At 45.1% G+C, this 57,671-nt stretch carries 48 protein-coding genes, 7 tRNA genes, 3 rRNA genes and 1 pseudogene (2 of these 59 cut by a window edge); 17 read left to right on the top strand and 42 right to left on the bottom strand.

Going from position 1 to position 57,671, the window contains the following annotated elements:
* The 17 genes and pseudogenes from rpoB to ICN12_RS02710 all read right to left on the bottom strand — a co-directional run.
* On the bottom strand, positions 1 to 2,776 hold the 5' portion of the coding sequence (gene rpoB, locus ICN12_RS02790; RefSeq protein WP_216270549.1) for a DNA-directed RNA polymerase subunit beta. The gene continues 1,325 nt to the left of window position 1, outside the view; 2,776 of the gene's 4,101 nt are visible here — the first part of the coding sequence; the start codon lies at positions 2,774 to 2,776; its stop codon lies off the left edge, out of view.
* A gap of 227 nt (positions 2,777 to 3,003) precedes the next feature.
* A complete protein-coding gene (gene rplL / locus ICN12_RS02785) occupies positions 3,004 to 3,378 on the bottom strand; it encodes a 50S ribosomal protein L7/L12 (protein ID WP_088526668.1) in 375 nt (124 codons plus the stop codon).
* A gap of 179 nt (positions 3,379 to 3,557) precedes the next feature.
* Positions 3,558 to 4,076: pseudogene (gene rplJ, locus ICN12_RS02780) on the bottom strand (50S ribosomal protein L10); the annotation flags it as partial.
* Between the two features lie 244 nt (positions 4,077 to 4,320).
* Positions 4,321 to 5,022, bottom strand: a complete 702-nt coding sequence (rplA, locus tag ICN12_RS02775; RefSeq protein ID WP_215305628.1) for a 50S ribosomal protein L1 — start codon at positions 5,020 to 5,022, stop codon at positions 4,321 to 4,323.
* 2 nt (positions 5,023 to 5,024) lie between these two features.
* Positions 5,025 to 5,456: a 50S ribosomal protein L11 gene (gene rplK, locus ICN12_RS02770; protein ID WP_011901890.1), complete on the bottom strand. Its 432-nt coding sequence runs from the start codon at positions 5,454 to 5,456 to the stop codon at positions 5,025 to 5,027.
* A gap of 155 nt (positions 5,457 to 5,611) precedes the next feature.
* Entirely contained in the window at positions 5,612 to 6,184 is a 573-nt protein-coding gene (gene nusG / locus ICN12_RS02765) for a transcription termination/antitermination protein NusG (RefSeq protein ID WP_216178753.1), read from the bottom strand.
* 9 nt (positions 6,185 to 6,193) lie between these two features.
* Positions 6,194 to 6,571 carry a preprotein translocase subunit SecE gene (secE, locus tag ICN12_RS02760; RefSeq protein WP_216270547.1) on the bottom strand — a complete coding sequence of 126 codons (378 nt, stop codon included), beginning with the start codon at positions 6,569 to 6,571 and terminating at the stop codon, positions 6,194 to 6,196.
* 20 nt (positions 6,572 to 6,591) lie between these two features.
* Positions 6,592 to 6,667, bottom strand: a tRNA-Trp gene (locus ICN12_RS02755).
* A gap of 14 nt (positions 6,668 to 6,681) precedes the next feature.
* On the bottom strand, positions 6,682 to 7,872 hold the full coding sequence (tuf, locus tag ICN12_RS02750) for an elongation factor Tu (protein ID WP_216270546.1): 1,191 nt from the start codon (positions 7,870 to 7,872) through the stop codon (positions 6,682 to 6,684).
* Positions 7,873 to 7,939: 67 nt separating this feature from the next.
* Positions 7,940 to 8,014 (bottom strand) — tRNA-Thr (locus ICN12_RS02745).
* A 21-nt stretch (positions 8,015 to 8,035) separates the two neighbouring features.
* Positions 8,036 to 8,109: transfer RNA gene (locus ICN12_RS02740), tRNA-Gly, on the bottom strand.
* Positions 8,110 to 8,114: 5 nt separating this feature from the next.
* A tRNA-Tyr gene (locus tag ICN12_RS02735) sits at positions 8,115 to 8,199 on the bottom strand.
* Between the two features lie 113 nt (positions 8,200 to 8,312).
* A 5S ribosomal RNA gene (gene rrf, locus ICN12_RS02730) occupies positions 8,313 to 8,426 on the bottom strand.
* A gap of 105 nt (positions 8,427 to 8,531) precedes the next feature.
* A 23S ribosomal RNA gene (locus ICN12_RS02725) occupies positions 8,532 to 11,405 on the bottom strand.
* A gap of 267 nt (positions 11,406 to 11,672) precedes the next feature.
* Positions 11,673 to 11,748 (bottom strand) — tRNA-Ala (locus ICN12_RS02720).
* A gap of 30 nt (positions 11,749 to 11,778) precedes the next feature.
* Positions 11,779 to 11,855 (bottom strand) — tRNA-Ile (locus ICN12_RS02715).
* A gap of 58 nt (positions 11,856 to 11,913) precedes the next feature.
* A 16S ribosomal RNA gene (locus ICN12_RS02710) occupies positions 11,914 to 13,446 on the bottom strand.
* Together the 16S, 23S and 5S rRNA genes with 5 tRNA genes alongside form the textbook arrangement of a ribosomal RNA operon.
* 493 nt (positions 13,447 to 13,939) lie before the next feature.
* Here ICN12_RS02710 and ICN12_RS02705 point away from each other — a divergent pair.
* A complete protein-coding gene (locus ICN12_RS02705; protein WP_216270545.1) occupies positions 13,940 to 14,599 on the top strand; it encodes a GNAT family N-acetyltransferase in 660 nt (219 codons plus the stop codon).
* Here the strand turns inward: ICN12_RS02705 and ICN12_RS02700 are convergent.
* The 3 genes from ICN12_RS02700 to ICN12_RS02690 form a co-directional block, all read right to left on the bottom strand.
* Entirely contained in the window at positions 14,596 to 14,886 is a 291-nt protein-coding gene (locus ICN12_RS02700; RefSeq protein ID WP_255537661.1) for a c-type cytochrome, read from the bottom strand. The genes ICN12_RS02705 and ICN12_RS02700 overlap by 4 nt on opposite strands.
* Before the next feature lie 86 nt (positions 14,887 to 14,972).
* The gene (locus ICN12_RS02695) at positions 14,973 to 15,620 is read right to left on the bottom strand and encodes a BON domain-containing protein (RefSeq protein WP_216270543.1); all 648 of its coding nucleotides are present in this window, start codon (positions 15,618 to 15,620) and stop codon (positions 14,973 to 14,975) included.
* Positions 15,621 to 15,647: 27 nt separating this feature from the next.
* Entirely contained in the window at positions 15,648 to 16,250 is a 603-nt protein-coding gene (locus tag ICN12_RS02690; RefSeq protein WP_216270542.1) for a phosphoheptose isomerase, read from the bottom strand.
* Positions 16,251 to 16,357: 107 nt separating this feature from the next.
* Between ICN12_RS02690 and rsmI the strand changes: the two genes are divergently transcribed.
* The gene (rsmI, locus tag ICN12_RS02685; protein WP_216270541.1) at positions 16,358 to 17,260 is read left to right on the top strand and encodes a 16S rRNA (cytidine(1402)-2'-O)-methyltransferase; all 903 of its coding nucleotides are present in this window, start codon (positions 16,358 to 16,360) and stop codon (positions 17,258 to 17,260) included.
* 44 nt (positions 17,261 to 17,304) lie between these two features.
* On the opposite strand, the gene ICN12_RS02680 is transcribed toward rsmI, so the two are convergent.
* A complete protein-coding gene (locus ICN12_RS02680) occupies positions 17,305 to 17,529 on the bottom strand; it encodes a hypothetical protein (protein ID WP_255537660.1) in 225 nt (74 codons plus the stop codon).
* 106 nt (positions 17,530 to 17,635) lie between these two features.
* Here ICN12_RS02680 and ICN12_RS02675 point away from each other — a divergent pair.
* Positions 17,636 to 17,711 (top strand) — tRNA-Arg (locus tag ICN12_RS02675).
* A 139-nt stretch (positions 17,712 to 17,850) separates the two neighbouring features.
* On the opposite strand, the gene ICN12_RS02670 is transcribed toward ICN12_RS02675, so the two are convergent.
* Positions 17,851 to 18,084 (bottom strand): helix-turn-helix domain-containing protein, encoded by a 234-nt coding sequence (locus ICN12_RS02670; RefSeq protein WP_255537659.1) that lies wholly within the window; start codon positions 18,082 to 18,084, stop codon positions 17,851 to 17,853.
* Between the two features lie 156 nt (positions 18,085 to 18,240).
* Here ICN12_RS02670 and ICN12_RS02665 point away from each other — a divergent pair, with 156 nt between their 5' ends.
* The 3 genes from ICN12_RS02665 to ICN12_RS02655 are packed head-to-tail and all read left to right on the top strand — an operon-like array spanning position 18,241 to position 21,081.
* Positions 18,241 to 18,474 carry a hypothetical protein gene (locus tag ICN12_RS02665; RefSeq protein ID WP_071538486.1) on the top strand — a complete coding sequence of 78 codons (234 nt, stop codon included), beginning with the start codon at positions 18,241 to 18,243 and terminating at the stop codon, positions 18,472 to 18,474.
* Positions 18,467 to 20,026 carry an Arm DNA-binding domain-containing protein gene (locus tag ICN12_RS02660; protein ID WP_216270540.1) on the top strand — a complete coding sequence of 520 codons (1,560 nt, stop codon included), beginning with the start codon at positions 18,467 to 18,469 and terminating at the stop codon, positions 20,024 to 20,026. Before ICN12_RS02665 ends, ICN12_RS02660 begins: the two co-directional genes overlap by 8 nt.
* On the top strand, positions 20,023 to 21,081 hold the full coding sequence (locus ICN12_RS02655; protein ID WP_216270539.1) for an HD domain-containing protein: 1,059 nt from the start codon (positions 20,023 to 20,025) through the stop codon (positions 21,079 to 21,081). Before ICN12_RS02660 ends, ICN12_RS02655 begins: the two co-directional genes overlap by 4 nt.
* A 40-nt stretch (positions 21,082 to 21,121) precedes the next feature.
* Here the strand turns inward: ICN12_RS02655 and ICN12_RS02650 are convergent, their stop codons facing one another.
* The 5 genes from ICN12_RS02650 to ICN12_RS02630 all read right to left on the bottom strand — a co-directional run bounded on the left by ICN12_RS02650 (position 21,122) and on the right by ICN12_RS02630 (position 30,028).
* A complete protein-coding gene (locus ICN12_RS02650; protein WP_216270538.1) occupies positions 21,122 to 24,349 on the bottom strand; it encodes a type I restriction enzyme subunit R domain-containing protein in 3,228 nt (1,075 codons plus the stop codon).
* A 3-nt stretch (positions 24,350 to 24,352) separates the two neighbouring features.
* Positions 24,353 to 25,699 carry a restriction endonuclease subunit S gene (locus ICN12_RS02645; RefSeq protein WP_216270537.1) on the bottom strand — a complete coding sequence of 449 codons (1,347 nt, stop codon included), beginning with the start codon at positions 25,697 to 25,699 and terminating at the stop codon, positions 24,353 to 24,355.
* Complete coding sequence (locus ICN12_RS02640; RefSeq protein ID WP_216270536.1) at positions 25,696 to 27,627, bottom strand: HsdM family class I SAM-dependent methyltransferase; 1,932 nt, start codon at positions 27,625 to 27,627, stop codon at positions 25,696 to 25,698. The genes ICN12_RS02645 and ICN12_RS02640 overlap by 4 nt, the downstream gene beginning before the upstream one ends.
* 166 nt (positions 27,628 to 27,793) lie before the next feature.
* On the bottom strand, positions 27,794 to 29,692 hold the full coding sequence (locus ICN12_RS02635; protein WP_216270535.1) for an N-6 DNA methylase: 1,899 nt from the start codon (positions 29,690 to 29,692) through the stop codon (positions 27,794 to 27,796).
* A 33-nt stretch (positions 29,693 to 29,725) separates the two neighbouring features.
* Positions 29,726 to 30,028 (bottom strand): hypothetical protein, encoded by a 303-nt coding sequence (locus ICN12_RS02630; protein WP_216270534.1) that lies wholly within the window; start codon positions 30,026 to 30,028, stop codon positions 29,726 to 29,728.
* Between the two features lie 224 nt (positions 30,029 to 30,252).
* Between ICN12_RS02630 and ICN12_RS02625 the strand changes: the two genes are divergently transcribed.
* From ICN12_RS02625 to ICN12_RS02615, 3 genes are all read left to right on the top strand, one after another.
* A complete protein-coding gene (locus ICN12_RS02625; RefSeq protein WP_216270533.1) occupies positions 30,253 to 30,567 on the top strand; it encodes a hypothetical protein in 315 nt (104 codons plus the stop codon).
* Between the two features lie 3 nt (positions 30,568 to 30,570).
* Positions 30,571 to 30,819: a hypothetical protein gene (locus tag ICN12_RS02620; RefSeq protein WP_216270532.1), complete on the top strand. Its 249-nt coding sequence runs from the start codon at positions 30,571 to 30,573 to the stop codon at positions 30,817 to 30,819.
* A gap of 225 nt (positions 30,820 to 31,044) precedes the next feature.
* Positions 31,045 to 32,013, top strand: coding sequence for a helix-turn-helix transcriptional regulator (locus tag ICN12_RS02615; RefSeq protein WP_216270531.1), 969 nt, complete (start codon positions 31,045 to 31,047; stop codon positions 32,011 to 32,013).
* A 62-nt stretch (positions 32,014 to 32,075) separates the two neighbouring features.
* On the opposite strand, the gene ICN12_RS02610 is transcribed toward ICN12_RS02615, so the two are convergent.
* Both ICN12_RS02610 and ICN12_RS02605 read right to left on the bottom strand, forming a co-directional pair.
* Positions 32,076 to 33,605 (bottom strand): ATP-dependent nuclease, encoded by a 1,530-nt coding sequence (locus tag ICN12_RS02610; RefSeq protein ID WP_216270530.1) that lies wholly within the window; start codon positions 33,603 to 33,605, stop codon positions 32,076 to 32,078.
* A 225-nt stretch (positions 33,606 to 33,830) separates the two neighbouring features.
* Positions 33,831 to 34,811 carry a hypothetical protein gene (locus ICN12_RS02605; protein ID WP_216270529.1) on the bottom strand — a complete coding sequence of 327 codons (981 nt, stop codon included), beginning with the start codon at positions 34,809 to 34,811 and terminating at the stop codon, positions 33,831 to 33,833.
* 463 nt (positions 34,812 to 35,274) lie between these two features.
* On the opposite strand from ICN12_RS02605, the gene ICN12_RS02600 reads away from it, so the two are divergent.
* The 5 genes from ICN12_RS02600 to ICN12_RS02580 all read left to right on the top strand — a co-directional run bounded on the left by ICN12_RS02600 (position 35,275) and on the right by ICN12_RS02580 (position 37,866).
* Positions 35,275 to 35,691, top strand: coding sequence for a MarR family winged helix-turn-helix transcriptional regulator (locus ICN12_RS02600; protein ID WP_216270528.1), 417 nt, complete (start codon positions 35,275 to 35,277; stop codon positions 35,689 to 35,691).
* 81 nt (positions 35,692 to 35,772) lie between these two features.
* Positions 35,773 to 36,078: a DUF2917 domain-containing protein gene (locus tag ICN12_RS02595; protein ID WP_216270527.1), complete on the top strand. Its 306-nt coding sequence runs from the start codon at positions 35,773 to 35,775 to the stop codon at positions 36,076 to 36,078.
* A gap of 46 nt (positions 36,079 to 36,124) precedes the next feature.
* The gene (locus tag ICN12_RS02590; protein WP_216270526.1) at positions 36,125 to 36,514 is read left to right on the top strand and encodes a tautomerase family protein; all 390 of its coding nucleotides are present in this window, start codon (positions 36,125 to 36,127) and stop codon (positions 36,512 to 36,514) included.
* A 93-nt stretch (positions 36,515 to 36,607) separates the two neighbouring features.
* A complete protein-coding gene (locus ICN12_RS02585) occupies positions 36,608 to 37,309 on the top strand; it encodes a helix-turn-helix transcriptional regulator (RefSeq protein ID WP_216270525.1) in 702 nt (233 codons plus the stop codon).
* Complete coding sequence (locus ICN12_RS02580) at positions 37,306 to 37,866, top strand: DUF6036 family nucleotidyltransferase (RefSeq protein WP_216270524.1); 561 nt, start codon at positions 37,306 to 37,308, stop codon at positions 37,864 to 37,866. Before ICN12_RS02585 ends, ICN12_RS02580 begins: the two co-directional genes overlap by 4 nt.
* A gap of 58 nt (positions 37,867 to 37,924) precedes the next feature.
* On the opposite strand, the gene ICN12_RS02575 is transcribed toward ICN12_RS02580, so the two are convergent.
* From ICN12_RS02575 to ICN12_RS02550, 6 genes are all read right to left on the bottom strand, one after another.
* A complete protein-coding gene (locus tag ICN12_RS02575; RefSeq protein WP_216270523.1) occupies positions 37,925 to 38,836 on the bottom strand; it encodes a hypothetical protein in 912 nt (303 codons plus the stop codon).
* Positions 38,833 to 39,579, bottom strand: a complete 747-nt coding sequence (locus tag ICN12_RS02570; protein ID WP_370624927.1) for a HipA family kinase — start codon at positions 39,577 to 39,579, stop codon at positions 38,833 to 38,835. The genes ICN12_RS02575 and ICN12_RS02570 overlap by 4 nt, the downstream gene beginning before the upstream one ends.
* Before the next feature lie 120 nt (positions 39,580 to 39,699).
* Positions 39,700 to 40,578 (bottom strand): TIR domain-containing protein, encoded by an 879-nt coding sequence (locus tag ICN12_RS02565; RefSeq protein WP_255537658.1) that lies wholly within the window; start codon positions 40,576 to 40,578, stop codon positions 39,700 to 39,702.
* A gap of 248 nt (positions 40,579 to 40,826) precedes the next feature.
* Positions 40,827 to 44,561: a site-specific integrase gene (locus tag ICN12_RS02560; RefSeq protein ID WP_216270521.1), complete on the bottom strand. Its 3,735-nt coding sequence runs from the start codon at positions 44,559 to 44,561 to the stop codon at positions 40,827 to 40,829.
* Between the two features lie 35 nt (positions 44,562 to 44,596).
* On the bottom strand, positions 44,597 to 47,557 hold the full coding sequence (locus ICN12_RS02555; protein WP_216270520.1) for a hypothetical protein: 2,961 nt from the start codon (positions 47,555 to 47,557) through the stop codon (positions 44,597 to 44,599).
* On the bottom strand, positions 47,550 to 48,107 hold the full coding sequence (locus ICN12_RS02550) for a hypothetical protein (RefSeq protein WP_216270519.1): 558 nt from the start codon (positions 48,105 to 48,107) through the stop codon (positions 47,550 to 47,552). The genes ICN12_RS02555 and ICN12_RS02550 overlap by 8 nt, the downstream gene beginning before the upstream one ends.
* Positions 48,108 to 48,430: 323 nt before the next feature.
* On the opposite strand from ICN12_RS02550, the gene ICN12_RS02545 reads away from it, so the two are divergent.
* Both ICN12_RS02545 and ICN12_RS02540 read left to right on the top strand, forming a co-directional pair.
* Complete coding sequence (locus tag ICN12_RS02545) at positions 48,431 to 49,573, top strand: fatty acid desaturase (protein WP_255537657.1); 1,143 nt, start codon at positions 48,431 to 48,433, stop codon at positions 49,571 to 49,573.
* Positions 49,574 to 49,614: 41 nt separating this feature from the next.
* A complete protein-coding gene (locus ICN12_RS02540) occupies positions 49,615 to 49,800 on the top strand; it encodes a hypothetical protein (RefSeq protein WP_112202563.1) in 186 nt (61 codons plus the stop codon).
* Between the two features lie 33 nt (positions 49,801 to 49,833).
* Here ICN12_RS02540 and ICN12_RS02535 read toward each other — a convergent pair whose 3' ends face one another.
* The gene (locus tag ICN12_RS02535) at positions 49,834 to 50,466 is read right to left on the bottom strand and encodes an MBL fold metallo-hydrolase (RefSeq protein ID WP_216270617.1); all 633 of its coding nucleotides are present in this window, start codon (positions 50,464 to 50,466) and stop codon (positions 49,834 to 49,836) included.
* A 79-nt stretch (positions 50,467 to 50,545) separates the two neighbouring features.
* Between ICN12_RS02535 and gcvH the strand changes: the two genes are divergently transcribed.
* Complete coding sequence (gcvH, locus tag ICN12_RS02530) at positions 50,546 to 50,938, top strand: glycine cleavage system protein GcvH (RefSeq protein ID WP_216270518.1); 393 nt, start codon at positions 50,546 to 50,548, stop codon at positions 50,936 to 50,938.
* Here gcvH and priA read toward each other — a convergent pair.
* From priA to atpA, 6 genes are all read right to left on the bottom strand, one after another.
* Positions 50,935 to 53,067 carry a replication restart helicase PriA gene (gene priA, locus ICN12_RS02525; protein ID WP_216270517.1) on the bottom strand — a complete coding sequence of 711 codons (2,133 nt, stop codon included), beginning with the start codon at positions 53,065 to 53,067 and terminating at the stop codon, positions 50,935 to 50,937. The genes gcvH and priA overlap by 4 nt on opposite strands.
* Before the next feature lie 261 nt (positions 53,068 to 53,328).
* On the bottom strand, positions 53,329 to 54,447 hold the full coding sequence (gene hemE / locus ICN12_RS02520) for a uroporphyrinogen decarboxylase (protein WP_370624926.1): 1,119 nt from the start codon (positions 54,445 to 54,447) through the stop codon (positions 53,329 to 53,331).
* 9 nt (positions 54,448 to 54,456) lie between these two features.
* Positions 54,457 to 54,873, bottom strand: coding sequence for a F0F1 ATP synthase subunit epsilon (locus ICN12_RS02515; protein WP_216270515.1), 417 nt, complete (start codon positions 54,871 to 54,873; stop codon positions 54,457 to 54,459).
* Positions 54,874 to 54,894: 21 nt separating this feature from the next.
* Positions 54,895 to 56,295 (bottom strand): F0F1 ATP synthase subunit beta, encoded by a 1,401-nt coding sequence (gene atpD, locus ICN12_RS02510; protein WP_216270514.1) that lies wholly within the window; start codon positions 56,293 to 56,295, stop codon positions 54,895 to 54,897.
* A 55-nt stretch (positions 56,296 to 56,350) separates the two neighbouring features.
* Positions 56,351 to 57,220 carry a F0F1 ATP synthase subunit gamma gene (gene atpG, locus ICN12_RS02505; protein WP_216270513.1) on the bottom strand — a complete coding sequence of 290 codons (870 nt, stop codon included), beginning with the start codon at positions 57,218 to 57,220 and terminating at the stop codon, positions 56,351 to 56,353.
* Positions 57,221 to 57,237: 17 nt separating this feature from the next.
* Positions 57,238 to 57,671 carry the 3' end of a F0F1 ATP synthase subunit alpha gene (gene atpA, locus ICN12_RS02500; RefSeq protein WP_216270512.1) on the bottom strand. It continues 1,108 nt past the right edge of the window, so the window shows 434 of its 1,542 coding nt (coding positions 1,109-1,542); the start codon falls outside the window, past its right edge — the gene reads right to left on this strand; its stop codon occupies positions 57,238 to 57,240.

The raw sequence follows: 57,671 nt of genomic DNA, 5'->3' as shown, positions 1-57,671 counted from the left end.
ATGGAACGCGCAAAGAAGTATCTTTAACGTCAGATGCTTTTTCACCGAAGATCGCACGCAGTAACTTCTCTTCTGGAGTGAGAGTAGTCTCACCCTTTGGAGTTACCTTACCAACCAATACGTCGCCAGCTTCAACTTCAGCGCCGATGTAAACAATACCGCTCTCGTCTAAACGGGAGAGTTGTGACTCAGCCAAGTTGGAGATATCGCGTGTAATTTCTTCTGAACCAAGCTTAGTGTCACGCGCAACAACCGACAACTCTTCAATATGAATAGAGGTGTAACGATCGTCAGCAACAACTTTCTCAGAGATCAAGATTGAATCTTCGAAGTTGTAACCGTTCCATGGCATAAATGCCACAGTCATGTTTTGACCCAAAGCCAATTCACCCAAATCGGTAGAAGCACCGTCAGCAACGACGTCGCCACGGACTACGCGATCACCAGCCTGAACGATTGGACGTTGATTAATATTGGTATTTTGGTTTGAACGGGTGTACTTGATGAGGTTATAAATATCCACGCCCACTTCACCAGCCGCTGTCTCATCATCGTTTACACGAATCACGACACGGTTTGCATCGACATAATCAACGATACCGCCACGAGAAGCCAAGATAACAGTACCTGAGTCAACCGCAACAATACGCTCTAAACCTGTACCGACCAATGGCTTATCTGGACGCAAGCAAGGAACCGCTTGACGTTGCATATTCGCACCCATCAACGCACGGTTCGCATCATCATGCTCCAAGAATGGAACCAATGAAGCTGCAGCAGAAACGATTTGGCTTGGAGCAACGTCGATGAAATCTACGCGCTCTGGGCTAACCATCATGGTTTCACCAGCTTGACGCGCTGAAACCAATTCATCGGCTAACTTACCAGTTTTATCGATTGTCGCGTTAGCCTGAGCAATGATGTATTTCGCCTCTTCGATAGCGGAGAGATACATTACTTCATCACTTACCTTGCTATTAGCAACTTTACGGTATGGCGTTTCCAAGAAGCCATGCTCATTCAAACGCGCAAACAATGCGAGTGAGTTGATCAGACCAATGTTTGGTCCTTCTGGAGTTTCAATTGGGCAAACACGTCCGTAGTGGGTTGGATGCACGTCGCGCACTTCAAAGCCTGCGCGCTCGCGTGTCAAACCACCAGGTCCCAATGCAGAAATACGACGCTTGTGCGTGATCTCTGAGAGTGGGTTTGTTTGGTCCATAAACTGGGATAACTGTGAAGAACCGAAGAACTCACGAATCGCAGAAGAGATTGGCTTGCTGTTAATCAAGTCATGCGGCATGAGGTTTTCTGTTTCGGCTTGGCCGAGACGTTCTTTAACCGCACGCTCAACACGTGACAAACCAGCGCGGAATTGATTCTCCGCCAACTCACCAACGCAACGTACGCGACGATTGCCTAAGTGATCGATGTCATCTACTTCGCCTTTGCCGTTACGCAAGTCAACAAGGGACTTAATGGTGTCGAGGATGTCTTCATCCGACAAAACCATTTTGCCTTCCATCTCTGCACGACCGAGACGGCTGTTTACTTTCATACGACCAACGCGAGATAAATCGTAGCTATCTTCGTTGTAGAACAAGCGCTGGAACAAGGCTTCGACAGCATCTTCTGTTGGAGGCTCACCAGGACGCATCATGCGATAGATTGCAATACGAGCAGCCATCTGATCAGCAGTTTCATCAGTACGTAATGTCTGAGAAATGTATGCACCAGAATCTAAATCATTGGTGTAAATGGTTTCCAATTGCTTGATGCCTGCATCGCGCAATGTAGCCAACAACTCTTCAGTGATTTCATCATTAGCGTAAGCCAAGATTTCACCAGAGTCTGGATCAATGATGTTGCGAGCAACAACGCGGCCAACCAAGTAGTCATCTGGAACAACGATGTTCTTAGTTTTAGCGGCTTCGAGCTCGCGAATATGTTTTGCATTGATGCGTTTGTCTTTTTGAATGACTACTACGCCATTCTTGTCGAGCACATCAAAGTTGGCCATCTGACCACGCAAACGCTCTGGGACAAATTCCATTGATGCGCCGTTTGCGCTTAATGAGAAATGATCAAAGTTAAAGAAGTTTGCAAGAATCTGCTCGTTGTTTAAACCAATTGCTTTAAGCAAAATGGTGACAGGCATCTTGCGACGACGGTCAACACGGAAATACAGAATATCTTTTGGATCAAACTCGAAATCGAGCCATGAACCACGGTAAGGAATGATGCGTGCTGAGAACAGCAACTTACCCGAGCTATGTGTCTTGCCCTTATCGTGTTCGAAGAACACGCCTGGGGAACGATGTAACTGAGACACGATGACGCGCTCAGTCCCGTTAATAACAAAAGAACCGTTATCTGTCATGAGTGGAATTTCACCCATGTAGACTTCACTCTCTTTTACTTCTTTAACCTTAGTAGGCGCTTCGCGATCATAAATAATCAAGCGAACTTTTGCGCGTAAGGCTGAATGGTATGTGTAACCACGTTGTTGACATTCTTTTACGTCAAACGGTGGTTGTGACAACTGGTACGACACATATTCCATGCGTGCATAGCCGTTGTTCGACACAATAGGGAATGCTGATGTAAAGGCAGCTTGAAGTCCCTCTGTAAGGCGAGACATTGCTGGCTTTTCAGCCTGTAAAAATTTAGCGTAGGATTCCAGCTGCGTTGCGATCAGGTATGGAACCTGATGATTATTTACTCGCTTAGCAAAGCTTTTACGGACTCGCTTGCGTTCGGTGAAGCTGTAGTTCATTTCATCTCCGAATTCAGCGACTGTACAAAGATTTGGCGATTGGCCACTACCAATCACTGGCGGACAACACTCAATCGTATAGATTCAGTGTCCGACCAAACTTGCATTCTGCAGTCGTATCAGAAGGCAAACCCGATTTCAATCAGAAATGAAATCGGGTTTGACCACTAATGGTCAAACCCAACAGGGCTAGCACTCCTTTTTGAGGAGCGCTAACGGAGTTTGTATTACTTGATTTCTGACTTAGCGCCTGCGTCATCAAGCTTTTTCTTAGCTTCTTCAGCAGTCTTTTTATCAACAGCTTCTTTGATTGGCTTTGGTGCGCCATCAACTAAGTCTTTAGCTTCTTTGAGGCCAAGACCAGTAATTTCGCGAACAGCCTTAATTACTGAAACTTTGTTTGCACCAGCTTCGAGCAAGTTAACAGTAAATTCTGTTTGCTCTTCAGCAGCAGCGCCGCCAGCAGCACCAGCAGGACCAGCAACAGCCATAGCTGCAGCTGAAACGCCAAACTTCTCTTCGAACGCTTTAACCAAGTCGTTCAAATCCATTACGGACATGCTACCTACTGCATCAATGATTTCTTCTTTGGTAATCGCCATTTTTAGCTCCTAATACTTAATAGTTAATCTGTCGCTTATTCAGCGGCAGGGGTTTCGTTTGTTTCTGTTCCAGCTTCTGGGCTTGCGGCTACAGGCTCTGCACTTGCTTCTGGAGCGGCTGTTTCGGCAACTACCTCAGCAACAACTTCTGCTGGGGCTGCTGCAACTTCAGCGACTTCTGCTACAGGTGCTGCAACTGGAGCAGGTGCTCCTTCTGCTTTTTGAGCTGCTACTGCGCCCAATACGCGAGCCATTGCAGATACTGGGGCCAACATGACGCCCAACAACTGTGATAACAACTCGTCGCGGCTTGGAATAGACGCAAGGGATTTAACGCCCGCTACGTCCAACAACTTGCCGTTATATAAGCCAGCAGTAATGACTAGCTTGTCTTGAGTCTTAGCAAAGTTCTGTAATACTTTTGCCGAAGCAATCGGATCAGCAGAGATGCCGTAGATCAAGGGGCCAACCATCGAATCAGCAAGAGGCTCAAACTGTGTGCCTTGTGCAGCACGGCGTGCCAATGTGTTCTTCAAAACGCGAAGATATACACCTTGGTCACGTGCGCTAGCACGTAGCTTTGTCAACTGCTCAACTGGAATACCACGGTATTCAGCGAGCACGACTGTTTGAGCTCCAGCCAATTGAGCGCCGACATCAGCAACAATCGCTTTTTTGTCTTGTACATTCAAAGGCACGGTTTAACTCCTAAAAAACCAACTGTTTCCAGTTGGGGTTACACACCAGCGTCTGATCATTTGTCACAAGAGAATCTTGTGAAATCTTTTCAGGGTCGCCATCTGCGCTGGCTATTACTTTCGTAACGATTAAGAATTATTTCTGAGTAAGCAAATAATTCACCAACGGTCTTTGATGTTCGACTCTCACTCAAAGAGTGGGAGTCGACCCAAAGTTCTTTTTGCTACAAGCGCGTTGTATTTTTTACTGCGCTGCTTGTATCGATGCCTGGTCTACACGTACGCCTGCACCCATGGTGCTGCTTACGGCAACCTTCTTTAAATAAATACCCTTAGATGCAGGTGGCTTTGCTTTATTCAAAGCCTCAAGCAATGCGAGCAAGTTGGATTTCAATGCAGCTGGCTCGAATGAACGACGGCCAATGCTTGCGTGCACGATACCGGCTTTGTCCACACGGAATTGCACTTGACCAGCTTTTGCATTCTTAACTGCAGTAGCTACGTCAGGAGTAACAGTTCCTACTTTTGGATTCGGCATCAAACCACGTGGGCCCAATACTTGACCTAAAGTACCAACAATCTTCATTGTGTCCGGGGATGCGATCAAAATATCGAAATCGATTTTGCCGCCTTTGATTTGCTCAGCAAGCTCTTCCATGCCAACGATCTCAGCACCAGCAGCTTTAGCTTGTTCAGCCTTTTCGCCCTGTGCAAAAACTGCTACACGAACATGCTTACCTGTACCAGCTGGGAGCACAACTGCGCCACGCACAACTTGGTCAGATTTCTTAGCATCAATGCCCAACTGAACTGCAACGTCGATAGACTCATCGAACTTGGCAGTTGCACACTCTTTAACGAGGTTCAATGCATCTTCTAATGCATAAAACTTATTGCGATCTACTTTAGATTCGATCGCTTTTAAACGCTTAGATAACTTAGTCATGATTAGAGACCTTCCACTGTGATGCCCATGGAGCGGGCGCTACCAGCGATTGTTCTTACAGCTGCATCCATATCGGCTGCTGTCAAATCTGGCATTTTTGCTTTAGCAATTTCTTCTGCTTGAGCACGTGTAATTTTTCCTACCTTATCGGTATGGGGACGTGGTGAACCTTTTTCAATCTTCGCAGCCTTCTTAATCATGATGGTCGCTGGAGGCGTCTTCATGATGAAAGTGAAGCTCTTATCAGCAAACGCTGTAATCACGACTGGAATTGGAAGGCCAGGTTCCATGCTCTGAGTTTGAGCATTAAACGCCTTACAGAATTCCATAATATTGAGACCGCGTTGACCCAATGCTGGTCCTACGGGAGGTGATGGATTTGCTTTACCTGCAGGAATCTGCAGCTTGATAAAGCCAATGATCTTCTTTGCCATTGATTGCTCCTAAAAGCGCGCCTTACCTCATTAGGAAAGACCGCTGTTGAGTAAACGCTTCACTAGTTTTTGGCTTTCTAGATCCGCTCCTCGGTTATTGCTAACCACTTAAAACCACTACTTTTTGCTACAAAACCCCTTTAAAAAGGGTATTTTTACATCTTTTCTACTTGGCCGAACTCCAGCTCAACTGGGGTACCGCGGCCAAAGATTGTAACAGAAACGCGCAATCTTGACTTCTCATAATTGACTTCTTCAATATTGCCGTTGAAGTCCACAAATGGGCCTTCCTTAACGCGCACAATCTCACCAACCTCAAATAGAGTCTTAGGCTTAGGCTTATCTACACCAGCCTGCATCTGATCCATGATTTTGGATACTTCTGCTGTTGAAATCGGGCTTGGGCGGTTTCTGACGCCACCAACAAATCCGGTCACTTTTGGCGTGTTTTTCACCAAATGCCAGCTTTCATCCGTCATTTCCATCTCAATCAGGACATAGCCTGGGAAGAAACGGCGCTCTGATACTGATTTAGTGCCAGATTTTATTTCTACCACCTCTTCGGAAGGAACCAAAATGCGGCCAAATTTTTCTGGCATGCCAGAGCGTGCAATACGCTCTTCTAAGCCTCGTTTAACGCTTTTTTCCATGCCTGAATAAGCATGAATCACGTACCAGCGCATATTGCCGGTAGCCTGTGGATTTGAGACCAATTCAGTATCAATCATTTTTCTTACTCACTTCCAGCCTAGAAAGACTGAAAAAACTAGCCATTCAATTAATTTGTCCGCCATCCACAAAAACAGGGACATGATCAGAACAAAGCCAAATACGACTAGAGTCATTTGGGTAGTCTCTTTACGAGTTGGCCAAACAACCTTTTTTACTTCATACCAAGAATCTTTTGCATAGGCGATGAAACGACGCCCATCCGGTGACATGGCCACAATTAAAACTGCAGCAGCAATACCGCCAAACAAAACAGCCAATCGGATCAATATAGATTGGTCCGCCAGCGTGTAGTAAAGAACTAACGCTGCAACGACGATTAAAGCAGCGAGTCCGGAGACCCAGCTGCTCTTTTCTTCAGAGTGACTTGCTGTATGTTGAGACATATTACTTTCAGTTCAAATCGTGGCAGGGGCGGAGGGCATCGAACCCCCAACCTTTGGTTTTGGAGACCAACGCTCTGCCAATTGAGCTACACCCCTTTATTAAAAAACTATTAAGCCAAAATCTTTGCAACCACGCCGGCGCCAACAGTACGGCCACCTTCACGGATCGCAAAACGTAAACCTTCTTCCATCGCGATTGGAGCGATGAGTTTGACGGTAATTGTGACGTTATCACCAGGCATAACCATTTCTTTGTCTTTTGGCAACTCGATTGAACCAGTTACGTCCGTAGTACGGAAGTAAAACTGTGGACGATAGTTGTTAAAGAATGGTGTATGACGACCACCTTCGTCTTTACCCAAGATATAAACCTCGGCTGTAAAGTGAGTATGTGGGGTGATTGAACCTGGCTTAGCCAATACTTGGCCGCGCTCAACTTCTTCACGTTTTGTGCCGCGTAACAAGATACCCACGTTATCGCCTGCTTGACCTTGGTCGAGCAATTTGCGGAACATTTCAACACCAGTACAAGTAGTCTTGATGGTTGGCTTGATACCGATTACTTCGATCTCTTCACCTACTTTAACAATACCGCGCTCGATACGGCCTGTAACAACAGTACCGCGACCAGAGATTGAGAACACATCTTCTACTGGCATCAAGAACGCACCATCAATAGCACGCTCTGGAGTTGGGATATAAGTATCTAAGGCATCAGCCAATTTCATGATGGCTTCTTTACCCAATGGGCCTTCGTCGCCTTCAAGGGCTAACTTAGCAGAACCATGAATGATTGGAGTGTCATCGCCTGGGAAGTCGTACTTCGATAAAAGCTCACGAACTTCCATTTCTACGAGTTCTAACAACTCAGCATCGTCAACCATGTCGCATTTGTTCAAAAATACGATGATGTATGGAACACCTACTTGGCGTGCCAAGAGGATGTGCTCACGAGTTTGTGGCATTGGGCCGTCAGCTGCAGAGCAAACCAAAATAGCGCCGTCCATTTGGGCAGCACCAGTAATCATGTTCTTGACGTAGTCAGCATGTCCTGGGCAATCCACGTGTGCGTAGTGACGATTTGCTGTCTCATACTCAACGTGTGCTGTATTAATCGTAATACCGCGTGCTTTTTCTTCTGGAGCAGCATCGATCTGATCGTATGCTTTAGCTTCGCCGCCAAATTGCTTAGAGAGCACAGTAGCAATAGCTGCTGTCAATGTGGTTTTACCGTGGTCAACGTGACCAATGGTGCCAACGTTTACGTGCGGTTTTGTCCGCTCAAACTTTTCTTTTGCCATTTTTTTGTCTGCCTTTAGTTAACTCTTAAACCAACACACGAAATTAAAATATTTACAACTTAAGCCATGGTGCCCATGGGCAGGATCGAACTGCCGACCTCTCCCTTACCAAGGGAGTGCTCTACCACTGAGCCACATGGGCAAATACAAATGCTGTTAATACTGGAGCGGGATAAGAGAATCGAACTCTTGACCGAAGATTGGAAATCTGCTGTTTTACCATTAAACTAATCCCGCACATCTGGTGGAGGGGGTAGGATTCGAACCTACGTAGGCATAGCCAACAGATTTACAGTCTGCCTCCTTTAGCCGCTCGGACACCCCTCCGCGAACCCAATATTCTGACTCCAAATGGAGTTTCTGTCAATCTCTTAAAGCCTCAAAACGCTTTGCACAAGTAAAAACGCCCAGACCTAAGAGGGTCTGGGCGTCGCATTGGTGCCCGGCAGTTACCTACTTTCACACGGGTAATCCGCACTATCATCGGCGTAAAGTCGTTTCACTGTCCTGTTCGGGATGGGAAGGAGTGGTTCCAACTTGCTATGGTCACCGGGCGTAGAGGGTCGAACTGTTGATAAATCAACAGTTCTATTTGAGTAAGCATGTAATAAGGATGCAGATTAAATCTGGCAAACATCCAACACAATAGTGCTGGTTATAGGATCAAGCCTAACGGGCAATTAGTATCGGTTAGCTCAACGCATTACTGCGCTTACACACCCGACCTATCAACGTTGTGGTCTTCAACGACCCTTTATGTAGGTTAAACCTACGGGAGATCTCATCTTCAGGCAAGTTTCCCGCTTAGATGCTTTCAGCGGTTATCTCTTCCGTACATAGCTACCCTGCGATGCTTCTGGCGAAACAACAGGTACACCAGCGGTACGTCCACTCCGGTCCTCTCGTACTAGGAGCAGCCCCCGTTAAATCTCCAACGCCCATGGCAGATAGGGACCAAACTGTCTCACGACGTTTTAAACCCAGCTCACGTACCTCTTTAAATGGCGAACAGCCATACCCTTGGGACCGGCTACAGCCCCAGGATGAGATGAGCCGACATCGAGGTGCCAAACACCGCCGTCGATATGAACTCTTGGGCGGTATCAGCCTGTTATCCCCAGAGTACCTTTTATCCGTTGAGCGATGGCCCTTCCATACAGAACCACCGGATCACTATGACCTGCTTTCGCACCTGCTCGACTTGTCGGTCTCGCAGTTAAGCACGCTTTTGCCATTGCACTTTAGGTACGATGTCCGACCGTACCAAGCGTACCTTCGTACTCCTCCGTTACACTTTGGGAGGAGACCGCCCCAGTCAAACTGCCTACCATGCACTGTTCCCGACCCAGATAATGGGCCAAGGTTAGAATCTCAAACAAACCAGGGTGGTATTTCAAGGTTGGCTCCAGCGGAACTAGCATCCCGCTTTCAACGCCTCCCACCTATCCTACACAGACCGGTTCAAAATTCAATGCAAAGCTACAGTAAAGGTTCATGGGGTCTTTCCGTCTAGCCACGGGTAGATTGCATCATCACAAACATTTCAACTTCGCTGAGTCTCAGGAGGAGACAGTGTGGCCATCGTTACTCCATTCGTGCAGGTCGGAACTTACCCGACAAGGAATTTCGCTACCTTAGGACCGTTATAGTTACGGCCGCCGTTTACTGGGACTTCAATCAAGAGCTTGCACCCCATCATTTAATCTTCCAGCACCGGGCAGGAGTCACACCCTATACGTCCACTTTCGTGTTTGCAGAGTGCTGTGTTTTTATTAAACAGTCGCAGCCACCTTTTTATTGCAACCCTTTCGTCCTCCCCTTGTACAGGGTCAAACTACCAGGGCGTACCTTATCCCGAAGTTACGGTACAAATTTGCCGAGTTCCTTCTCCTGAGTTCTCTCAAGCGCCTTAGAATACTCATCTCGCCCACCTGTGTCGGTTTGCGGTACGGTCTTGTTAGACTGAAGCTTAGAGGCTTTTCTTGGAACCACTTCCAATTGCTTCGCGAATAAATTCGCTCGTCTCACGCCCTTGAATTACGCTACCGGATTTACCTAATAGCCATCTCCAACGTAAGAACCGGGACTTCCAACACCCGGACAACTTTCCGCGATCCGTCCCCCCATCGCATCTAACAATGGTCAAGGAATATTAACCTTGTTCCCATCAGCTACGCATCTCTGCCTCGCCTTAGGGGCCGACTCACCCTGTTCCGATGAACGTTGAACAGGAAACCTTGGGCTTACGGCGAGGGGGCTTTTCACCCCCTTTATCGCTACTCATGTCAGCATTCGCACTTCTGATACCTCCAGCATCCTTTACAAGACACCTTCACAGGCTTACAGAACGCTCTCCTACCATCACATTGCTGTGATCCGCAGCTTCGGTTATATGCTTAGCCCCGTTACATCTTCCGCGCAGGACGACTCGATCAGTGAGCTATTACGCTTTCTTTAAAGGATGGCTGCTTCTAAGCCAACCTCCTGACTGTTTTAGCCTTCCCACTTCGTTTCCCACTTAGCATATATTAGGGACCTTAGCTGGCGGTCTGGGTTGTTTCCCTCTTGACACCGGACGTTAGCACCCGATGTCTGTCTCCCGTGCTTGCACTTGTAGGTATTCGGAGTTTGCTATGGCGCAGTAATCCGCAATGGACCCCACTACCATGACAGTGCTCTACCCCCTACAGTGATACACGAGGCACTACCTAAATAGTTTTCGGAGAGAACCAGCTATTTCCAGTTTTGTTTAGCCTTTCACCCCTATCCACAGCTCATCCCCTAACTTTTCAACGTTAGTGGGTTCGGTCCTCCAGTACGTGTTACCGCACCTTCAACCTGGCCATGGATAGATCAACTGGTTTCGGGTCTACACCCAGCAACTAGCGCCCTATTCGGACTCGCTTTCGCTACGCCTTCCCTATTCGGTTAAGCTTGCTACTGAATGTAAGTCGCTGACCCATTATACAAAAGGTACGCAGTCACCCCTTACGAGGCTCCTACTGTTTGTATGCACACAATTTCAGGATCTATTTCACTCCCCTCCCGGGGTTCTTTTCGCCTTTCCCTCACGGTACTTGTTCACTATCGGTCGATTACGAGTATTTAGCCTTGGAGGATGGTCCCCCCATATTCAGACAGGATTTCACGTGTCCCGCCCTACTTGTCTCTAGCCTAGTACCACTCAATAATTTTCACATACGGGACTATCACCCTTTATTGTTGGACTTTCCATTCCATTCTGTTAATTACTGAGATATCACTAGAAGGCTGTTCCCATTTCGCTCGCCACTACTCTGGGAATCTCGGTTGATGTCTTTTCCTCTCGCTACTTAGATGTTTCAGTTCACGAGGTTCGCTTCTCATACCCTATGTATTCAGGTATGGATACCACAAAAGTGGTGGGTTTCCCCATTCAGAAATCCCCGGATCAAAGCTTATTTACCAGCTCCCCGGGGCTTATCGCAGGTTATAACGTCTTTCGTCGCCTGTAATCGCCAAGGCATCCATCATGTGCACTTATTCACTTGATCCTATAACGAGCACCATTGCTAGTACCTGTTACAGGTTTACTTCTACTTCTGACATGTTTGCCGTAATCCAAACTGTAAGTACTTGTTAAAGAACTTGGTAAAACTCGTTTGTATTACTGATTGATGATTCAATCTTTACCCTTATTACATTGTCAAATGTCCTCTCAAAGAAACATTTGACACTTTGCTTACTCAAATTTTTAAAGAACAGCCATAAATGGCAAAACTAAACGATTAAATGTTCGCTTAGTTTTGACATTTAGATGATGGTGGAGGATGACGGGATCGAACCGACGACCCCCTGCTTGCAAAGCAGGTGCTCTCCCAGCTGAGCTAATCCCCCAACGTCCCACTAAGTCTTGTTTCTGGCTGGTGGTGGGTCTGGTAGGACTTGAACCTACGACCCCTGCGTTATCAACACAGTGCTCTAACCAGCTGAGCTACAGACCCGTGGCTTTTATTGTCAACCGATAAGTGTGGGCACTAGAGCTCCAGCATCTTTCTCTAGAAAGGAGGTGATCCAGCCGCACCTTCCGATACGGCTACCTTGTTACGACTTTACCCCAGTCATGAACCCTGCCGTGGCAGTCGCCCTCCTTGCGGTTAGGCTAACGGCTTCTGGCAAAACCCACTCCCATGGTATGACGGGCGGTGTGTACAAGACCCGGGAACGTATTCACCGCGACATTCTGATCCGCGATTACTAGCGATTCCAGCTTCACGTAGTCGAGTTGCAGACTACGATCCGGACTACGATGCATTTTCTGAGATTAGCTCCCCCTCGCGGGTTGGCAACCCTCTGTATGCACCATTGTATGACGTGTGAAGCCCTACCCATAAGGGCCATGAGGACTTGACGTCATCCCCACCTTCCTCCGGTTTGTCACCGGCAGTCTCTTTAGAGTGCTCTTGCGTAGCAACTAAAGACAAGGGTTGCGCTCGTTGCGGGACTTAACCCAACATCTCACGACACGAGCTGACGACAGCCATGCAGCACCTGTGTTGACTTTCTCTTACGAGCACCTAATGTATCTCTACTTCGTTAGTCACATGTCAAGGGTAGGTAAGGTTTTTCGCGTTGCATCGAATTAATCCACATCATCCACCGCTTGTGCGGGTCCCCGTCAATTCCTTTGAGTTTTAATCTTGCGACCGTACTCCCCAGGCGGCTGACTTCACGCGTTAGCTACGTTACTCAGGATGAAAATCCCGAACAACTAGTCAGCATCGTTTAGGGCGTGGACTACCAGGGTATCTAATCCTGTTTGCTCCCCACGCTTTCGTGCATGAGCGTCAGTGTTATCCCAGGGGGCTGCCTTCGCCATTGGTATTCCTCCACATATCTACGCATTTCACTGCTACACGTGGAATTCTACCCCCCTCTGACACACTCTAGCTATACAGTCACAGGCGCCATTCCCAGGTTAAGCCCGGGGATTTCACGCCTGTCTTGTATAACCGCCTGCGCACGCTTTACGCCCAGTAATTCCGATTAACGCTTGCACCCTACGTATTACCGCGGCTGCTGGCACGTAGTTAGCCGGTGCTTATTCTTCAGGTACCGTCATTCCCGGACTGTGTTAGAGCCGGTGTTTCTTCCCTGACAAAAGAGCTTTACAACCCGAAGGCCTTCTTCACTCACGCGGCATTGCTGGATCAGGGTTTCCCCCATTGTCCAAAATTCCCCACTGCTGCCTCCCGTAGGAGTCTGGGCCGTGTCTCAGTCCCAGTGTGGCTGATCGTCCTCTCAGACCAGCTATTGATCGTCGCCTTGGTGGGCTTTTACCCCACCAACAAGCTAATCAAGCATCGGCCGCTCTAATCGCGCGAGGTCTTTCGATCCCCCGCTTTCCCCCTCAGGGCGTATGCGGTATTAGCACAGCTTTCGCTGCGTTATCCCCCACGATAAGGTACGTTCCGATGTATTACTCACCCGTTCGCCACTCGCCACCAGGTACAAGTACCCGTGCTGCCGTTCGACTTGCATGTGTAAGGCATGCCGCCAGCGTTCAATCTGAGCCAGGATCAAACTCTTCAGTTCAATTCCTGTGATCCTTGCGGATCGTCGCACTCATTCAAGAAATTGACTTGGTAATAAAACCAAATCTTTTTACTGTCTATGAGTACTATTTATTTACATCTGTCCCGAAGGACTTGATGCTTTCACTTAGTACCCACAATTATCGGTTGACTAATTTTTAAAGAGGGCTGACTTGTTTCGTATTTCTTAAAAACATTCAGCAGAGAGATGAGACTTTATCCTACTCATTTGGGTCTGTCAACACCTTTCGTAGTCTTTTTCTATAAATAAGCGATATTTTTTCTCACATTCAAAATAATCCCTTTATAAACAATGGGGTAGAGATTGAAAATATTTTCAATCTTTTTAAATAATATAGGGTTTTTATGGATACAAGGGTAAATGCAGGGGTAGCCAAGCCCTTTTAATAGCGATTTGTTGCTTTTCTTCCCCCTTTATGCATAAACCTAGGGAAAACCCTATTAATTCTGATAGTTTCTGTTAATATATTGCTATGCACAATAAATTAGCAAACAATCACTTACCCAGCAAGCCACATGCGGCGGGCTTAGTAGTTCCTGTTCGCGAACTACATGCTGGTCATCGAGATGAAATTCTGCGCCATCTTTTGCTATTAAATGACGAGGATCGCCGACTTCGCTTCGGCACACAGACGCCCGATGAGGTGATTCAACACTATGTTGAGCGGCTAAACTTCAATAGAGATACTGTTTTCGGTAGCTTTGATTCACAACTCAAGCTTATTGGTATGGCGCATTTGGCCTATTTACCGAAAATCAAAGGCCAAGCACAGTCTGCTGAGTTTGGCGTGTCAGTGCTCCCTAGTGGTCGGGGGCAGGGCATAGGCACCGCTTTATTAGCACGCGCCTCGGTTCATTCCCGCAATACACGTATCGAAAATTTATTTGTACATTGCCTAGCAAACAACAGGGCCATGATGCGCCTAGCTCAGAAGGCGGGTATGCGTGTTGAATATGCCTACGGTGATGCGGATGCGTATTTGAAATTACCCCCAGCAAATCCTAGCTCGATCGTTGAAGAGGCTGCCAATGCGCAATGGGCAAATTTTGATTACGTCCTTAAAGCGAACTTCAAACGCTCAAATAAAGCTTGGTCTTGGTTTCTAGGCAAATCGGTCGCCCGTCCGATTTAATTCGGGCTTGGTGCCCCGCGCAATATCCAGCCAGCCAACAAAGATACATCCGCATCACTTAACTTCGCGCTAGCTGGCATTGGCACAACACCCCAAGATCCAGAGCCACCTTTCAGAATTTTGTTTTTTAAAAAAGCTTTCGCATTAGGATCCTTTGCATATTTCTTGGCAACTGATTGGAAGCTTGGGCCAACAATTTTTTTGTCTACTGCATGACATCCTAAGCAAGCATTTTGTTTTGCGAGTGCCATCGCCTTTGCATCATCAGTAGATGCTTGTGAATTCAAGGAGCAAAGCAAGAGGAGGGCGGCAAGGAAAATATATTTCGAATATCGCCTCAAGAAATTCATTGCTTATCCCCACTCAAATCATCTTATTGTTTTGGCGTTGAATTAGGTTGAGACTCGTCTGCCTTCCCTTGTTTTTCTAGGCGCACTTTTTCTGCTTCAGAAATAATATCAAAGTAAGCGTAGACATCTTTCACGCCGTTGGTATTGCTTGCTATTTTCTTAGCCATCTCCGCCTCATTCTGCGTCAGAATGCCCATCAAATAAATGCTGTTACCTTCAGCAACAATTGCCATGGAATTCGATGGCAACTTGTCCGTGAAAATCATTTGGGTTTTAATTTTAGATTCGAGATAAGAATCATTGGCACGTGCGGTATAAGTACTGTTGGGCCCAACAATCAATTCATTAAACACTGAACGAACATTCTTATTTGCTTTTGCATATGTACCAGCCTGCTCTTTAATACCGACATCCTTCACTTCACCAGTTAACAATACTTTTTGATTAAAGGAGCTCACATTAATATGCGCGCTATCTCCAAACTTCTTATCCAAAGCATTCTCTACCTCTAGGTCAATACCTTTATCGATTGCCTGCACCGCTGGTGGACGTCGATCAGCCATCACACTTGCGCCAGCAGCCACACCACCAACAGCCAATACTCCGCAGCCCGATAAGAACGATGCCATCACAACTGCAGCAAACAATCGGATGGTGAATGTATTTCGCATGTGGGAACTTTCTAATTGGGGAATGGATTAATCGAGTAGCAAATGATCCACACCATCACATAGGGCGTGGAGCAAAACTAAATGTGTTTCTTGAATTCGAGCAGTGCGGGTGGAGGGTGCACACAGGTGAATGTCATCCACATCTAAGAGGCTTGCAATCTTTCCACCACCGTTACCAGTAAGGGCAATAATTTTAATGCCCATCTTTTTTGCAGCCTCAATTGCCTTCACTACGTTTTTTGAATTTCCCGAAGTGGAGATGCCAATCAGGATATCGCCTTTTTTTCCAAGGCCGCGCACTTGCTTGCTAAAGATCTCGTCATAACTGTAGTCGTTGCCTACTGCTGTCAAGATTGATGTATCCGTTGTCAAAGCAATCGCCGCTAACTCTTGACGCTCTCTTTCAAATCGGCCAATAAGTTCGGCGGCAAAATGTTGCGCATCTGCAGCAGATCCACCATTACCGCAAGCCATCACTTTTCCGCCGGCGCGCAGGCAGTCTGTCATTGCAACTATGCCGCGAGCAACTTGCTCAGGAAGCATTTTTTCAGCCTCTTGCTTTACAGCAATGCTGTCTAAAAAATGTTGGGATGCGCGAGCGCGCAAACGTTCGAGGGTATCTTTATCCATCGCAATATTATGCGCCAAAGCATAGAGAAATATGCTCCGGGGACCGAATTACTCAAAAGGGTCGTATCCTCTTACTTATTCATACTTCTGCTGCAAAAGACTTCCCCATGGAATTAAGTACGTTCGACTTTTTAAAACAACAGGATTTGCCGGCTGGGGCGCTATATATGGTTGCCACACCAATCGGCAATCTGGGGGATATCACTTTGCGCGCGCTGCATATCCTCAATTCCGTAGATGGTATCGCCTGTGAAGATACAAGACATAGTGCGCCCCTGCTCCAGCATTTTGGAATTCATAAGAAATGCCTAGCCCTGCATGAGCACAATGAAATTGCTGGCGCACAAACCGTGATTCAGCACCTTTCCCAAAATGAGCGCTGGGCCTATATCTCCGATGCAGGTACTCCAGGTGTTTCTGATCCAGGGGCGCGACTGGTTAATGCTGTTCAAAAGGCGGGCTTTCGGATTATTCCTATTCCTGGCGCTAGCGCAGTGTCATCTGCTATTTCTGCTAGCGGCTCAGTCATGCTGCCCTCAGAGGGGCGCTTTCAATTTCTAGGCTTTTGGCCAAACAAGGCTAAAGAGCGTAGCGCACTGACTCAAGATATTCGAAGTAATTCAAAAACGAGCATCTTTTTTGAATCCCCGCATCAAATAAGGGAGACGCTCACAACGCTTAGCAAAGAACTAGAGCCCGAGCGACAAGTCCTGGTAGGTAGGGAGCTTACTAAAAAATTCGAGCAGCTGGTTACGCTCGCTGCCGCAGATATTCCGGAGTGGCTTGAGAACGCAGAGAGCCTCAAAGGTGAATTTATTATCTTGGTAGCAGGTCGCCAAGCTAGTGCAGATGAGGCACCAGAGCATTCATCACTTTTACTGTGGGCCAATGCCTTAAGCCCATACCTAGGCAGTAAAGAGATTGCTGCCGTGCTCGCACAAACTCTTGGACTCAGTAAAAAAGAGGCCTACCAAGTAGCGCTGGATGCAAAAGGTCAAAACGAGGAGTAATAGAAAAGCTGGCATATAGCCAGCTTTAAAATTGCGCCAAATAATTACTTAGCTGCTTGCGCGTCGCTTGGTGCAGGAGCTTCTTGAACATTTAGTTGAGCCACCGGCTTAATCAGCTGCTCAGCAGATGCTTCGGCATCTGTGCGTTTGCCATTGTTTACAAATACCATTAATAACAAAATGATGATCAGGGGCACAAAAAAGCTGAGAAACACCATGATGATCAGTTGCTTGGGGGACTTAATTAGGCTGCCGTGCGCTTCGCTCATAGGACTTTTATCGTTTGACGGGTTTTAGAGGTTACTTTGCCGTGATTATAACGAGACTGGGGGGATATAGGCACTTACAATAGCTAAGTTACCGATTTTCCTGCTGGCGCCCGTAGCTCAGTGGATAGAGTATTGGCCTCCGAAGCCAAGGGTCGCAGGTTCGATTCCTGCCGGGCGCACCACAATGTCACACTCTTAAGTCTTGATTCTATTGAAGTTGCTAGGGTGCAGCCGCTTTTTATATACCTTTTCTTTTGTCTGTGTGACAAATCTGTGCCCAACTCTGTGACAGATAATTTGGCACAGAATCCCCGCTGAGTACTAGCCTAGCTCAGCCTCTGTGTCATTTTTAGTTCCTGGCTTTTGGGGTTCTAGCAAATCAGTGATCTTGCAACCAAAGTACTCACACAAGATATCGAGCACCTCTAGCTCAATACGCTCCACCTTCTCGTAATACATGCGCGTCAGCGTGCCCCGGTTCACACCAGTATCCCTCACCACATCCGAGATCTTCTTCTTGTGCTCTCCAAGCATCCGAGCCAGATAAATGCGCAAAATAATCTCCTAAAGGTCATTATGTAGCTTAAATACTACAAAAATACTTGCAATAGATCATAATATGTATATAATGATCTACAGAAGATCACTTTTAGTCTTCATGACTACAAAATGATCATTTGATTGTAATGATTTTAAAGGAGTTTTACCGCCATGAACAATACCTACCTAACAACCGAAGAGCTATCGGCTCGCATCAAATATGACCCCCGCACGATTCGGGATCAACTCAAGGATTCTGTCTTATTAGAGGGTCGTCACTATTTCCGCCCATTTGGGGGTCGCAAGATTCTCTATATCTGGGAAAACGTGGAGCAAGACATGTTTAAAGCCATGGCTGCAATCTCGGCAATTCCGATGACTCAAGGAGATGCCCTTTATGCCTAATATCCGCGTAAGAAAAGAAACGGGGTTGCTGTACTTTGACTTTCAATACCTCAAGGTACGGTGCCGCGAGCAGTCTCTATTAGAGGACTCCAAGCCCAATCGCAAAAAGATGCAAAAGGTCTTAGATGAAATCCTAGGCAAGATTAAAAGCCATACCTTTTCCTATAGAGACTACTTTCCAAGCAGCAAACAGTTGCTGGCTATTGAATTGCTGGAAAACGGATCACCTCCAGAACCAATGCCAGTAAGGATCGACCCATATTTTAAGACTCAACCAGCCCCCATTTCAGCCCTCCCTGCGCAAGTTCAGGCTAACGGTCCTTTATTTGCCGACTTTGCCAATCAGTGGTATTCAGAGATGGAAGTAGGGTGGAAGCGTTCGCATAGAACGACTACCCGCGGTGTCCTAGATAACTCCCTGATTCCTCAGTTTGGCCAAAGGACGGTAAATGAGATCAAAAAGGGTGAAATCCTCGCTTTTCGCTCATCTTTAGCGAAGTTGCCCGGAATTAAGAACAAAGAGAGCCTTTCAGCCTCCCGCATTAACCACATCATGACCCCATTGCGGATGATATTGACAGAGGCTGCCGACCGCTATGAATTTGCCCCGGCCTTTATCAATATCAAACCTTTAAGAGTGGGTAAGACCGATGTTCAGCCATTCACCATGCAAGAAGTCCAAGACATTATTCGCACCGTCCGGGCGGACTTTAAGAATTACTACATAGTGCGCTTCTTTACGGGAACCCGGACAAGTGAGATCGATGGCCTCAAATGGCAATACGTCGATTTTGAGCGTCGCACGATTTCCATTAAAGAGACGATTGTGAATGACTATGAGGAAACTCCCAAAACGGGAGAATCTGAACGTGACATCCAAATGTCTCAGATGGTCTTTGATGCACTCTTGGCGCAACACAAAGTGACCGGGCAGGGCGTCTATGTTTTTGCAACCAGCGCGGGAACACCGATTTCTCATCGCAACATTTCCAAGCGAGTTTGGTATCCGCTGCTGCGATTATTGGGTCTGAAAAAGCGAGTGCCATATCAAACTCGCCATACCTATGCCACCCTCATGTTGGCCTCTGGCGAGGCACCTGAATGGATTGCTCGCCAGATGGGGCACACCACTACCGAGATGCTCTTTCGGGTGTACTCAAGATTCATTCCAAACTTGACCCGTCAGGATGGAAGCGCCTTTGAACGACTCATGGCAGCGCAGATGCAAGACCAGCCGCACCCCATTATTGACCCCCAATCACTCAATGAAGTAAGTGCACACTCAGGTATAAATCCCAACAACATAGGAGTGAATCATTTACCGAAAACTCAGAGTCGAGTAACTAAAGAAATTGAACAAGCGCCAGAATTACCTGAGCCCGAAACCCCAAAGCCTCCTGTTGCACTGCCCAATACTCGAATCAATCCAAGTGCCGATGCCGCACTCATCGCCAATCCTTGGTTAGAAATTGCCAAACATTCTGGTCTTTCTGTGCCCCCTAAAGCCGACCCAATCCCACCTTCAGATCACCCAGTGGGAGACCTTTTATGAAACTGCCAAGACTGCCCGAACAACCCAAAAACCCCCATCGGCCGGATGATGTTTTGCCATCGCCGATACCAACCCCCCTACAAACCTATGATGTTCAGGATCTCCAAAATCAGATTACGTATACGGATGCCTCACTTTTGCCAAGGGTCATGCGTATCGTCAAAATCACCATCGCGCCCAACAGCGCCACCAATGAATATCGTCACCAAGCAGTGCTTTATGCCCAAGGGGTGAATATTGCGGTCGAGTGGTTTGCCAAACAAAGATACGACCAGCTCACCTGCAATGGTTTAGTCACCATTGCTTATAAGGGAATTAAGCCCATCTCGATTGATGGTCACCTGCAAATCATTCGGCTGTGCCGCCTAGATCGCCCCGATATGAGCTACAACCTTTTTGAAACTGCCCCTCCTGATTGGTTTATCAATAAAGACATTCTGACCAGAGCAATAGAGGCGTGGGAGCAACTGGACGATAAAAACCAGCATTTACTCAACGCCATTTGCTTTGAAGGGGACTTTTTTAAGCGCTTTTGCACTGGGCCAAGCTCAGTAGGTCACCATCACAGCTATCTCAATGGCAATTTGGAGCACACCTTAGAGGTGGTGAACTTCATTTCAGACAATATCGCCAGATACCAAACCGCCAATTTACAGCTTGCCCTAATCTATGGATGGTTGCATGACATTGGCAAAGCGGATGAATATCAACCCTGCAAGACTGGTGACCGCGAATTTAAGTTAACGCCCTCTGCCTATTTACATGGCCACAAGCTCAACGGATTGCATCTGGTGATTAAGGCCCAAGCCAGACATGTGCCGCTCTATCCAGAAAAGACCTTTGATCATTTGCGGCACTTATTAGAGCCTCACCCCAATCTAACTTCATCAGATACGAGAAAACCGCAGATGCTGGAGCACTTAATCGTTCAGCAAGCAGATGCTGCCTCGGCAGCGGCCAATGTTTATGCGGCAGCTCATCGCTCTGGGTGCTCGTTTGGGATTGCGCCTGAGTCCAAAAATGGAAAAGGGATGAATTTTAGATACGAAGAATGAATAACCTCATCTGAGAATCTTCAAATTGCCCCTATGTTTGCTAGCCATTCCGGACGGTGCCCTCAAAGTCATCGCATAGCTTATCAATTAGGTCTTCGGTTTCCTTAAAGAAGTAGTCCCCGACAGTCTGGCGATATAAGGCCCTATATCGACGATAGATCTTTGCAAAGTCGTCATAAACTTCATCCTCAGAAACGTGGGAATTTATTTTGACTACTAATCTCTCGCCCTCGCTTGATTCGCGCACGTACTTGAAAAAATCAACAATCTTGGCCTCGAAGGCATTAATCAATTCCCCGGTCTTTGCCTCCTGCTCATTACGAGCAGCAATAATAGCCAAGATATCGAACTGCCCCCCTTGACCTGGCGGTGTGCCCTCAGCAACATTCGAGGGTTTTTTTACCTTCTTCTTTGGCTCATCAGCAACCACCTCAACCATGCCAATTTGATTATCAAAATAGACTTCGATTGGATCTTTTACATCTTCACTTCGGTGCATCATGTTGTAAAGGGTATTGAACTTCCGCCAAAAGAATAAGAAGCTTGGCTCACTATATTTAGCATCCATCTCAATTACATACTCGATGCGATTAAGAATAGTGAAATATTGGGACGCCTTTGCTTTGGCATCTGCCGTTCGCTGAGGATTGGCGTCAATATATTTTTTAAGACTGCTTTCAAAATCCAAATAATTTTCTGGATTATCGCGTTTTATTGGGTCCCTATAAATGCCCATAAAGACATTGAAAAACTTATCATAGGTGTCAGATTTTTTTAGCTCGGTCAGCAGCATATCCAGAACCTTCTTGTCGCCGAATGGATCAAAGTCACTGACTACTACATCAGAAAAATGCTCAAAGGCATCTTTAATATTCTGTACGTTGACGTTGTTATAGGAAAAATCAACGATCTTGCAGTCATTTTTGTATTTGGTAGTTCTGTTCACCCTTGAAATAGTCTGGATGGCGCTTATGCCCTTGATTTCTTTATCCAGAAATAGGGTGTGAAGCCTTTTTTCATCAAATCCAGTTTGAAGCTTGGCCACAACGATCATTAGGCCATTTTTCTTTAGTGCAAAACTTTCCAGCACCTTTTCTTCTGAAAGGCCATTGTTTAATCCTGTAGCACTTTGTTCATCCTGGTTGCTTGAATAGACTACGTGGATGGGTGCTTCCGCATACTTTTCATATTTAGGCTCTTTTACTAAGGCGTTAAAGTATTTGGTGATAGCGCCTTGATATGCAATTGCCGCCTTGATGGAATGAACTGCGAGCATAGCCTTGCCGGTACCCCGAATCTGGCGGAAGACATCTTTAACCAAAAGATCTGCTACATATTTAGCAATGGCATCAATGCGATCGCGGTTTTCATAAATCTGCTGTTTCTGAGCGTCCTTATATTCTTTCTCAGTAAAGCCTTTAAGTGGATTTGATGGCAAGTCAAATAGCATTTTTGATGCGACAGGCACAATATTTTTTAACGGATTCAGGATGAACCCATCCTCAATCGCTTCTTTCATCGTATAGCTATCAAAAGGACGCCACAATTTTTCGCTTTCCGCATAACCACTAAATTCACCAAAGCGTGCAAGGGTATGGTCATCCGGGGTGGCAGTAAAACCAATGATCAGATTCTTTTTGGTGGCCTGATCAGCGTATCCAGCCCCATCAAAGGGACTTTGTAGCTCGTCAAATATGCTCACCATCTCTTCGTGCTGATCACCGCTATTAGAGCGATGAATCTCATCGATTAAGAAGACAATTCTCATGCCCGCCAATTTTCTAAGCACTTCTGCATCCAACATCTCGCGCACCGACCCAAACTTCTGCAAGTTCACAATCACCAACCGAGTCTCTGATGCCAAAGCCTCTTGGAAGGTCTTTTTATTTGTTGCCTCAATTACCATGCGCTTATCGATATTCATGTTTAACATGAGGGAATCAATCTGGCTACGCAACTGCAAACGATCGACAACAATCATGATCTTGTCGTAGACATATTGCATCTTGCCATGGCTATCAGGGCGTCGCAGATCTTTTAGCTGAAGCGCAGACCAACCAATAATGTTGGACTTTCCAAAGCCAGCGGCATATTGCATGAGCAATGAATACACATTCTTATTATTGGAATAGGCTTTACGCCTTTCGAGCAATTCTTTCTTTTTGGCTTCAGAGACGCCCGCCAATTGCTTTTCTAGTAATTTTTCAAAATAGTCCGGCTCTTGCTCGTGAGCCAAAAACTCATCAATCTTGGCCATGATTTTGTCAGTACCGAATTTCTGCTTAGGTCGCGGTGAAATAAGGTGCCCAGGCTGATCTTTTACTTCTTTAATGCCATTGTTGACATGTACATCGCGCTCGATAAAGTTGTAATACAAGATCTCTTTTTCGATCATGAATTTGCCATACAAGGCGGAGAATAATTCCTTGAGCTTATCTTTTTTATCGGCTTCAGGCTTAAGCAAGGGATAGAGCTTGAAAACGCCATAAGCTTTTTTCTCGATCTCTTCCCGATCAAACTTGCCTTCACGACAAGTTGCCAAGATCTCATCAAAGTAATCGGCAATGGTTCTTATGACAAAGGTTTCGCCAATATCGGTTGTAGTGATATGGATTGCATTCTCAAAGATCTTAAGAAAATCTTTTCTATAGACCTGCTTTTCCTTATCACTCAACATTTCATTGCTATCAATGTATTGGTGATAAACCTTCACCGCCTCAAAATAATCTTTAATTACTTTGCCGCGGCCGTTTTTGCTGGCTGTTTGACTAGTGTAATTACTTTTCAGCTCGCTATAACCAAGATAGATGCCGTTAACAAAGGTCACGATATCTGGGCGAAATGCAAAGATTTGTGCGCCCTGATAATTAAGTTTGTATGGCAACTCCTGCACTACAGAGAAGATATTTTCATCAAATAGTGCGTTGTCATGAATAACACTGTCGCTTGTGTAATACAAATGAAGTTTTATGCCCTCAAGGGTGATAGATTTATTGACATTAATAAAGAGCGCCATATTCCTACTGCTGGCAACGCGTTCAGCAATTAAAATCTTCAGATCCTGAAGAAGCTTCTTTTTGTCTCCTCGGTATTTTTTGAGGAGGGCCTCATACGGCTTTCGGTTAAGCGAACTGCTTTCGATAAATTCCTGTAAGTCTTCATCAATAATGAGCTCTTGACTAATGGTGTTAGCCTTAACTTCCTTATAACCCAAGCCATCTCGAAAGAAGGGGATCAAAAATCTATCTTGTAGGTGAAGTTCGTTCATGCTCTATCCCTCGCTCACAACTTTAATTTTGCCGGTGACCACATCGTTAATCAATGATTTACGTAGATCGTTTAGATTTTTAATCTGCCCATTAATTTTTTGAACAATGTCGTCGATTATTTTTGTTCTTTCATTTAGGTATGCCGCTATAGACATCTGCTCTTCCAATGATGGTATAGGAGTCATTGCATCAGCTATTGCTGACTGGCCAAGCCCTACCCGCGTAATGCCCTTTGCGCTTATCTCAAACCGATGGCCATAACTCTCAGATTGAAATAGGCGAAACAGGTAGGCTCCAAGCAGCAGCTTCGTGTTGGTTTTAATTTGCGCCAAATGATACCCGCACAAAACCCCATCGAGGGTCTCGGTTACTAGAGCAGGAACTGCAATATCGTCCGCCGTTTCAGAATCCTTGGTAATTAATACATCATTTTTTTTAATTCCAAATTTAAGCACCTCCGCAACATCTGCAGTTGCCCACATGAAACTCTTGGCAAGCCGACTATCAATAAACTCATTTTTATAAACATCCACATAATTACATAGGCGAACGCTAATTTCATTCTCGTCTGATTTTTTATCGACATTACTATTCTGAATACTGGCTAATTCTTTAAGCCTTTTAAATTTCCAATGAGCAGGCACCTGACCAAACCATTCAATACCGCTTTCTTTAAGGGGCACTGTTTTATCCAAGCCTCGCATAACAGTTTCGGTAATTAATGATTTTTTTAGTGCGCCGTACTTTTCTGCCTTTTTCGTAAGCAAGTCTATTTTTCTGTCAATCTGTTTGGTTTTGGCATCAAGATATGCTGCGATTCCCGCCTGCTCAGAGATGGGGGGAAGAAAAATAAATAGATTGCCAATCTCCGTTGCATTTGTAGCGGGATAGCTAACTCCTTTTGATATAGCACTGACTTGACTTATAAATACATCTGACATCAGCCATTTTGAAAAAAATGAACCGTCCACTAATTTATGAGGTGATAAGACTGCAAATCCAGTCGAAACAATTAAATTGTCAGCAACTCCAATCTGAGTTACTGCCTTTAAATATGTCCGCACAGTAGAAACGATTGTGTCGCCATTTCTAACAATACGTTTTGCACGAGACGGCGCATCTCTAAAGCTCATTTTTTCAGACGTATATCCCGAAACCCCGTATGTAACACTACCAATATCAACATAATCAAATTCATAATCTGGCGCAGTATTGTCAGGCAAGGTTTTGGCATTTATATACGCAACCTCTTTAATCCTAGCCAAAGCCCAGTGAGCGGGCTTTGCACCCAGCCACTCTATCCCACTATCTTCATAAACAGCATGATGCTGAGTCATTAATACACTCATAACACAAGCCCATCTTCTAGTGCCTTTAGCTCTTTATCAATTAGGCTAATTTCCGCAACAACCCTATCTACGGGTAAGGTCTTTTGTGGCCTATAAAAAACTTTATTGAAGTTCAGCTCTACTCCAACTATGTTTTCTAAATATGTGAACGGCTTACTAATGTAGCGGGTCATAAATAAATCAATTGCATTTTGATTTTCTGCAGCGTCTTTATAGAATGGGATGATTTCGTAATCTTTTTGGTAATCAGGGCTTAACTCTGCGCCAATCTCAATGCGCTCAGGTAATTTTTTGGTTGCCTTTTTAAAGTTAGCCGAAACTGAAATCTTCCCACCTCCAAGAGCTTCTGTAGTGCCATTACTTTCCTTAATTAAGGTTTCTTGACTTGGATCGTAGAAGTATTTAGCTTCAGCCGTTTTAATGACTAGTGGCTGCTCTTTGTAATCTAGTTGCGCTACTAGTGGCTTGATTACCTCTATATAGTATTTTTCTAATGATGGATATTGATGTCTATCAAAATCCTTGATCATGAATTCTGTTAACTCAATTTCATTTTGGGTAATTAGTATTGGCGATAGCACTTCAGAATTACTGCGTCGCATCTCCCCAAATCTGTCTTCTTTCCTTGGCAAATGGTCTTCAAACGTGTGGCCTTGCACATCAACATTCGTGAGCATAATCGCCTGTTTATTGAAATAGAAGGCTTCTTTATCAAACACACGGGCATAGTCGTTGTCCCGATACTCTGCCAAGGTTGTCACAATAGCGAGTCGACTCTCATCATCAATCTCCTTTCGCTTTGAGCCCTTGCTTTTCTTTAATTGAGTGAATTTTTCGCTTCCATCAATAAGCATCACTTTATTTTTTTGTACACTCTTTTTATTTTTATTGAGGATCCAAAGATAGGTATAAATGCCTGTATTGAAAAATTCATCCGTTGGAAGTTGAATCACCGCCTCAACAATGTCGCTATCTAACATCCATTTACGAATGTTACTCTCAGCCGACCCAGCATCACCACTGAAAAGGGTGGAGCCGTTATGAACCACAACCCCCATGCCAACACTATCGAGCTTTGAGATAAGGTGCTGCATAAAGAGCAACTGCCCATCAGATATAGATGGGAGAAACTTGAATCGCTCAGTTTTGTCATTGACGATATCTTTTTCATAACCCTTCCAGCTCACACCATATGGAGGGTTAGCTATGACAACATCAAATTCTTCATTGTCAAACTTGTCATCTACCAGAGTATTCCCATGTTCAATTTTTGAATCTGGTCGAAAACGACTTTCAATCTTTGCAAGCGCATATAAAGCATCATTCCAATCCTGGCCATATGTTTGCGTAAGTCGCTTGAACTTCTGATTTATCCGATCTTCAACCCCAAAGAGCATATTCCCACCGCCACAGGTGCAATCGTAGATCTTAAGTAAAGTGTCGGATTCTTCAATCTTGGATGCGATGATTTCCGCAATCAATGCAATAACGTCATCAGGGGTATATTGCTCACCAGCGGTCTCCGCCGAGATATCCGCCCATTTACGCTTGATATGCTCCTCAAGGGTGGTGATCTCGGAATTGTTAAAAGGCTTTAGGTCAATCTCGGCCCATAGCTTGGTGTATCCGAGTAAAACTTTTTTTGCCTTCAGCTTAGTGATTACGCCTTTGATATCAAGAAACTTTTCGCCCTCACCTGCATCAACGCCCAATAAGTCTTTGGTCTCACCATCAAAACCCTTTAGATATGCATCAAAATCAATTTCAAAGGACTTATCATTTTTGCAGATATCAACAAGTGACTGATTCTTTTCAAAGATAAAAATGTTGTAACCCTGACCCTTGTCCTTGATAAGGTTATACAAGTCATCTTTATGAATTTTTTTGAATGCAGCTTCCCCAATTTCAGCCTTTAACTCATCAAACATGCGAGCAAGTCGACTTTCAATCATGGTGAGCGCAAAAAATGGCATCATAAATGAAGGCCATTCGGATTCTTTAATGCCTGAGCCGCGAAGTAAGTCGGCCGTAGCCCAAATTTTTGATTCGTATTGAAGAATATTCATATGATTATTTTTATTTAATTGTTAACCGTTAATTGGCGCCAACATCTGCATGTGTTGGCCATAGTTCACTTCTGATATCAGACATCCGCCGATCTGCAATCTCGATAGATGCCTCTAGACCGCAGAGCTCATCATATTTTTTCTGATACCCGCCTAACTCTGAAGCCTTGGGAATTGGCACCTTAATTTCTTGCATCAACGTTGCTGGAGTGACGTGGGCTACAACTGCCCCCACTCTAAGAGACTCTAGCTGACCCTTAAAATCATTCGAGCGCAGGTACATGAGTAAATAGATTGGGCTAATATCCTTATTCACTACGCGCAAAGCAATACAACTCTGTGAAGGCACTACCGGAGATTGCACAGCATCAGTAGAAATGGAATCGCCATGTAGCTTCATTACGGCATGCCGCGCTGAAGGATCGACAGCTGGAACACGCCCAATAAGTGCTGATTTACCAAGGGTGCCTTTTATTGAAAGCAAGATATCTCCTTGCATCAACATCGAATCCTCTAGTTTTCTTCCATTAATCGATGTGGTTTTTGAGAATGGTCCTGACACCTCACGCCACCCATCTAACTCCGGGAAGCCAGCCTCTTGAACGCTTAAGGCCGCTGGATCCTTTGAAGCAACTGGCGCACGAATAACCTGAACCAACTCCCCAAGTGAGCGTCGCGGCCCAGTAAGAGACTGTCTAAGATATCGGGCAGGTACAAGATTGAAATCTTGCTTTGCAATTTCTTCGACTTCTACCGTAATTGATATTTTGAGATCTTCTTTTTCGCCCATCATGAGCGATACAACCTCTGGTAAATCAAGGATTCGGGAGAATCTCATGGTTGACTTAGACTCAATCGTGAGCTCGGCTGCATCAGTAAAGCGAACCTCTCTCTTGAAGTTTTTCCGATCCAATATTAGAAGGGCTGAGGCCATGCTAGTCACACTCATTTGTCGAGTTGGCAACATGGTTACCGCAGATAATGCCCCCTCATTTAGCAAAAGGTTTTCTCGCAATCGTTGCTCTTGTCCCTTTGCAAAAAGGACGTTAGGAGATACCAAGAAAACTGCACGCTTTGAAATCCTCGGCCAAAATGCTGCTACAGCCCAGCTATCACTGCGATCCAGCTGAACTTGCGCGAAGTGTCCTTGTCGTGAGTACAGTCCATCCCCGCTAACTTGCTCTAAATTGATACCCTCCCATTGACGCCAACCGGTCCCAGGCTGAATTCTCATATTAATTGGGGGTGTAGCAATTGAGAAGTCACAATGTAAATCTCGACTCGCTCCGGATCGGGGGACGTCAAAAACCACCGATGCTTCATTTGACATGCCTACTTTTTCAATGGCCAGTAGTAGCTTTAAATGTAACTGCGAACGACCAAGGGGCCCTGCAGCAATTACCTTCAGCCCCTTTCTTACTGCTCTGACTACCAGCTGCCCGCTTAAATCAAACGGAATCCATACGCTATCTCCTGATTGAGCGTTAATACCAGCAAATAACAATTCACAAAGTTCGGGGGCCAGCACAAGCTCACCAAAAAAGTCTGTACGCAAGGATCCTGCAAGCTGCCAGGGCGCATCGATTACATTCCAATCCTGACTATCGCCTTGTTCAATCAGCCCAGTAACAATACTTAAGGCCTGTGTGCGCGCAGTCAACTCACTCGGCGAATCTGCCTGCAGACCCCAAACCAACTCTTTTGCCTCATCAGGGATCGGACTATATAGATGGTGATCCCATGTCTTGCGTAAAAGTAGGCCGTTGATTCCGGAGGCTCCGCCATTGATATCCAGGGGGGTTAGGCGGCAGGCCGCCAGCCAGGTGAGCGCATACAACCATGCATCCCCCTGATTGCGACTTAGTCGCGCAACGTTCATAAGCTCTTGTAATGCTAGAACTGCACGGTTTTCGTTATTAGAAATCATTCTGTTAATACCTTTTGATTAAAGCCCGTAGGCTCAGTTATACCTGTGGCCGACGGTGATGATGGTTTCTTCATCTTCAGCACTCACTACCGCATAGCATCCGGCAAGCGTCTCAAGCCGTTGGCTATGCCCGATGGCACGGCCCAGACTAGCCATTGCCTTTTCAGTTAGTAAGTATCGAATTCCACCTTGACCGTCATGAGTGCGCTCACCATAGGCAAGAATCAGCGGAACACACTCCTGAGGGATTGCACGTTGTTGTGCACGCTTGTAAGCGTGGCGACTAAGTTCAATCTTCCGGCGGGACATAGAGTCGTAATTGGCATTTGAGATCATTGGGATAAAACCTTCTTTTCAGCGATGTACTCAGTTTAGTACATCTAAGAAATATTTGTCAACTACTAGATATGTAGTATTTTTACAACCTTCAATATGTGCTGAAATGCTGGTTAGAAGGCCTGCAGGGCATTAGCCAAGGTTATATATCCTCTGGCTCACTATATGAGCCCGCCACTCCTTAAGCTTAATAAATAGAAATAAACCCGCTTAAGGAGATCGCCATGAAATACCTTATTTCCCTGCTATTGATAGCCCAGATTGGATTGTTTGCCCGCAATTCCAGCGCCCAAGTGATGAATTTAGATAATTCCCCTTACAACATGCAAAACAGTCCATACAACATGGAAAACTCATCGAACAATATGCGCAATAGTCCATACAACATGGATAACAGCGCTTATAACGTTAACTCCAAAAATGGGGTTTATGACAATACTGGCAATAGGATTGGATATGAGGTGAAGGCGCCTAGTGGAGTCACTAATTATTTTGATAACTCAGGCAATCGGATTGGTTATACGCCAGCCAAGCGATAAAAGATGATCTTTAGCGCCATCATCCTCAGCATTGTGATGCCTTTACAAATCGCAATGAAGAATCCTAAATTCGAACCCTTTATTGTTCAGGCCACCCTTGATGCCGCAGTCATTGCTGGCATTCCAGCCTCTAGATCAGCAAAAAAATATGCATTGCAAGCGCAAAAACCCGACTTCTTAATGGTAGAGGCTCATCAAGCAGCAGAACCTGTCGGCTGGAGAAGGCTTTACTTTAGGAAGCTTTTTTCTTGATGAGGGCGGGCGTGGTCAAAAGATTACTAATGGGGCTCTGTTTCTTATTGTGCTCAAACTTACTCCACGCTTATCCAAAATGTAGCCTTTATGAACCATATCGTTGCATCCCCACTTATGGCAATAAGATTGTTTGTGGCTGCGGACTTTAATCACCTCCATCAAAAGCTCATTTCATGAGCCAGTACGGTAAGATTCAAATACAACCCCCAATAGAAAGCCATCATGGGTGACATGGAACGACTGCATCGCATCAAATACATGATCCAAGCACGTCACTGTGTGCCGCTTGAAGATTTCTTAAACGAACTAGAAATATCCAAGGCCACTTTCAAGCGGGACTTGGAATACTTGCGCGGTCGTATGAACGCCTCCATTATTTATGACCGATTTAAGGGCGGCTATAGTTTTGATGGGCAAAGCATTGGTGAAAAGATCGAACTACCAGGTCTTTGGTTTTCTGAAAAAGAGGCTACCGCCCTTGTTCTCATGCAGCACCTTCTTTCTGGCCTTGATAAGGGCGGACTGATTGAACCCCACATTGCTCCACTTACCTCAATCATTGATGGAATTTTAGGGCAGGGCAATACACCCGCCAAAGAATTGCGCAAGCGGCTCAGAGTATTTGGTATGTCAGCTCGTAAAGGCTCTATCAAGAGCTTTGAAGAGGTGGGGAGCTCCTTACTAAAACGCAAGCGCTTGCAAATTACTTACTACGCTCGCGGAACAAATGAGACAACTGAGCGAGAGATCTCTCCACAACGACTCATCTTTTATAGGGATAACTGGTATTTAGATGCTTATTGCTATTTACGCAAAGAGTTAAGAAGCTTTGCTCTGGATGGAATTAGCAAAGCACTCATCACCAACACTAAGGCTGATGAGATTTCAGAAAAACAGTTGCATGAGCACTTTGCAGAAAGCTATGGGATTTTCTCGGGCAAAGCCAGCCAAAGAGCCAAGCTCAAATTTTCACCCGAAAAAGCCAGATGGGTCAGTAGTGAGACATGGCATGGGCAGCAAGTAGGCAGTTTTGATAAGGAAGGCAACTACCACTTGGAATTTGATTACAACCAAGATCCAGAATTGGTGATGGATATCTTGAAGTATGGGTCAGGTGTTGAAGTATTGGCACCAGCGAGCTTACGTAAACGGCTTAAGGACGAACTCGCTAAAGCATTGAAGAATTATTAAACTGACCCCGATAGGGTCTGAACTTTAGATTTTAGATGGGGATAGTCAAAAGTTTGCATGAATTACAAATCAGGGGAATACTTCCGACATTGGGACAAAATGAATTTAACAATCTCGTCAATTTCAACTTTACCTTCATCAGATTTAGCAAACTCTTCCCAGCAGGCCTCAAAAGCAGCTCTTTTATCTTCAATTCCATAAACTTCAACCATCTTGCCAAAAAGACTGTGAACATTTGATTGGTCAATATGGTATCTAAAGCCCTGATCACCATGAGCCCTCTCATATAAGTCACATAAAAATTTCTCGGGCGGACTATCTCCATACAAAAAATATAGCCCGTCTTGAGGGGGGTAGAGCAGCCCATGATCCTTGTTCTCTTTATTTCGCATATCACCATCTAGAACACAAGCATGCCCACTTTTAACCCTCACTTGATCAAATATTCTCTCCCTCACCTGAAAATTTTGATATGTTTTTTCTGCCGCCCCTGATTCAATAACATTAATGAGGTTGGAGCTAATACCGGGGACTTTCTGCAACTCTAGCACTCGTAGCGCTTTCTGCAATATCCTTTTTGCAGTTTCGTCCTCGCAAAAGATATCAAGCAAAGGATAGCTCTCAGAATCCATCTTCGAGAGAGCCGCATTTATGCTAATTGGGCATATTGCTGTGCTTGAACCGCCCTTAGACTCAATAAATACCCTCGCCCCATCTGGGACAGAGGATAAAACTGTTGAGCTATGTGAGGTAATAATGAACTGCTTGTTCCCGCTAGACGAAATATCAAACAGCACACTCATAAGGCGTCGCTGGACTTTTGGATGCAAGCCCAACTCAAGCTCATCTATAAGAATGAGAGAGTTTTTTGGAGCTTCAACGCAATCTATCAAAATTCTAGAAAGCACATCTTCGCCAGAGGCTGAGTTGTAACTTGAATAGCTACTAGAGACAGAAAATCCAAATAAATCTCTACCATGATGATCTGCTAACTTACTCAAAGAGTAACCTTCTTCAAGCACGAATGATAGGTAGTGCTCTATTGATTTCTGCGCCTCATTGTTGCCAACAGCCGCCCCTACGGCAGCTTTTGCCTTCCTATGAAGGGCAGGGGAATGATGCCTAGCAGGCAAGATTCTATCTAGATCCAGATAGACAACATTAACACCCTTGATCTGTGATTCCTTTTTCCCAAGACCACTCCATTTCTTGGTGCCCATCTTTCGCTGACCATGCTTCCACTCAACCTTCTCTCCGGACTTAATCTGAAGCTGGTAGGTCCAGTCGCCGGTTTGAATATCATGATTTGTAAACTTGAGAACATTGCTCCAGGTTTGGCGCTCAAGCTTGCCGTTTGTGTAGTTTCTTTTTTTGAAGTCCAAATGACTACATGCAATGGAAAGCAGTGCGGTTGTTTTGCCTGCCTTATTAGATCCTGAAATTACTGTAATCGGAAATTTAAACTCCAACTCAAGCTGAGGAATATGTCTAAAATTTTCAAATTTTGCCGCATGAATAAACCGAGGGTATTTCCTTGGGTCACTTAAATTAACATCTTTAAAGACGCAATCATAGGCGCTATTGGGGTTCATTAACTACTCTCGAAACATGGTGAATTGCAATCTTTATCATAGTAATCAGTTTGTGAGAAATTGTTGTTTCATTCTAATCTTTGATAAGACTGGAGTCGCAGTAGCTAATGCGCGCTGAAAGTGTGTCGCATCGAGCCTCTATCACAGGAGGCCGGAAATCAAAAAAATCCATCAGCTTGCGCCCCATGGGAAGATAAAGCACTATTTTCGGAAAGATCAATATAGCTAACTTATTTTGAATTCTTCGGGGAAAATTGCTGATATTGATTCAAGTTGTGAGTCAATTGCTCTCATGCGTGCCATTGCCTCAATTAATGGGCCAATAGATCCCATGGTGAAGTTTTCACATTCCCATGCAATAAGATTATTTGAATAAATTTTCCACTCGGCATGTTGCTTTCTAAAACGTTGACGCATCCCATTTTTGGTGGCTAAATTAAGACAACGTTTTAATTCCTTGGAAAATTTAATGCGTGACTTCTTGTAGTTATCCCATGCATGATTATTCATCTCATATTGTGTTAGAGGCAAATCTTTCCAAACAGTCGCCCACTTGACGGCATCGAAAGCATTTGTAAATGCAACAATTGAATCCAATGCGCTTTTAGCATCCTTATAGCTAACTATAAAATTACTAGCAGCCTCATGAGCCAAAATATGTCTCTGCTCAAAAGCAACAGATAAATCCCTCCAAAGTGACTTAATATCATCAATAACTGGACTTCCATTGCCGACTTTATTGCGCACAAAATAGGGATCTAATGCAGAGCTCATTAATTTTTTAAAATCATCTTTGAATAATGTATCGAAAACTTTTTCAAGACTTGCCACCGAATTAAATGGCATTGAGTAGGCTATTAGCTCACCAATAGTAATTGTTTTTCTATGCAGAATAGACAGCAATTCTGCAGAGCTTTTAAGGGCATCGGAACTTAAAATGAGACCCCTTTCCAGATACATTGGATTAAAATCAACAATTGATGCTATTGAAGATCTAAAGTGAGTTTCAAGTACGGATATTGCAGCAACAGGAAAGTGTCTATACAACTCTAAAGCTTGTTTTTCGCCTAAGTCTTCCAGTGAATTTTGTAGAGCCCTGACTCTATTCGTAGTTTCAAACAAAGCACCATCAGATAAGCCCGACTTCATGCGTAACCTTGCATCAAGTAATCTTGCCTCTAGATTCCCATTGATTTTTTTAGCCATTTTTTCTTTTTGACAATTTATAGGTTGAAATAATCGAAGGTTGGGCGCAACTTATCTAACTTCGATTTAATAATCTCTTTAGCTTGATAAGAAATAACTCTACTCTGGACGCTATGGCCATTAAATAGATTCGGATTGCTTCTTTTGCTGTTATTTTTAAATAACATCTCGTTGCCATAATATCTATAAATGCTTGAATCAGTTTTTTGGCTTTGGAATAAACTTTCCTTTTCCTTAGTCTAAGCTTATTCTTGAGGTCTAGAAACTCTTAATTTGAATAACGACTAAACGTGTCCGTATTTCTATGTTTAAGGCGGATACTGTTTTTAAGTATTGCTAGACTTTGGGGTCGCTTGATAATTGTGGCAACAACCCCAAAATGGGATCCAAATAGCTTTCTGAGTATTTTTGGTCAAACTTAAATTTAGTTGCATGGCTAACTAAATACTGTTAAAGTACGATCATGTTTGAACAATGCCTCTATTTCAATACCACCAGCCTAGCTCGTCAGCTGGAGAAGGAATGGACAAGTGCATTTAAGCCTTTTGGACTGACTCCTTCCCAAGCCTTCATGCTTAGAGTGGTTTTGAACAAAGCCTCGCTATTGCAAAGTGAGTTGGCCAGTGAGATGAATATCAGCCGCCCAACCGCTACTAGGGCTTTAGATGGACTGGAGCGTCTCTCATTAATTAAACGAGTAGCCTCTGAGAAAGATGGCCGGGAACAAGAGATTCATCCCACTAAAAAAGCCATGGAGATGAAAGAAGCTATTAATGCCGCTAGCGTAGCAGTAGCTAAGCGCCTTAAGAAATCCTTGGGTGCTAGTCATTTTGAAGATGCTGTAGATCAAATACGAGGCATTAGCTCCGCCTTAAAGTAATGCGTTTTTGTGAGTCCTTTTTTATTTCCTAATTAGTTGCATAGCTAACTTAATGACCAATCAAGACACAAGGAGAAGCAAATGAATATTGAACTTAGTAACACCATCATCCAAGTTACGGAAGCCAATAAGGTGAGCCTTTCAAAAGCACACAACGCACGTCTGGAATGCCTAGAAGGCAGCATCTGGCTGACGTTTGATGATCTTGACGGAGATTTCCTCCTTACGGCAGGGGAACATCTCTTGATTAACAGCAACGGCTTGGCTCTAATTTCGGGACTTCCATCTGCCAAGATCAGGCTGACTACACCAGCAATACAGCCAACCGCCTTCAGTAGATTGTTGAGTTGGATTAATGATCATTTTCTGAACCTTATAGTTGCATAGCTAACTGTTTTATTCATTAACAACCAAACCACCTCAGGAGAATTTCATGCCCATCCTCAACGTTAAAGTGAGCGGACAAAAGAGTATTGCCACCACCAAAGCTATTCATGAATTACTACTCGATTTGACTCATCGCATTCTGGGTAAGAAAAAGGAGGTCACTGCTATCGCAATTGACTATGTTGATCCCGATTGCTGGATGGTAGGCGGTAAGCTACTGAGCGAGCAGGGTAAAAACAGCTTTTACTTTGATATTAAGATTACCGATGAAACCAATACTAAAGATGAAAAGGCTCGGTATATTAAAGAGGCTTTTGCGGGGTTTGAACAAATCCTAGGCAATCTGCATGAAGAGAGTTACATCTATGTGCAAGATGTAAGGGCAGCTAGTTATGGTTTCGGCGGGAAAACCCAGGAATGCCGATATCACCACTAAACCCCAGCTTTATGAACGGTTTTCAGCTGGTCGGTTGATTATTTGATCAATATATTGACCAAATAATGGGTTTATGGTTAAAATAATGATCAAATGACTGCTTCTGAACTTAGCCCCATCCTAGAGCGCCAATTGCTATTGCAACTAGGCGATCGCATTAAGCGCTTACGTAAAGCGCAAGGGCTTGGCACGGTCGAAGTATCTGCGCGTGCAAAACTTACTCGCAATACTCTACGGTCGATTGAAGCAGGCGATCCATCTCCTTCAATCGGCGCTTACCTACGAGTGATGTCCGTTCTTGGCGTTAGCGGAGAGTTAGCGCTTTTGGCGGGCGATACGATGCAAGCTGCTCCCGCCGGATCAGCAGGAGCAAGGTCCAGACGCACTACCCCTAACGTACAAGTACGCGTTTTGCAAGATAACGCCGGGCACCGACTTCAAGATCTACAAAGCCTTACTCTGCATGAAGAAGCTGTTCAGTTAGTGAAGACTGATCCTGCCTTGCTGCTACAGGCTCAAGACACCCTAGAGCGTTGGCTTGCTGCTGGCGACTCTCGCTCAGCTAGCCTATGGCGTGAGTGGCAACTCATCTTAAGTGCAGGCTCTTGGCGCAAAGTGCTTGGCCGAACAAGACATGCTCAGCAACTCAGACAAACTTCACCACTGGTGACCATCCTTCCAGATGAAGTGCGCCTACGCATTTTGAAAGATGTGAGTGCACTCAAAAAAGGGGTTGTCTTTGGTAGCTCTTTGACTACCGCCCAGGATGAGCAAGACTTCAAGGAACTACCATGACACGAGAAGAGCTAGAGCACATCATTCGCGCCAGTGCCGATGTCACCAACCAATATGAATTTGTGATCATCGGCAGTCAGTCAATGCTAGGCCAAGTGCCCAATCCAGAAAAGGTCTTCACCGTTTCTATGGAAGCGGACATCTATCCACGACAGGCTCCTGACTTGGCTGATGAGATTGATGGCGCAATTGGTGAAGGCTCACAGTTCCACGAGACTTATGGTTACTACGCTCAAGGTGTAGGGCCCGATACCGCAATATTGCCAAAAGACTGGATGACGCGTGTCCATCGCGTACAAAACAACAATACCAATGGTCGAGTGGGGTACTGTCTTGATGTGCTTGATCTCTTTCTTGCAAAAGCTGCAGCAGGGCGAGACAAGGATCGAGAGTTTTGCATGGCGCTACTAGAGTACGCCTACCTTACGCCCACTCAAGCCCTAGAGTTGGTGCCGACTATGCCTCTCGATGATGATGGGAAGCGAACGCTACGCGCAGCGATTCGTCGCTGGGCTAAAGCATTACGAGATGCGGGTCATAATATTCTGCAGGAATAAAAATAAATTACAGCCTCTATCACCATTTAACATATTGATCTAGATTAGTATCCCGCAACTAGACGCCTGCCCACTCATAAATGCTTCTCGCAATCGGAGCTGGATCTTCAAAAGTGACGACCCTAAATCCTTGTGTCTCTAGCCGCCAACTCTGCTCATCAACCAACTCTGACATTCTCCTGAACTCACCTTTTTCATACTGCGATTCTTTCGCCGTCATGATAAATAGCGCAATATCATCAATCGCCTTAAGATTTGCATAGGTAGCCAAATCCCTGCCAGCTCGCAACATATTAAGCTCCACTGTTGGGGCTGACTTATAAACTGCTGACAATACTGACCCGACTTTATTTTCAGGCCTTAAATTGAAGCTCAGCAAGTGGGAACTCTTTCCATCTTCGGAAGGAATTAAATGTTGATCATCAACCACTATTTTTTCAAATTTTGTGCCTGCAATCTTTTTTAGTTCATCATTTACAAATTGGCGAACTTGATTTGTATCCAACGTTAAAAACCCTTTGGTATTTTGAGCCTCAGCAGAAGGCTCAAGCACAACCATCTCACTAAATAATCTATCTAAAATCACGCTCTGACTATCGCCAGAAGTAAAGTGGTTAGAGGAAATCGCTATAGAAGCCGACTCAAATCTGATCTCTTTGACTGAAGTCCTCTCCTTTTCAGCTCTTAACAGAGTATTTTCAGCCAGCTTTAGGAGTTCCATAAAAAAAGTAGCCTGTTTTTTGCCATAAATACACTCGAACTTCGAGGCATCCGCAAGCAATCGAAAAGAGAATTTTCCAGCAGCATCTTCGACCAATACCCCTATCGTAAAAGACTGTGGAATAAAAATATTGGGCCTAAGCTCTATTGTTGACCAATATCCATCAAATTTTTTAGGATTAATTATGCTTAATTTTTCTCTAAGATGAGAATATGGATCTTTAGTGCCTGGCATAGAAATTTTGATCATACGATTACTCCCAACTCATTTGATAGCCAATTGATCTCTGCACGAGCCGTTAAAAAACCATCTATCGCGTCCCATATGGATTGAGCGCTACCTGCATCTGGAATCAATGTAAAAATTAACGCACTAAGATCACCTCTAGTCGCATTCATTGCGCTGGCATGATTTTTGCCATGGCTAGCAACCGCCAGCTTAAATTTATTAAATTCTTTTATATTTAAGTGATTTTTAGCCTCTACAAGAATGGTTTTCTCAATAATCTCAAAACCAAACCTACCCTTCCATAATTGATCGTAAAGAATATATTCATTATCAATCGCAACCTGTTCGCCATTCTGCTTTAAAAGTAAATTTCCAGTGTTGCGATCTTTGTTATTTACCCAATAATCGAAAGCGCATATGCCTGCAACCTCATACTTTTTATACGCCCCTTTTTGTCGCAAAGTCGCAAGCCAACTCCAACTATTTGTTATGGGCTTTCCATTTACTTCGGAAACACAAAATGCCAAAGCCTCAGAGTGGTTCAGCCAATGTTGATCCAACTTCATGGAGTGACGAAGTCTATCTAGAGGAACCATAATGAGGGCTGCAAAATCAGGGGCCGGCAAATTTAACGCTCTAATTAGCTGCCAACCAATTGCCTCGGTTATTGGGCTTGGCCAATTTTGAGGACAAAGTTTTACATAGCAGTTATGTAACTTACCAGAGGCATCTTCGACTGAAGCTAAGTGCGTGGTTAAATTCATTCCCTTATTGTTAGGCTCGCCACGGAATTCTCGCCAAGAAGCTGAAGATAGGATATCAATCATTACAGATCATCATAATCCAATGTAATCCTAGAGCAAACCAGCGGATAAGATTGACATTTAGATAACGCTGTTCATGTCAACAAAATATCCAGCCTTACGGAGTTCCTTTGCTACAGCGATGTGCCAAGCCCCAGGATCATCCATTGGGATGTAGACCACGCCACTGATGTCATTGGGAATTTCAATATCCCCTTTTACGAGAGCGCAAACATTATGACGTCCCAGTTTAGCAATTAAATATCCATGCTCAAAAACAACATTTTGTCTTGCTCTCGACTTCTGCGCACTTGTTCCAGCAAGACCTCCTTCATCGCATGCTGTGTAAAGAGCAATGGCGAAACCAACCTCCGTATGCTCTTCAATTTTTTCTATTATTGTTTTCCCTGCGCTTGGCTGTTCATGAAGAATAATTGCAGTGAACCCAAGCTTTTCAACAAACCGAGCCGTTTCTGTTTTTGCCAAATCATCCCTACCATGGACAATAAAAATACGGTTATTTGGAGATTGTGGCGATGAAGATTTTTTCGTGGCAGATGCACCATTCGCATCACCCGGGCATAGAGGGATTAACTCTAGTCGCTCGATAATCGACTCAAGTCTGTGAATCTTTTTATTTATATCTTTGTAAACCTCAGCGATCTTTTCACTTAGAGATGATTCATACATTGACATTGCCATAGCGCCCCAGAAGTCATACTCCTTAGCGAGCTCTTCCGTAGTAAAGAGACGCCTTAATAACTCCGAGTTAAACGAATCCCACTTGCTGTAATCATTCGATAGGGTTTCGAGGGAATCTTTAGTGTCAGTATGTCGCTGCTTTAGTTCAAGCCCCTTTTCAATCCTGGTTTGAAGCTTCGATTTCGCATCCTCTCGAGAGATGCGCAGCTCCAGAGATATGGTTGTAGGCTGTTGCGCAGGCGGTCTTCTAGTTGCCATAAGAACTCCTTTTATTTGCCTAACAGTTTAGCAAGCGGACCCGTTGGCTCAGCACAATATTCAGGATCAATTTTTCAACTATGCATAAAGGGGGTCTCTTGCCTAGCAATACAACTGACTGATGTCTATTATTTGAGTCAATCTCAATGGCCAGTTATGACCGGACTGAGACTTTCAAACAATTTAACCATTATGTGAGTGATTGCAATTGACTGGATAGCTGGCTTTAGCTGGCCGCAGAAATTTCCTCAACAAATCATAGTTGCCAAATAAAGCGTGTATCTCAAGATAGCCCATTCAATTTTTTCTGATTTATTGCCCAGCTTAATCAGCTCTAGGCCCAGAGGGCTTTCCTCATATTTAATTCCCAGGAGGGCAAAAAGAGTTTTGTATTGCTCAATTACACTTGAAGGACTTCTCCCATCAATAGCAACTTTCTTTTTGATCCGAAGCTGATTAACTTCTAATTTCATGCGGTGAGCAACATAGTCTCTTAGTAACCATGCCGCCTCTTTCGGGTTTGCGGCAATCCATTTGCAAATGATCAGACTCCAATCCTTTACCTGCAATTGATTACCCCTAATTAGAATGGGTTTAGGCAAGTAAATCCCGTTCACAATTTCACCGGGCTTTCGATCTTGTACCTCAACTTCCCCGATAGGATCGGCCGCCTCATTTGTTAGATTTGATAATCCGGTTCTACGAATAAACACTGCGCGCTTGGGCTGATCTAGTGCGCACGTAGCGGTTAAATTCTGCGCTCTAGTAATGACGTCTTGCGCCAATTCTGGGCTCCAGCCATGCAGCTGTAAGTAATGGCCAAATGTCTCTCTATCGCCGCGGTGCCGTTTTAGTAATTGATAAAGGCTCGCGATACCTTTGGGGTGCTGATGCACAAACTCTAAGAGAGAAGAGGCTGGTAAGTCTGTCTTTAGCTTTGGCTTGCGATGGGCTTTGCGTTGCTCATTTAAGGTCGATAACTCGACGTCTTGCTCTGTGGCCTCACCAACTACCGGGGCTTGATTTAACAACGCTTCAATAGAGCATTGGTTTTTACGCTTTTGATAATTTCTTGCAGTATCGGGATATAAGTTGATTACCAAACCTTGGGGCAATTCAAAGATCCGTTCATGAACGTACGCTCCAGCCAAGAGATCAATCACATGAATGTAACTTTGTAATGTCGTGACTGGCGATGAATGTCCAAGCAGCCGTGACACTAAATACAACTGCGAATAGGACACTCTGGGGTCATTGAATAATTGCAAACGCAGCTCGCGTGATCGCGCTTGAAAATCCTTAATCTGTACTGCCCTTTGGGAATAATCATTCATCTGCCACTTTGAAAGATCTAAGCCTTGATTCTCAATACTCTGAATACCGCCGTACATCACATCTAATAAAAATGGCCAAGAATGGGTCAACTCAGGAGCTGCCAACAAGAGCAGAGTATTTGTAGCGCAAGAGTGCCGCAAATGATGAAAGCGCACTGTCTCGCGACCTGTAACCGCGCGCATAGCTAAGTGAATCAAATCGACGATCCGCTCGACATTGGGCATCAGCGTGCCCACTTCATGAACAAAGAGGCTGTTTAAATTATCACGATCGGACTTGCTTAATCCATCAGACTGCTCAGCTATGCCGCTCGATTTCACACGAAGGCCAAAGCAATGGTCATGCGCCTCCTTTGCAGATAGCTCTAATAGGTTTCCTGAAAAAAGATTGCCAACGTATCTAGATCTTGCCATAACACTGAGCCATCCCAATTCCTGATCTAGCAACAGTCCTTTTAATGGAATGACTCGCGTGGAAGAGGGCGTTTTCAATCGCCGCAGATTCCAGCGCTGCACGACCAAATGCGTGGCGATCCCACCATTGTTAACGACCACATGACTGGTACCCAGCTGGATCACTTCTGAGCGTCGCAGTCCTAAACGATAGGCTAGCGTCAAGGCCATTAAACAGACGTTTTTTTCAATGGCCTCTTTACCATGGCAGGTCTGGTAATACAGGTGCCGAGCTATTACCTGAAATTCTGGCTCACTAATATATTCAGCATCGGTATCAGAGGCGAGATTACGGGACTTATTGTCATAATGCACCGCAGCAATATCGCCTTTTGCGATTAGAAATTGATGCAGTTGATGCCAAGCGCGTCGCACAATCTTTCGCTTGCTTGCCGATGGAACCAGCTTAAGCAGGTCATCTAGCTCTTCCTTGCGCTCGGTAGCAGTAAAGTCGCACAGGTCCTGCTCTAACTCATATTGTTCTAGCAAGAGTTGGGATAAGGTTTGCACATAGCTCATCATGCGCGTGCTATTGAGCTCATTTCTTCCGCCAGCCAAGGTTTCTAACAAATGCCGTGTCCACGCCCCTAACATGCGCGTTAATGGATACTGCGAAACCTCATATTGAATATCTAACTCATCTAAATTGGACCGTACTTGGTCTATTACCAAAGCAGAAATATGCTCGATTTTTTTTAGCTTCCGCAACTCTTCCAGCGTCTTATACACCCACTGCGAATGAGCGCCCACCTCTTCGTCTGGCGCGAGCTCATCACTCACATCGTCTCTAGGCGTCTTTTCCAACGTGCTTGATGACTCAAAATGCGGCGTTTCATCTGCGTTGCGAATCACTGCTGCCAAACGAAGCAAGGAGTCCGGCTGCAAGCCTGTAGTTTGAAAGTTGCCCGCTAAATAATTCCAAACATAAGAGGGGAGGCTGCGAATTTGAAAACCTTCACTCGCAATGAGGAGGCGTTTTAGCGAAGAAAAATGATTTAATGCGTGCGCTATTTTTTCTCTTTCAAGTTGGCTTAGCTTAGGGCAATGGCCAGGTTCTTGTAATTGAGCAAGCAGCCACATCAAGAAAGCCTCAATCGATTTCCAACTACGATCAGGGCTCACCTGAACCTCTTTCCAGGAGGATCGATAGCGCTGATGAATAATCGCACTTACCGGATCGGCAATCCAACGATCTTGTGTTAATGGCTTAGGTAAATCCTCTTCTACTACATTCTTATCAGATGTTTTTTCCGGCGCGGCTAGTGGCCACTCTTTATGCACAAATATGCTCGATAAGGGCTCATCTAAATGGCCCTTGCCAATACTTACTTGCGCAATTTGAAAAAGTAGCTTGCGCCTACAAACACCCGAAAACAAAATTGAGCAAAATAAATACCAGCCCATTTGGGCTGGCTCACTCTGCATGTTTGCCTTACTGGCGCGCAACTGATCCACAGTTAAATAGCCATCTTCGATCGCGCGCAAGATGATGGATAGCCTTAAGTAATGATCCTCATGAAATTCATTGGCATAGGGATTGGGCTCAGGCACCCTAATCGTGAGGACACCCAAGCCCTCCCAGGACAAATTGAGTTTTTGAGCACAGCGTTTGAACTGCGCATCCACACAATTAAACAGCCAACGTTGCCAAGCCATATCATCACAAGCCAATTTCATGACATCACTCAGGTACCGATCGATGGCACCTTCATCGCATTGCCCTGTAATATGTTTTTTTGCTAAGAGTGCTCGCGCAATTTCTTTTGCGCCCCTGTTTTTAAGCGACTCTTGGGTGAGCGGGTGGGGGTCAACCAATTCGAACATCAACTGCTGGGCATCTAGGCCCAACATGAGCAAAAGCCAGCGATCAAGCAAGCCGGTCTTTTCCAGCGTTATATCAATCGATTGAAACAAAATATTGGCAATATCTTCAACCAAGGTTTCGGGGTTAGGAAGAGTCGATCGCTTTTTAATTGCCACCCCCACCTTGGGCGGCGGATACTGAGTAATCCAATCTTGCAACTCCCCCATAGCAAGCGATGTCGATGGTGAGCTTGAGAGGGCTTTGAGATTAGCCCTTAGCCTCAAAATCCCTTTTATTTGCGATTTTTTCGTGCCATTGATTACAGGTAATTGAGAGGTGGGATCACTTACCTTACCAAGCAACCCTTTATTTTTGGCTCGGACTTTTTTCATGCGCAAAATACCAAGACGATTAAATTCATTCTCATTTACTTATTAGTCACAATGGCTAGCGCACGTGAGGCAAAAATACTCTTGGGAATAGTGAGCGTCACAGGTTTAAAGCCGAGCCTTTTCATGAGGCTTTGCAACCTGGGCCCTATCTGCTTTGCATAAGTGGCAAAACTAAAGCCGCCAAAAGAGTGGTAGGGGCTTGTGCCCGTCACCCAATGACCCAACCAAACCCGAATCAATTCCTCGGGAAGTTCATTGGCATAGGCATTTTTAATCGCGCCATCTAACAAGGGCAACTCTGAAGGGCTCGCCAAGCTTTTAGCTTCTTGCTTTTTTTTCACGGCCACTTTACGCAAATCCTGATCCTTTAATACATGAGGAACAAACTTACGATAAAAATTAGGCTCAGCACCATTAAAAGCCGCGCCAATCTCTTTTCTCAACTGCTTGCCGGTGTAGGGCTTGGCTATTAAACCTTTTTGGTCATTAAATTCCAGCAAGACTAATGGGTACATCTTTTTTTGCGTGGACACGCCGCTATGGATCAGCATTTTTTGCAATCGGTCTGCTATGGCATCGTATTGCTCCATGTGCTCACGCAGGGGTTTTGAGATCCAGGCCAAACGATCTTTATCACCTTGGGCATTCGATTTATCGCGCAGCACAATAGATCCAAAGATGGAATCGATTTGATCAGCCATGACATACGGTATTTTGTGAGGGCGGTTTGAGCTCTCCATACAAAACCACAGCGACGTTAAAAATGTATAGCGATTCCAGCGGTAAACCCAGAGCTCCATATCATTTTCAGACTCCTCTTCAGATAGGTTGCCCCGAATATCTTTGATAATTTGGGCAATCCCATTTTTTACGGCGCGCATATCAATCAGCCCCGTAGAACCCAAAATCGGGTTCTGTGTAGGCGGCATCAATAAAAAATCTTTTTTGCCAAACAGCCGCGTGCGATCCATCAAGACATTTTGCAAACCAGTGGCCCCTGCATCGACATAACTATGCAAATCATGGGTGAGGTAATGCAAGCCTGGTCGCCAATATTTTGGTAAATCCCAATCCAACAAATCAACCATCGCTTGATCGACACCCGATTTGATGAGATGTTGATTTCCGTACTGCTTTAGGGTGCCAAAACTGACCTTACGCTCACCAATACCAAGATCGTGAGCCTGATTAAATTCATCAAGATACTGTTGGCAAAAACCGCTGATCTGCTCTGCCTCAATCTCTGAGAATGCCCGGGCATAGCCCAAGCAGGATTTTGCCTCGTAGCGCTCAACAAGAATTTTTGCAATTCCAGAGGAATCAAAAAACACAATGGTATCGGCATGATTCCAATGATCGGCTTGATTTTGATTGATTCGATCTAAGTAAGCATAAGAACAAATCTTGTAGCGCCAGAGATAGATTTCCCGATCGCCAATCTTAGACTTAAGCGCCATTAGGGGACAGCGCTGAGCCAACTCTTTTTCTGACTCAATTAAATCTTCTGGAAGGTTTAATCCAAATTTGGAATCGGCTCGCCCCTTTAGCCACTCTTCTGGCTTTTCAGGTCCACCCATGACTTCTAGCGCCCTGCTTAACTTGATGCCAAGAATCGCCACCATGCGCAGCGCAATCGTTGCCCAATAAGGCATCGTATTAAAGCCAGCATCTCGCTCCTTCTTATTTAGAAATGTTCTTAAGAGGACAAGCTCAGCACCCGTTAAGGTTTTTTGATCCCAGGAAATTCTTTGATTGTTCGACGCCAATAGACGCTGTGAGTAACTAGAGCTTTGATCAAGACGTAAGCGAGAGCCTTTGCCCTTGGGATACTTAATCCGCTCTATTGGAGGCTCAAGAAAATCATCCGTTGGGTCTTCGCCGCTTTCTTCAAATTCCTCCAACTCATCGCTCGTTAATGGGGGCACCCACATTGACCTACGAATAATCGGATCCCCATACCGATCTTCCTCCCCGCTGATATCGCCCAAAAAGTGATCCGCAAAGATATGCGCTCCGGGATCGTATCTACGGTTTCTAGATCCGCCACCTCCTGCGCCACCGCTACCCCTATGGCCAGGCAGCTCTACCAATATCTTTAACAGGCTTGCCAGCTCAGCTAGTGGATGCTCCCCCTCATCGTCATTATTAAATCCGTCCTCTTGTAAGGTCCTTGCAATTTCTTCAATACGCTTACTTGCCTGCTTACGAAATTGCTCGCCGGGTAACTCCAATAATTTGCCTAATTCAAGCGCGAGATCTGTTTTTAGCCACTGTGAACTTAATCTACGCACGATGGTTTCTGCTTTTTTAAAGCGCGAATGATTTGCTTCAGACAAAAGATTGGCTTTAATTAAGCGCTGACTCTCTAGCCTTACCTTTTCTTGAGATGGCAGATTGCCTGCAATTTCTTTGCTTGCCAATTCATGATATTGACCATAAACAAGACCCGTTAATCGCCTTGCATAAGTAAGTTTTTGCTGCATTGCAACATCATTAACGTTTGTTGCAGCATCAAAATCATTTTGCAAACAGGAGTAAAGAAGAAAGTTCCCGCACCCGTTCGTATACATTGGGTTAGAAAAATGCATCGCACCATTTTTCATGGAATTTTGGCGTCGCCCAACATAAAACGCCTTAAACCGCTCTTGCTGGTTGACCCTTTGATTCGAGGTTGCCGCATTGATGGCATCCAAAATTTTCTGGGCGCTGTTCTCTAAGTCATCCCAAGGAATTGAACCCATCGTGGCGTCCTCGCCCATGGCATTCTTAATTTCGGAAATCCGCTCGGGCACCCCATTAAATGCCCGAAATCCATGGTCTGGCCGGATATACCAAATGAACTCTAAAAACCAAGCAAACTCCTCTTGGTCAAGATTTTCTAAATAGTACTCCCAAGAATGATTGGGGAAGATCGCCTGAACAATCTCCCTAAATGGTTCGCTTTGGGCATATATAACTTGCCCAGATTCCTCTGTCTTGGTTTGGCTTTTAGCCATTATTCCCGCCCGATGGGGTCAATGCCCTTTGCTCAAGCTCAAGACGAATCCTGGAATTTTCCTGTTCTTGCTCCATCTCCAAGCGCTTATTAGTCGCTCGGTAGTCTCTGGTTTTAACCAAAAACCAAGCCGCTAACTCCCTTTGGTTAAGCATCCTTCCAAACCAGCGCATGAGATTAGGGACTCTTAAAGCAAGGGCAGGGGCATTAAGTCGATCAAAATTTTGAGATAAGTTGCTGTACTCACGAAGCTTTTCAGCTTTCAAAAATCGGCCCGCCACCAAGCAAGTTATCTTTGCCTTAGGTCCCACCCGCTGAATTAGCCACCAAGCAGCAGGTCTTGTTAGCAACTGATAGCGCTCACCTTTTTTGTGAACCATCGGAGGATTGGCTATTAATATATGCAAAGCAGCTTGCACGCTTAAAATATCGGAATCGGGCTGCAACACTGCGCCGTTTTGAAAATTGCGAATTTCCTCACTTAAGTCTGGATCGAGCTCAATTTGGTCGGCCTGAACGTCGATCAAGGCGAATTTCGCGTTATTGCCCATAAAGCCTCTAGATATATAGATGTTTTCATCCTAGGCCGATACTCACATGAAGTCAATGAGATTTTAATGAGCGAACTGGTTTGTGTTAAATTGTTTTAAATAGATTTGCTCATTTTATTTTTTAAAGCCTTGAAGTCCCTGTTTTATATAGAGTTTACCTTTAAAACTATTAAAATCATTTAGAGCAAAAATGTGAACGAGGACTCCGAAGCTCGCAGGTTCGATTCCTGCCGGGCGCACCAAATGAGGGGTTTTTTTGACCTACATCATGCGTGAATTTGTGAAAAAGGCTATCATTTGCACCTAACTTATTGATTCTTATCATGTCAAATCATCTAAATCCATCCCTTGCTGAGCCATCTTTAACCAATCCTTTGGCACCTAATCTGCCATTGCCCCATCGGAAGATCATTCGTAGCTGGCTGATCCCAATGGCTCAAGGAGAAACGGCTAAAGCCATCATGCTACTAGTAATAGATGCTGTTTTATGGCTTGCTTGTATTGCCGGCACTATTTTTGTAGAAAGCATCCTGATCAAGATCATCTTGGGCTTGGTTGCTGGCTTCGTTACTGGTCGCATCTTTATTCTTGGACATGATGCCTGCCACCAAAGCTTCACGCCACATCGCGAGCTCAATAAATTACTGGGTCGTATTGCATTCTTGCCATCCTTAACGCCATATAGCTTATGGGATGTAGGCCATAACGTGGTTCACCACGGCCAAACCAATTTGAAGGGCTTTGACTTTGTCTGGGCCCCATTATCAAAAGCGGAGTTTGATGCTCTACCAGCATGGCGCAAAGCCTTAGAGCGCCTTTACCGTAGCGGTTGGGGCCCGGTTTTCTACTACCTCATTGAAATCTGGTGGAGGCGCGAGTACTTCCCAAATGCGAAAAACAAACCTGGTGATCGCCCAATTTTCCTTAAAGACAATTTATTAGTAACTGGTTTTGCCATCATTTGGATTGACTGCCTCATTGCTGGAGCCATTGCCACAGGGCAATCTATCTGGGTTGGATTAATTACTGGTTTTGCTGTCCCGTTCTTGTTCTGGAACGGCATGATTGGCTTTGTAGTCTACGTTCACCATACCCACCCAAAAGTTTCTTGGTATGACAAGAAATCAGAGTGGTTGCGTGCCCAGCCTTTCGTGTCCACTACTGTCCATTTGACGTTTAACTGGATTTGGGGCACTTTAGTGCACCACATCATGGAGCACACTGCCCATCACGTGGATATGAGCGTCCCCCTTTACCGCCTCCAAGAGGCCCAAAATACCCTAGAAACCATCCTTCCAGAGCGTATTTTTGTTCAAAAGTTCTCTTGGGCCTGGTATTTCGATACTGCTCGCAAGTGCAAGCTATATGACTTCGAGAACAAGGCTTGGTTGGATTTTGATGGCAATAAAACGGCTGATTCAGTGCGCGTTGTGCTGAGCCCAGCCCCAGCGGGACAAAACGGGTAAAATAGATCTTCTGTACAAGATTTGGATTACCCGGATTGCCCATGACTACCTCGACTCCAGCTGCTACCCAAGAAACCTCTCAGAGCCTTAAGTTTTGCTCTTCTTGCAGTCGCGAAAAGCGTCTGGAAGGTGGCACATGGATTCCGACAAGCAATCGTAAGCAACGTTGGATTTGCGCTAGTTGCTTGTACAACCGCACACACCGTACCGGCTCAGCAAAAGCCTAATTCTTAATTAGGCGCTCCCCGCTGTAAGTTTGGTCAATCCCCTACGTAGGGATTAGTTTGACGCTCTTTGCCAAACGTCGACATAGGTCCGTGCCCCGGAACAAATTGCACGTCATCACCTAGCGGCCATAATTTTGTCTTAATGGCATTAATTAAGTCCGCATGATTGCCACGTGGAAAATCTGTTCTACCAATTGACCCAGCAAAAAGTACGTCGCCCACCAAAGCCAAGCGATCTTCTTTATCAAAAAACACAACATGTCCTGGTGTGTGCCCAGGACAATGCAGCACCTCTAAATCAACATTGCCAACTTGCACATGATCGCCATCTTCCAACCAACGCGATGGTACAAATGCTTTTGCATGTCCAAATCCAAACCGCACAGTTTGTTCGGGCAGTTGATCTAACCAAAACTGCTCATCAATCTGTGGGCCTTCAATAGGCACACCCAGTTGATCAGATAAATCTTTGGCTGCCGCACAGTGATCAAGATGACCATGGGTTAATAAAATCTTTTTCACCGTACCGCCAAGCTGTTTAACGCCATCCAAAATTTTGTCAATATCTCCACCAGGGTCGACTACCGCTGCATCCCCCGTTTCTTGACAAACCAAGATAGAGCAGTTTTGCTCGAATGGAGTGACTGGAACAATTCCTAATTTGATTGGCATAAATAAAAATACTTAATTTGATTAACCACTAGTTTATGGCAAAGACGCTAGAATGTATCTCACAGGATACACAATGAATACTCAAGATACCTTTAAATTCGCAGAAACGCATGAGTGGGCCAGCATGGAAGATGATGGACTCATTTGGGTTGGCATTAGCAATCACGCGCAAGTAGCATTAGGCGATGTCATGTTCTTTCAAGCGCCAAAAATTGGGCAAGAAGTAAAGCAGGGCGAAGCTATTGCTGTGATTGAGTCGGTTAAAGCAGCCAGCGATATTCATGCGCCAGTTAGTGGTGAGATCGCGGCACTCAATGAGTCGATGGATGCCACGCCTGAGATCGTTAACGAAAATCCTTATGCAGTTTGGCTTTTTAAAATCAAAACGTCATCGGAAGAAAAACTCAATGCAGAATTGGGCTCCTTGATGTCTCTTGAAAAGTACGACTCAAGCGCGGGCACTTAAATAGCGACTGGGTCACGCTCTATCAACCACCGAACGCGCGATGTTTTACTGATGCGCCCTTGAGAGTCTTGACGCAATTCTTGATCCACTATTTCCAGCGCTTCTTGTAAGGCCTTGCGGCTCACCGACTCTATCACTAACTGAGCTCGCTCCGAACCAGCAACCCGCATGACTGGCTTTGGTACCGGGTCATAAACCTTTAGCTCTTTTGTAATCATGCCTCTAATATTCATGCGCGCCTTCAGCTCACTTAAAAACTGTATGGCTTTCTCAAGGCTTTTGGCCTCCGCATGAATTAAGGCTTGGTAAGAGTAGGGCGGTAACTTCGCCTCCTCTCGCTCGCTCGCAGTGAAGGCTAAAAATCCATCAACGTCATGCCTTAATAAGTACTGAAATACAGGTGACTCTGGATATTGAGTTTCAATATAAATGTCGCCACCCTTTTCTCCACTAGTTCCAGATCTTCCAGCTCGCCCGGCGACTTGAACCAACTGCGCAAACAATCTTTCGGCTGCTCTAAAATCCGCAGAATAGAGTCGGCTATCAGCATCCAACACTGCAACCAAACCAATATTTTGATAGTCATGACCTTTGGCAATCATTTGCGTGCCAACCACAATGTCTACATTGCCATCATGAATCTCCTGAAAGAGCGCCTCTGCTCCCTTACTCTTTCTGCTGGAATCTGTGTCGACCCGTAGGACTCTCGCTTGCGGCCACATCTCCTCAATAGCATCCTCTAGCTTTTGCGTGCCATGGCCTAATGTTTTTAAATCTGCGTTTCCACAGTCTGGGCAGAACTGTGGAATGGGCTTTACCAATCCGCAATGATGGCAACTCAATACTGATCTTCTTCCTAATGCACCCGCCTTATGCATCACCGTATAAGTGGAGCATTGCGTACATTTCGATAGCCAATTACATGCGGAACAACTTAAGACCGGAGCGTATCCACGGCGGTTAATCAGAATGAGGCTCTGCTGTTTGGCCTCCAGTGATTTACTGATTGCCTTCGCAAGCGTCTTTGTAATTAAACTTTTTTGTTTGGGCGCGCCTTGATCGCCAGGACTAAATTGGTTTTGTGGATCTCTCGTATTAATTAAGTGCACGCTGGGTAATGCAGCGCCTTGAGCTCGTTGATCTAGTCGAATGTATTCATAGCGGCCAGATTGTGCTGCCATCCATGTTTCAAGCGATGGTGTAGCAGAAGCCAAAAGGATTGGCACCTTTAGATCATGTGCGCGCCAAATTGCTAAATCTCGTGCAGAGTAGCGAATGCCATCTTGCTGCTTATAAGATGAGTCATGCTCTTCATCCACAACAATTGCTCGTAAATTTGGCATCGGCGTTAGTGCTGCCAAACGTGTTCCCAAAATAATTTGCGCCTTGCCGATCATCGCCTCATACCAAGCAATGCCTCTTTTTTTCTCGCTGACTCCACTGTGAAGAACCGCCATCCTTTTTTCTGGGAAGTAGGCGCGCACCCGCCTCTCTAATTGTGGCGTCAAGTTGATCTCGGGCACCAGCAATAAAACTTGCGCACTCTCGTCTTTCAAAATGCTAGCGATCCAGTTGAGAAATACTGCCGTCTTGCCGCTGCCTGTTTGACCCTGCAACAATATTGCCCGAAATCCTTTTTTTACCTCTTCATCAGCGAGCAATGCTTCCAGTGCATTTTTCTGATTTGGATTTAATTGATCTTCTGTAATCAATCCTTCTACGGCTACATTAATCGACTTTTTCTTTTTCTTCTCGGCTGATTCTAATTTTTGCGGAATCTTTTCCCATTCATCTGCCTTTTTCCACATCTGTGGAATCGTTGGCAAAATAGTTTCCCCCAGCGCATGGACATAGTATTGACTAGCAAAATTCATTAATCGCAATGATGCGGGGTCAAGGGGTGGCAAGGGCGCTAGACGGTCAACAAATTTGAGTTTTTCGATCTCATAATCGGAGTGATCACTCACTTTTATTACAAGGCCAATTGCCTTAGATCTGGCAAATGGCAACTCAACAATATTCCCAATTTCTGGTAATTTGCCTAATTTTTCAGCATCCCATAAGTAATCAAAGCCCTGGGCCAAAGGCTTATCAATCACTACCTGTACCACTATGGGTTTAAGCGTCATTTACTAAAATTTTCTGTCTGATCCTGTGGATAAGTCTGTGGATATCATTCGCAAATTAGGATTTCTTTGCTTATTTTATAGGAATACTGACTTGCACTTAAATTAGGCATTTTCTTATTTATTTATATAAATCAGTATGTTATATGAGTTAGTAAAGGTGAATCTTTATATTTCTCACGAATCTCACTGTATTTATTCTTCTGCACAGATCTGTGCATAACTTTTTGCCAGAATTCTGACTAAGTTAGCAATTACTTGGGATTATTGCTTTGCCCGCAGGGCTTTTGACTTGGAGATTACCGTCTCGGAGAGGGCTGCCACGCTTTCGGGAGGCGTAAATTGATTAATGCCATGGCCTAGATTAAAGATATGGCCATCTAGTGAATGTAAGCCAGTCTTTAATGCAGGGGCGCCAGCCAAGTCAGTCAAAATATCTTCGGCTGCCGCTGCAATCTGCTTTGGCTCTGAAAATAAGATGAGCGGATCTAAATTGCCCTGTAGCGCTATTGGCTTATTGATCTCAAGAAGCTGCTTACGGGCACGGCTCAAGCGCATAGTCCAGTCGATTGCGATAACATCCGCACCTACTTGAGCCATGTCATTTAACCAAATGCCACCACCCTTGGTAAACATGATGATTGGGATCTTGCGACCCTCATGTTCGCGCGGCAATAGTGCAATGACTTTTTGCATTGCAGCCAATGACATGCGCTGATACCAGCCATCAGGAAGCAAGCCTCCCCAGGTATCAAAAATCATCAGCGCTTGTGCGCCGGCTTTTACTTGCTCAATTAAGTAGGCCGCAACCGACTGCACATTGATCTCGAGAATATGCTCCAAGAGATCGGGGCGACTAAACATCATGGTCTTGGCATGACGAAAATCATCAGAACCTGAACCATCAATCATGTAGCAAGCCAATGTCCAGGGGCTTCCGGAGAAGCCAATTAAAGGAACGCGCTGCTTACCATCTTGAATTAACGCTTTACGAATTTCTGAGACTGCATCAAATACGTATTTGAGCTGGTCCATATCAGCAACGCGTAATTTCTTAACTGCCTCTTCAGTGCGCAGCGGGTGATCAAAGCTGGGGCCTTCACCTGCAGTAAATTTCAAACCCAAACCCATTGCATCAGGAATGGTCAAAATATCGGAGAATAAAATTGCCGCGTCTAAAGGATAGCGATCCAATGGCTGAAGCGTTACTTCAGTAGCATATGCAGGATTTTTTGCGAGACCTAAAAAGCTACCAGCCCGTGCTCGAGTGGCATTGTATTCAGGGAGATAGCGTCCCGCTTGGCGCATGAGCCAAAGCGGTGTTTGATCAACCGCTTCGCCCAAGCAGGCTTTTAAAAACCGATCGTTTAACAACAAGGGGATGACCGGTTCTTACTTTTTACGACGAAAGCGTGCAATTGCTGCAAGCTGTGCTGCAGCCATTGCGAACTCTGATTGAGCCAGCGCCAAATCAAAGTCAGTACCACGATTCTGCATTGCTTCTTCAGCACGCTTCTTGGCTTCATTAGCCTTGGCTTCATCAAGATCATGGCCACGAATAGCGGTATCCGCTAAAACGGTGACACGGTCAGGCTGAACTTCTAAATAGCCACCCGCTACGAATACAAACTCTTCATCACCATCAGCTTTTTCAATACGAACTGAACCTGGACGAATACGTGTAATCAAAGGAGTGTGGCCGCGCAAAATACCGAGCTCACCATTTTCACCAGGAAGCGCAACAAACTTGGCTTCACCGCTGAAAATAGATTGCTCAGCACTTACTACATCGACGCGTATGGTTGACATAATTTCCCTAGATGAGTTCGATTAAAGCTTCTTAGCTTTCTCGATGGCTTCATCAATTGAACCCACCATGTAGAACGCTTGCTCAGGCAAGTGATCCAATTCGCCGCTGCAAATCATTTTGAAACCACGGATAGTTTCTTTCAATGGAACGTATTTTCCTGGTGAACCAGTAAACACTTCAGCAACGTGGAAAGGCTGGGACAAGAAACGTTGAATCTTACGTGCACGTGATACGGCCAACTTGTCTTCTGGTGACAATTCGTCCATACCTAAAATTGCAATAATGTCGCGCAACTCTTTATAGCGTTGCAATGTCATCTGTACTTCACGAGCTACGTCATAGTGCTCTTGACCAACTACTTGTGGATCAAGCTGACGGCTGGTTGAGTCCAATGGATCAACCGCTGGGTAGATACCTAAAGCAGCGATGTCACGTGACAACACGACTGTGGAATCTAGGTGTAAGAAGGTTGTTGCTGGTGATGGATCGGTTAAGTCATCCGCAGGAACGTAAACAGCCTGAATAGATGTAACAGAACCAGTCTTAGTTGAAGTAATGCGCTCTTGCAACTTACCCATTTCTTCAGCCAATGTAGGCTGGTAACCCACAGCAGAAGGCATACGACCCAACAATGCTGATACTTCAGTACCTGCGAGTGTGTAACGGTAAATATTGTCAACGAAGAACAAAATGTCACGGCCTTCGTCACGGAATGCTTCAGCCATTGTCAAACCAGTCAATGCAACGCGCAGTCGGTTGCCAGGGGGTTCATTCATCTGACCAAACACCATCGCCACTTTGTCGATAACGTTAGATTCTTTCATCTCGTGATAGAAGTCATTACCTTCACGAGTACGCTCACCAACACCGGCGAACACAGATAAACCTGAGTGTTGCTTAGCGATGTTGTTAATCAATTCCATCATGTTCACGGTCTTACCAACACCGGCACCGCCGAACAAGCCAACCTTACCGCCTTTAGCAAACGGGCAAACTAAGTCAATAACCTTAATACCGGTTTCTAACAAGTCAACCGAAGGGGAGAGCTCATCAAACTTTGGTGCTGGCTGGTGAATAGCGCGACGCTCTTCAGTAGCAATTGGACCCGCATCATCAATTGGGCGACCCAAAACGTCCATAATGCGGCCGAGTGTTGCTGGGCCAACAGGAACAGAAATCGGCTTACCAGTTGATTTCACTTCCATGCCGCGACGCAATCCATCGCTTGCACCCATGGCAATCGCGCGAACAACGCCGTCACCGATTTGTTGCTGAACTTCAAAGGTCAAACCTTTTTCAGCAAATGATTTTTCACCACTATCAACTAATGTCAACGCATCATAGATGCTTGGCATTTTGTCGCGTGGGAACTGAATGTCCACCACTGGACCGATACATTGGACGATATTTCCGTTACTCATCGCATTTCTCCGCTTTTAATTCCTGAATTCTTTCGTATTCCTAAACGCTGACCGCTTAAACCGCAGCCGCTCCACCAACAATCTCTGACAGCTCTTTAGTAATAGCAGCTTGTCGTGTTTTGTTGTATTCCAATTGCAATTCGCCAATCACGTTCTTCGCATTATCTGAAGCGGCCTTCATTGAGACCATGCGTGCAGATTGTTCTGAAGCCATGTTTTCAGCAACAGCTTGATAAATCATTGCTTCTACGTAACGCTTTAACAAGCCATTCAAAATGGACTCTGCATCAGGCTCGTAGATGTAATCCCAAGAGTGGCCAGACTTCTCTTCTGGAGTTAATGCGGCTGGCTCCAATGGTAAAAGCTTTTCAATAACTGCTTCTTGCTTCATCGCATTGACAAAGCGGTTGTACGCCAAATAAACAGCGTCAATCTCGCCGCGCTCAAAGGCTTCCAGCTGAGCAGTAATTGCGCCGATCAACACATCCATATGCGGCGTATCGCCAATATGGGTGGTTTGTGAAATCAATTTTGCTTTTGAGCGATTTAAAAACTGAAGACCCTTTGAACCAATGGCGGTGTACTCAATAGCAACTTGGGTAGCCTCCATATCGCGCACTTGATTGGTCACTAAACGCAGGACGTTGGTATTCAAGCCACCACACAAGCCCTTGTCTGTTGTAACCAAGATAGTGCCAACTTTCTTTACCTCACGAGTTGCCATGTAAGCAGGGCGGAACTCAGGATTGGCTTTAGAAAGATTGGCAACAATCTCACGAATTTTTTCAGCGTATGGGCGCGCATTACGCATGCGCTCCTGAGCGCGACGCATCTTGGATGCGGCGACCATTTCCATTGCCTTCGTGATCTTGCGCGTGTTTTGCACGCTCTTGATCTTTGATCGTATCTCTTTTGTGCTTGCCATGATTTATGCGGGCCTTCTTAAAAAGAGGCTGAGCGCTTGTAATCCTCAATTGCAGCACGCAAAGCAGCTTCGTCATCTTTGCTCAAGTCTTTTATGTCTTCAATACGAGCAACTAAGTCGGCGTATTTAGATTTCAAATGATCTTGCAAACCTTTTTCGAACGCCAATACGTTCTTCACTTCAAGGTCATCAAAGAAACCATTGTTAACTGCGTAGAGTGAGGCAGCCATTTCCCAAACTTGCAACGGCTTGTATTGAGCTTGCTTGCATAACTCAGTAACGCGACGACCACGCTCCAACTGCTTGCGGGTTGCATCGTCCAAGTCAGAAGCGAACTGGGCAAATGCTGCTAATTCACGATACTGCGCCAAGTCGGTACGAATACCACCAGACAACTTCTTAATCACTTTGGTTTGAGCTGCACCACCAACACGTGAAACAGAAATACCAG

The sequence above is a fragment of the Polynucleobacter sp. AM-25C3 genome (assembly GCF_018882335.1).
Classification (GTDB): domain Bacteria; phylum Pseudomonadota; class Gammaproteobacteria; order Burkholderiales; family Burkholderiaceae; genus Polynucleobacter.
Note: the sequence above shows the minus strand (reverse complement) of the source record. Positions and strands in the feature narration are given on the sequence as shown.

Coding starts and splice junctions, on each gene's coding strand:
- rplK (WP_011901890.1), bottom strand. CDS start 5,456: ATGGCAAAGAAGATCATTGGCTTTATCAAGCTGCAGATTCCTGCAGGT.
- ICN12_RS02570 (WP_370624927.1), bottom strand. CDS start 39,579: ATGAATTTAACCACGCACTTAGCTTCAGTCGAAGATGCCTCTGGTAAG.
- rplL (WP_088526668.1), bottom strand. CDS start 3,378: ATGGCGATTACCAAAGAAGAAATCATTGATGCAGTAGGTAGCATGTCC.
- secE (WP_216270547.1), bottom strand. CDS start 6,571: ATGTCTCAACATACAGCAAGTCACTCTGAAGAAAAGAGCAGCTGGGTC.
- nusG (WP_216178753.1), bottom strand. CDS start 6,184: ATGATTGATACTGAATTGGTCTCAAATCCACAGGCTACCGGCAATATG.
- ICN12_RS02555 (WP_216270520.1), bottom strand. CDS start 47,557: ATGGCTAAAAGCCAAACCAAGACAGAGGAATCTGGGCAAGTTATATAT.
- ICN12_RS02665 (WP_071538486.1), top strand. CDS start 18,241: ATGAACAATACCTACCTAACAACCGAAGAGCTATCGGCTCGCATCAAA.
- ICN12_RS02705 (WP_216270545.1), top strand. CDS start 13,940: ATGCACAATAAATTAGCAAACAATCACTTACCCAGCAAGCCACATGCG.
- ICN12_RS02690 (WP_216270542.1), bottom strand. CDS start 16,250: ATGGATAAAGATACCCTCGAACGTTTGCGCGCTCGCGCATCCCAACAT.
- ICN12_RS02640 (WP_216270536.1), bottom strand. CDS start 27,627: ATGTTTGATGAGTTAAAGGCTGAAATTGGGGAAGCTGCATTCAAAAAA.
- ICN12_RS02680 (WP_255537660.1), bottom strand. CDS start 17,529: ATGAGCGAAGCGCACGGCAGCCTAATTAAGTCCCCCAAGCAACTGATC.
- ICN12_RS02635 (WP_216270535.1), bottom strand. CDS start 29,692: ATGATTTCTAATAACGAAAACCGTGCAGTTCTAGCATTACAAGAGCTT.
- ICN12_RS02610 (WP_216270530.1), bottom strand. CDS start 33,605: ATGAACCCCAATAGCGCCTATGATTGCGTCTTTAAAGATGTTAATTTA.
- tuf (WP_216270546.1), bottom strand. CDS start 7,872: ATGGCAAAAGAAAAGTTTGAGCGGACAAAACCGCACGTAAACGTTGGC.
- ICN12_RS02600 (WP_216270528.1), top strand. CDS start 35,275: ATGTTTGAACAATGCCTCTATTTCAATACCACCAGCCTAGCTCGTCAG.
- ICN12_RS02540 (WP_112202563.1), top strand. CDS start 49,615: ATGACTACCTCGACTCCAGCTGCTACCCAAGAAACCTCTCAGAGCCTT.
- ICN12_RS02605 (WP_216270529.1), bottom strand. CDS start 34,811: ATGGCTAAAAAAATCAATGGGAATCTAGAGGCAAGATTACTTGATGCA.
- ICN12_RS02545 (WP_255537657.1), top strand. CDS start 48,431: ATGTCAAATCATCTAAATCCATCCCTTGCTGAGCCATCTTTAACCAAT.
- rplA (WP_215305628.1), bottom strand. CDS start 5,022: ATGACTAAGTTATCTAAGCGTTTAAAAGCGATCGAATCTAAAGTAGAT.
- ICN12_RS02625 (WP_216270533.1), top strand. CDS start 30,253: ATGAAATACCTTATTTCCCTGCTATTGATAGCCCAGATTGGATTGTTT.
- ICN12_RS02590 (WP_216270526.1), top strand. CDS start 36,125: ATGCCCATCCTCAACGTTAAAGTGAGCGGACAAAAGAGTATTGCCACC.
- ICN12_RS02660 (WP_216270540.1), top strand. CDS start 18,467: ATGCCTAATATCCGCGTAAGAAAAGAAACGGGGTTGCTGTACTTTGAC.
- ICN12_RS02630 (WP_216270534.1), bottom strand. CDS start 30,028: ATGATCTCAAATGCCAATTACGACTCTATGTCCCGCCGGAAGATTGAA.
- ICN12_RS02645 (WP_216270537.1), bottom strand. CDS start 25,699: ATGAGTGTATTAATGACTCAGCATCATGCTGTTTATGAAGATAGTGGG.
- ICN12_RS02575 (WP_216270523.1), bottom strand. CDS start 38,836: ATGATCAAAATTTCTATGCCAGGCACTAAAGATCCATATTCTCATCTT.
- ICN12_RS02560 (WP_216270521.1), bottom strand. CDS start 44,561: ATGAAAAAAGTCCGAGCCAAAAATAAAGGGTTGCTTGGTAAGGTAAGT.
- rsmI (WP_216270541.1), top strand. CDS start 16,358: ATGGAATTAAGTACGTTCGACTTTTTAAAACAACAGGATTTGCCGGCT.
- ICN12_RS02650 (WP_216270538.1), bottom strand. CDS start 24,349: ATGAACGAACTTCACCTACAAGATAGATTTTTGATCCCCTTCTTTCGA.
- gcvH (WP_216270518.1), top strand. CDS start 50,546: ATGAATACTCAAGATACCTTTAAATTCGCAGAAACGCATGAGTGGGCC.
- priA (WP_216270517.1), bottom strand. CDS start 53,067: ATGACGCTTAAACCCATAGTGGTACAGGTAGTGATTGATAAGCCTTTG.
- atpG (WP_216270513.1), bottom strand. CDS start 57,220: ATGGCAAGCACAAAAGAGATACGATCAAAGATCAAGAGCGTGCAAAAC.
- ICN12_RS02655 (WP_216270539.1), top strand. CDS start 20,023: ATGAAACTGCCAAGACTGCCCGAACAACCCAAAAACCCCCATCGGCCG.
- atpD (WP_216270514.1), bottom strand. CDS start 56,295: ATGAGTAACGGAAATATCGTCCAATGTATCGGTCCAGTGGTGGACATT.
- ICN12_RS02595 (WP_216270527.1), top strand. CDS start 35,773: ATGAATATTGAACTTAGTAACACCATCATCCAAGTTACGGAAGCCAAT.
- ICN12_RS02620 (WP_216270532.1), top strand. CDS start 30,571: ATGATCTTTAGCGCCATCATCCTCAGCATTGTGATGCCTTTACAAATC.
- ICN12_RS02585 (WP_216270525.1), top strand. CDS start 36,608: ATGACTGCTTCTGAACTTAGCCCCATCCTAGAGCGCCAATTGCTATTG.
- ICN12_RS02615 (WP_216270531.1), top strand. CDS start 31,045: ATGGGTGACATGGAACGACTGCATCGCATCAAATACATGATCCAAGCA.
- ICN12_RS02565 (WP_255537658.1), bottom strand. CDS start 40,578: ATGGCAACTAGAAGACCGCCTGCGCAACAGCCTACAACCATATCTCTG.
- ICN12_RS02550 (WP_216270519.1), bottom strand. CDS start 48,107: ATGGGCAATAACGCGAAATTCGCCTTGATCGACGTTCAGGCCGACCAA.
- ICN12_RS02695 (WP_216270543.1), bottom strand. CDS start 15,620: ATGCGAAATACATTCACCATCCGATTGTTTGCTGCAGTTGTGATGGCA.
- ICN12_RS02515 (WP_216270515.1), bottom strand. CDS start 54,873: ATGTCAACCATACGCGTCGATGTAGTAAGTGCTGAGCAATCTATTTTC.
- ICN12_RS02580 (WP_216270524.1), top strand. CDS start 37,306: ATGACACGAGAAGAGCTAGAGCACATCATTCGCGCCAGTGCCGATGTC.